At 40.5% G+C, this 57,671-nt stretch carries 39 protein-coding genes (1 of these 39 running past the window's edge); 18 read left to right on the top strand and 21 right to left on the bottom strand.

All coding sequences use genetic code 11. The features are described 5' to 3' along the window. Positions 1–433 precede the first annotated feature (433 nt). The 4 genes from Q4575_RS14490 to Q4575_RS14505 form a co-directional block, all read right to left on the bottom strand. Complete coding sequence (locus Q4575_RS14490) at positions 434–2,644, bottom strand: S46 family peptidase (RefSeq protein ID WP_303523312.1); 2,211 nt, start codon at positions 2,642–2,644, stop codon at positions 434–436. A gap of 1,828 nt (positions 2,645–4,472) precedes the next feature. Continuing rightward, on the bottom strand, positions 4,473–5,849 hold the full coding sequence (locus Q4575_RS14495) for a sigma 54-interacting transcriptional regulator (RefSeq protein ID WP_303523313.1): 1,377 nt from the start codon (positions 5,847–5,849) through the stop codon (positions 4,473–4,475). Positions 5,850–5,852: 3 nt separating this feature from the next. Further along, complete coding sequence (locus Q4575_RS14500; protein ID WP_303523314.1) at positions 5,853–6,275, bottom strand: hypothetical protein; 423 nt, start codon at positions 6,273–6,275, stop codon at positions 5,853–5,855. A 134-nt stretch (positions 6,276–6,409) separates the two neighbouring features. After that, positions 6,410–7,891: an ATP-binding protein gene (locus tag Q4575_RS14505; RefSeq protein WP_303523315.1), complete on the bottom strand. Its 1,482-nt coding sequence runs from the start codon at positions 7,889–7,891 to the stop codon at positions 6,410–6,412. Positions 7,892–8,232: 341 nt separating this feature from the next. Here Q4575_RS14505 and Q4575_RS14510 point away from each other — a divergent pair, with 341 nt between their 5' ends. Then, positions 8,233–8,499: a hypothetical protein gene (locus tag Q4575_RS14510; RefSeq protein ID WP_303523316.1), complete on the top strand. Its 267-nt coding sequence runs from the start codon at positions 8,233–8,235 to the stop codon at positions 8,497–8,499. 164 nt (positions 8,500–8,663) lie between these two features. Here Q4575_RS14510 and Q4575_RS14515 read toward each other — a convergent pair whose 3' ends face one another. From Q4575_RS14515 to Q4575_RS14535, 5 genes are all read right to left on the bottom strand, one after another. Further along, complete coding sequence (locus Q4575_RS14515) at positions 8,664–9,959, bottom strand: ATP-binding protein (protein ID WP_303523317.1); 1,296 nt, start codon at positions 9,957–9,959, stop codon at positions 8,664–8,666. Next, positions 9,959–10,696 (bottom strand): winged helix-turn-helix domain-containing protein, encoded by a 738-nt coding sequence (locus Q4575_RS14520; protein WP_303523318.1) that lies wholly within the window; start codon positions 10,694–10,696, stop codon positions 9,959–9,961. Before Q4575_RS14520 ends, Q4575_RS14515 begins: the two co-directional genes overlap by 1 nt. Positions 10,697–10,742: 46 nt before the next feature. Continuing rightward, positions 10,743–11,156 (bottom strand): DUF3019 domain-containing protein, encoded by a 414-nt coding sequence (locus tag Q4575_RS14525; protein WP_272180717.1) that lies wholly within the window; start codon positions 11,154–11,156, stop codon positions 10,743–10,745. A 16-nt stretch (positions 11,157–11,172) separates the two neighbouring features. Beyond that, positions 11,173–12,270 carry a MipA/OmpV family protein gene (locus Q4575_RS14530; RefSeq protein ID WP_215961832.1) on the bottom strand — a complete coding sequence of 366 codons (1,098 nt, stop codon included), beginning with the start codon at positions 12,268–12,270 and terminating at the stop codon, positions 11,173–11,175. Positions 12,271–12,549: 279 nt separating this feature from the next. Next, the gene (locus tag Q4575_RS14535; protein WP_215961831.1) at positions 12,550–12,963 is read right to left on the bottom strand and encodes a MarR family winged helix-turn-helix transcriptional regulator; all 414 of its coding nucleotides are present in this window, start codon (positions 12,961–12,963) and stop codon (positions 12,550–12,552) included. 109 nt (positions 12,964–13,072) lie between these two features. Between Q4575_RS14535 and Q4575_RS14540 the strand changes: the two genes are divergently transcribed. Continuing rightward, positions 13,073–13,531 carry a DUF2798 domain-containing protein gene (locus tag Q4575_RS14540; RefSeq protein ID WP_215961830.1) on the top strand — a complete coding sequence of 153 codons (459 nt, stop codon included), beginning with the start codon at positions 13,073–13,075 and terminating at the stop codon, positions 13,529–13,531. A gap of 24 nt (positions 13,532–13,555) precedes the next feature. Then, complete coding sequence (locus tag Q4575_RS14545) at positions 13,556–14,281, top strand: siderophore-interacting protein (protein WP_303523319.1); 726 nt, start codon at positions 13,556–13,558, stop codon at positions 14,279–14,281. A gap of 157 nt (positions 14,282–14,438) precedes the next feature. On the opposite strand, the gene Q4575_RS14550 is transcribed toward Q4575_RS14545, so the two are convergent. The 6 genes from Q4575_RS14550 to Q4575_RS14575 form a co-directional block, all read right to left on the bottom strand. Next, positions 14,439–16,577, bottom strand: a complete 2,139-nt coding sequence (locus Q4575_RS14550) for a methyl-accepting chemotaxis protein (protein WP_303523320.1) — start codon at positions 16,575–16,577, stop codon at positions 14,439–14,441. A 382-nt stretch (positions 16,578–16,959) separates the two neighbouring features. Next, the gene (locus tag Q4575_RS14555) at positions 16,960–21,267 is read right to left on the bottom strand and encodes an FG-GAP-like repeat-containing protein (RefSeq protein WP_303523321.1); all 4,308 of its coding nucleotides are present in this window, start codon (positions 21,265–21,267) and stop codon (positions 16,960–16,962) included. A gap of 336 nt (positions 21,268–21,603) precedes the next feature. Then, positions 21,604–22,344, bottom strand: coding sequence for a transporter substrate-binding domain-containing protein (locus tag Q4575_RS14560; protein WP_303523322.1), 741 nt, complete (start codon positions 22,342–22,344; stop codon positions 21,604–21,606). Between the two features lie 249 nt (positions 22,345–22,593). After that, positions 22,594–23,277 carry a pseudouridine synthase gene (locus Q4575_RS14565; protein WP_303523323.1) on the bottom strand — a complete coding sequence of 228 codons (684 nt, stop codon included), beginning with the start codon at positions 23,275–23,277 and terminating at the stop codon, positions 22,594–22,596. Next, positions 23,277–23,780 (bottom strand): YgjP-like metallopeptidase domain-containing protein, encoded by a 504-nt coding sequence (locus Q4575_RS14570; RefSeq protein WP_303523324.1) that lies wholly within the window; start codon positions 23,778–23,780, stop codon positions 23,277–23,279. The genes Q4575_RS14565 and Q4575_RS14570 overlap by 1 nt, the downstream gene beginning before the upstream one ends. 183 nt (positions 23,781–23,963) lie before the next feature. Beyond that, positions 23,964–24,887, bottom strand: coding sequence for a LysR family transcriptional regulator (locus tag Q4575_RS14575; RefSeq protein WP_215961823.1), 924 nt, complete (start codon positions 24,885–24,887; stop codon positions 23,964–23,966). Between the two features lie 116 nt (positions 24,888–25,003). Here Q4575_RS14575 and Q4575_RS14580 point away from each other — a divergent pair, with 116 nt between their 5' ends. The 9 genes from Q4575_RS14580 (at position 25,004) to Q4575_RS14620 (ending at position 40,418) form a co-directional block, all read left to right on the top strand. Continuing rightward, positions 25,004–26,458 (top strand): NAD-dependent succinate-semialdehyde dehydrogenase, encoded by a 1,455-nt coding sequence (locus tag Q4575_RS14580; protein WP_303523325.1) that lies wholly within the window; start codon positions 25,004–25,006, stop codon positions 26,456–26,458. Positions 26,459–26,497: 39 nt separating this feature from the next. Further along, complete coding sequence (gene gabT, locus Q4575_RS14585) at positions 26,498–27,778, top strand: 4-aminobutyrate--2-oxoglutarate transaminase (protein ID WP_215961821.1); 1,281 nt, start codon at positions 26,498–26,500, stop codon at positions 27,776–27,778. Positions 27,779–27,899: 121 nt separating this feature from the next. Further along, on the top strand, positions 27,900–29,711 hold the full coding sequence (locus tag Q4575_RS14590) for a PLP-dependent aminotransferase family protein (protein ID WP_215961820.1): 1,812 nt from the start codon (positions 27,900–27,902) through the stop codon (positions 29,709–29,711). A 147-nt stretch (positions 29,712–29,858) separates the two neighbouring features. Beyond that, complete coding sequence (locus Q4575_RS14595; RefSeq protein ID WP_303523326.1) at positions 29,859–30,716, top strand: carbon-nitrogen hydrolase family protein; 858 nt, start codon at positions 29,859–29,861, stop codon at positions 30,714–30,716. A 115-nt stretch (positions 30,717–30,831) separates the two neighbouring features. Further along, complete coding sequence (locus tag Q4575_RS14600) at positions 30,832–33,300, top strand: TonB-dependent receptor (RefSeq protein WP_303523327.1); 2,469 nt, start codon at positions 30,832–30,834, stop codon at positions 33,298–33,300. A 105-nt stretch (positions 33,301–33,405) separates the two neighbouring features. Continuing rightward, positions 33,406–35,100 carry a tetratricopeptide repeat-containing sulfotransferase family protein gene (locus Q4575_RS14605; RefSeq protein ID WP_303523328.1) on the top strand — a complete coding sequence of 565 codons (1,695 nt, stop codon included), beginning with the start codon at positions 33,406–33,408 and terminating at the stop codon, positions 35,098–35,100. Then, a complete protein-coding gene (locus Q4575_RS14610; protein ID WP_303523329.1) occupies positions 35,091–36,914 on the top strand; it encodes a serine hydrolase domain-containing protein in 1,824 nt (607 codons plus the stop codon). Before Q4575_RS14605 ends, Q4575_RS14610 begins: the two co-directional genes overlap by 10 nt. Beyond that, complete coding sequence (locus Q4575_RS14615; protein ID WP_215961815.1) at positions 36,907–38,118, top strand: MFS transporter; 1,212 nt, start codon at positions 36,907–36,909, stop codon at positions 38,116–38,118. The genes Q4575_RS14610 and Q4575_RS14615 overlap by 8 nt, the downstream gene beginning before the upstream one ends. Before the next feature lie 1,772 nt (positions 38,119–39,890). Next, on the top strand, positions 39,891–40,418 hold the full coding sequence (locus Q4575_RS14620) for a hypothetical protein (RefSeq protein ID WP_303523330.1): 528 nt from the start codon (positions 39,891–39,893) through the stop codon (positions 40,416–40,418). Between the two features lie 147 nt (positions 40,419–40,565). Here the strand turns inward: Q4575_RS14620 and groL are convergent, their stop codons facing one another. The 6 genes from groL to Q4575_RS14650 form a co-directional block, all read right to left on the bottom strand. Next, entirely contained in the window at positions 40,566–42,215 is a 1,650-nt protein-coding gene (gene groL / locus Q4575_RS14625) for a chaperonin GroEL (protein ID WP_215961814.1), read from the bottom strand. A gap of 30 nt (positions 42,216–42,245) precedes the next feature. After that, positions 42,246–42,536: a co-chaperone GroES gene (locus Q4575_RS14630; protein WP_215961813.1), complete on the bottom strand. Its 291-nt coding sequence runs from the start codon at positions 42,534–42,536 to the stop codon at positions 42,246–42,248. A gap of 321 nt (positions 42,537–42,857) precedes the next feature. Further along, positions 42,858–49,655: a PAS domain S-box protein gene (locus tag Q4575_RS14635; protein WP_303523331.1), complete on the bottom strand. Its 6,798-nt coding sequence runs from the start codon at positions 49,653–49,655 to the stop codon at positions 42,858–42,860. Between the two features lie 31 nt (positions 49,656–49,686). Next, positions 49,687–50,712: a two-component system response regulator gene (locus Q4575_RS14640; protein ID WP_215961811.1), complete on the bottom strand. Its 1,026-nt coding sequence runs from the start codon at positions 50,710–50,712 to the stop codon at positions 49,687–49,689. 778 nt (positions 50,713–51,490) lie between these two features. Then, entirely contained in the window at positions 51,491–51,727 is a 237-nt protein-coding gene (locus Q4575_RS14645) for a helix-turn-helix domain-containing protein (protein ID WP_272180688.1), read from the bottom strand. Between the two features lie 232 nt (positions 51,728–51,959). Then, entirely contained in the window at positions 51,960–52,457 is a 498-nt protein-coding gene (locus Q4575_RS14650) for an FxsA family protein (protein WP_215961809.1), read from the bottom strand. A gap of 124 nt (positions 52,458–52,581) precedes the next feature. Between Q4575_RS14650 and cutA the strand changes: the two genes are divergently transcribed. The 6 genes from cutA to accC all read left to right on the top strand — a co-directional run. After that, entirely contained in the window at positions 52,582–52,899 is a 318-nt protein-coding gene (cutA, locus tag Q4575_RS14655; protein ID WP_215961808.1) for a divalent-cation tolerance protein CutA, read from the top strand. A gap of 2 nt (positions 52,900–52,901) precedes the next feature. Continuing rightward, the gene (locus Q4575_RS14660) at positions 52,902–54,752 is read left to right on the top strand and encodes a protein-disulfide reductase DsbD (RefSeq protein WP_303523332.1); all 1,851 of its coding nucleotides are present in this window, start codon (positions 52,902–52,904) and stop codon (positions 54,750–54,752) included. Then, positions 54,752–55,729, top strand: a complete 978-nt coding sequence (locus Q4575_RS14665) for a GGDEF domain-containing protein (protein ID WP_303523333.1) — start codon at positions 54,752–54,754, stop codon at positions 55,727–55,729. Before Q4575_RS14660 ends, Q4575_RS14665 begins: the two co-directional genes overlap by 1 nt. 215 nt (positions 55,730–55,944) lie before the next feature. After that, positions 55,945–56,394: a type II 3-dehydroquinate dehydratase gene (gene aroQ / locus Q4575_RS14670; RefSeq protein ID WP_215961843.1), complete on the top strand. Its 450-nt coding sequence runs from the start codon at positions 55,945–55,947 to the stop codon at positions 56,392–56,394. A 24-nt stretch (positions 56,395–56,418) separates the two neighbouring features. After that, positions 56,419–56,874 carry an acetyl-CoA carboxylase biotin carboxyl carrier protein gene (accB, locus tag Q4575_RS14675; RefSeq protein WP_215961806.1) on the top strand — a complete coding sequence of 152 codons (456 nt, stop codon included), beginning with the start codon at positions 56,419–56,421 and terminating at the stop codon, positions 56,872–56,874. 12 nt (positions 56,875–56,886) lie between these two features. Further along, on the top strand, positions 56,887–57,671 hold the 5' portion of the coding sequence (accC, locus tag Q4575_RS14680) for an acetyl-CoA carboxylase biotin carboxylase subunit (protein ID WP_215961805.1). It continues 556 nt past the right edge of the window; the window shows 785 of its 1,341 coding nt (coding positions 1–785); its start codon is at positions 56,887–56,889; the stop codon falls past the right edge of the window.

The following is a 57,671-nucleotide window of genomic DNA, read 5'->3' on the forward strand; positions in this document are numbered from 1 at the left end:
ACATAAGAGCACGGCTTATCGGCCATCTCGCACCTCATTCCCCAAAATAAAAGTAAAGATGAAGAACAAATGATTGTCCACTCCGCCGACATAAAAGCACGGCTTATCGGCCATCTCGCACCTCATTCCCCAAAGTAAAAGTAAAAGTAAAAGTTAAAGTAAAAGTAAAGATGAAGAACAAGTGATTGTTCACTCCGCGACATAAGAGCACGGCTAATCGGCCATCTCGCACCTCATTCCCCAAAGTAAAAGTTAAAGTTAAAGTTAAAGTAAAAGTAAAGATGAAGAACAAATGATTGTTCACTCCGCGACATAAAAGCACGGCTAAATAGCGCAATTGGCAAATAAAAAAACCGAGATGGTTTTACCCATTCTCGGTTTTATTCAATTTAGCTGGTTTGCAATTAACAGGAGTTAATTGCATTTACTAAGCTTATTTGGCAATACTCATTTCATCAACTAAGTGTTTCGCGTCGTCGACGTATTCCATTACCCATAACATATAGCGCGAATCAACGTGAATCGTGCGAGTTGTTCTCGGATCAAAATCCCAGTCAGAGTTTACACTTTCAAATGTGCCATCAAACAACAAGCCAATTAACTCACCTTTTGAGTTCAAGGTTGCAGAACCTGAGTTACCGCCAGTTGAGTCTAAATCAGTTAAGAAGTTTACTGGCACTGTGCCTAGACTTTTTAGAGCGTAATCACCGTATTGTTTGTCGTTGATAAGCTCTAGTTGCTTCTTAGGTGAATTAAATGGTTCTTCTCCAGTATCTTTTTCAACAATACCTTCTAAGCGCGTGAACGGTTCGTAAATCAAACCATCTTTAGGTGAACCACCTAATACTTTGCCATAGGTAACACGTAGCGTTGAATTTGCATCAGGGTAGGCTAGTTTGCCCATAGAGGCTTGCCAATCAATGATGGCCTTCATATATTGAGGACGCAAGTTTGCACGTTTTCCGGCGTGTTCTTTTTCTTCGTTTTCAACTTTCAAACCATGCGCATAAGTTGCGATAGCCAACTTGATGAATGGGTCATTACTTGCTTCAAGTTCCTTTTGAGTTGCGTTCATTAGGGCTATGCGTTTTTCAACATCGCTCAACACTGTTTTTTTGTAGAAAGAAGCCAGTTTTTTCGCAATTCTTTGTTTGTCATTTTTATTGAATTTAGACCCTTTTAAACCAATAACTTTGTCGAACTCCGCAACGCGTTGTGATGGGTCTTGTTTGGCGTATTTTTCAATAAACATTAACCAAAGAGCCTGTTCTACTGTCGCATCAAATCGACGGTCTATACGTTGTAAACCTTGCTTGAACTGATCCATGTCACGTTCTTGGTAGCCTTGTTCACGTTCAGCATCAGGTTTTTGTTTTTCAATAGCGAGTCGATATAAACGTTTAGCTGTGCCTAACAATTGTGAACGGCTGGCATTACCATATAAAAATTGTGCTTTGCCATGGTCACTAATTTCAGTTTCTAATTTGTCCAATTCGACGATGGCTTTTTTGTATTGTTGACGCTCCGGCACGTTGCCAATCCAAGCTAACAACTCTGCTTCTCGTTCTGCTCGGCGCTCGACTAAACCAACACGTTTTGCGCCTTTGATTTGGCCCTTTGTGTTTTTCATGAAATTGTTAAGACCTGACAATAGCGACTCGTACTTAACACGCGCATCACTGCCTTCTGGTGCTGTTTTTTCAATCATAGCAATCCAGTCTTCAATTAGAGTGATCCATGTCGGGTAAGACCAACTAAATACGTGTTCAACTCTAACTAAACGCTGATAACGTTGAGTCGAACCTGGGTAGCCCGCTGCCATGGCAAAATCACCTTCTTCTAATCCTGCAGCAGAGACTTTCAGGGTATGAGCTGGCTGGTATGGCACGTTGTCTTTAGAGAAATCGGCTGGTTTACCATCTTTACCCACATAAGCGCGATAAAAGGCGAAATCGCCGGTATGACGCGGCCACATCCAATTGTCTATGTCACCGCCATATTTGCCAATCGCATCTGCCGGAGAATAGGCAATACGGACATCTTTAATCTCAAGTTGCTTAATTAGTTTATATTCTAAACCCTGGTGGAAAGATGGAACCGAACAACGATGACCTTCGTCTTTTTCACATTCAGCGATAATCGCTTTTTTGTTCTTAGTGATCGCCTCATAGCGGTCACGACCGGTTAACTTAGGGTTGAGTGAACCAACCACATCAGCGGTAACATCTTTAAAATCGACGGTAACGTAGATACGAGAACCCGGAGCTGCGGGTAATTCTTCTGCATACGACTTAGCAACAAAGCCATTCTCTAGGTAGTTGTTTTCAGCGGTACTATTAAATTGCACTGAGCCACGAGCACAATGATGATTAGTGACGACTAAGCCTTTAGGGGACACAAATGAAGCAGAACAGCCGCCTAAAGAAACAATTGCGCCCATAGGAAACTCAGTTAATGAAGATAATGATTCAGGTGGTAATTCTAAGCCTGTGGCGACTAAATCATTTTTTATTAGTGGTAATTGTTCAGGGGTAAACATCCCTTCTTTTGCGAAACTTGAAGCTGAAACTGAAACTGAAAGCCCCAATACTGCGAGTTTACAAAGCAATAGCCTAGTTGCCTTGCTTGATTTCCATTTTGCCATTGTTGTTATATTCCTATGGTTATTTAACGCTGGCACTATGTCATAGTTGAACAGAAATCTGAACGCTATTGCTTGATTTGATTAAGGAAAGTTGTAACTAAGAGTTTCCAGCCCAAAAAGGGGAGCACCGGTTTTCTGTTTGGAAATTATGATTCGATTAAAACGAATAATGACATTCCTCTGCATGCTACCCGTCATCTCAAAATCGCGAAGCGATATTTGAGATCTCCTTCAAAGCACTGAGGACGTTTTTTGTTCTGAAATTTTGAGTTATTGCACTTAAAGTTCAGACTGCATATTACTTCGTCTAAATCCCCCTTAGTTGAGATTTATATCTCGAAGTGAACGGCAGGGACGCCGTTGCAAGGGATGGTTGTATATGGACATACTTTCATCCCGTCTTCGACGATAATATAAATCCTAAATAAGGATTAGGGATTTGGTCGAAAGCGGCTCTTTTGGTTACTTTTCTAGCTGTTGAGAAAAGTGACTCGCCTTTAGGCGAAAAGCCGCCTGCAAGGCACAAGTACCACGTCAGCATGGTCGACGCAGTCGAAATAGCTGCCCGCAGGGCAAAGAAAGGCGCAGCCTGCAATGCGAATTATGAACTTCCTCAGCACTTGGTTGGAGGTTCCAAATATCGCTAATGCTCTTTTGGAATGACGTTTTTTGTTCTGGTTATTATGAGCTAATTTAGGGCGAATTATGAACTTCCTCTGCACTTGGTTGGAGGTTCCAAATATCGCTAATGCTCTTTTGGAATGACGTTTTTTGTTCTGGTTATTGTGAGCCAATTTGGGGCGGATTATGAACTTCCTCTGCACTTGGTTGGAGGTTCCAAATATCGCTAATGCTCTTTTGGGATGACGGTTTTTGTTCTGGTTATTGTGAGCCAATTTAGGGCGAATTATGAACTTCCTCTGCACTTGGTTGGAGGTTCCAAATATCGCTGTGGCTCGACTCATTTTACTAGCTAGGGAATGACGTTTTTTTCTGTTTAATTGAAAGACGGTATTTCTAAAAAAATGTTTTCACACCAAAAGTTCAGGCGACTTATTCCTTCGTCTAAATCCCCCTTAGTTGAGATTTATATCTCGAAGTGAACGGCAGGGACGCCGTTGCAAGGGATGGTTGTATATGGACATACTTTCATCCCGTCTTCGACGATAATATAAATATCAAATAAGGATTAGGGATTTGGCCGAAAGCGGCTCTTTTGGTTACTTTTCTAGCTGTTGAGAAAAGTGACTCGCCTTTAGGCGAAAAGCCGCCTGCAAGGCACAAGTACCACGTCAGTAAGGTCGACGCAGTCGAAATAGCTGCCCGCAGGGCAAAGAAAGGCGCAGCCTGCAATGCGAATTATGAACTTACTCTGCACTTGGTTGGAGATCCCTAATATCGCTGTGGCTCTTTTGGGATGACGTTTTTTTCTGTTTAATTGGTATAATGTTTTTCTCTAAAACATGTTTTCAGACCAAAAGTTCAGGCGACTTAATCCTTCGTCTAAATCCCCCTTAGTTGAGATTTATATCTCGAAGTGAACGGCAGGGACGCCGTTGCAAGGGATGGTTGTATATGGACATACTTTCATCCCGTCTTCGACGATAATATAAATATCAAATAAGGATTAGGGATTTGGCCGAAAGCGGCTCTTTTGGTTACTTTTCTAGCTGTTGAGAAAAGTGACTCGCCTTTAGGCGAAAAGCCGCCGGCAAGGCACAAGTACCACGTCAGCATGGTCGACGCAGTCGAAATAGCTGCCCGCAGGGCAAAGAAAGGCGCAGCCTGCAAAGCGAATTATGACATTCCTCTGACCTCACTAGTTCTGCTATGGCTCGTCACGAAACGCTTCTGGATCTAAGTGGTGTTTGTTGAGCAGTTTGTAAAATTCAGTTCGATTACGTTTTGAAAGTTTGGCCGCTTGTGACACATTTCCCGACGTCGCTTTTAATACTGAAGTGAGATAGTCGCGTTCAAATTGCTCACGGGCTTCTTGAAATGATGGATGTCCATTAGGGGCTTCGCGTAATGCATTTCGCACTAGTGTTTCACTGATCACCGATTCTGTCGATAACGCAACACATTGCTCTATCACATTTTGCAACTGACGTATGTTGCCCGGCCATGGGGCACAAATTAATAACTCCAATGCTTCTTGGCTAAAGCCATTGACGGTTATATTTGCTTTGTCTGATATACGGTTCAAAAAGAAATTCGCTAATAATGGGATATCCTCACGACGTTCGCATAGAGGCGGAAGAGTGAGTTCGACAACATTGAGACGGTAGTACAAGTCTTCTCGAAATTGTTGCTCCTTTATACCTTGTTGCAAATTTTTGTGGGTTGCGGAAATGAGCCTGACATCCACTTTGATTGTTTCGGTACTGCCAACGGGTCGGATTTCTTTTTCTTGAATGGCCCGCAACAGTTTGACCTGAAAATTTAGAGGCATATCGCCGATTTCATCTAAAAATAAGGTCCCACCATTACTGGACTCAAACAATCCTGTGTGGTGTTTGTCGGCTCCCGTAAATGCGCCTTTTCTGTGACCAAATAACTCAGACTCTAATAAGTTTTCTGGTACTGCCGCGCAATTGATCGCAGTAAAAGGTCGGTATCGGCGTTCGCTGGCATGGTGAATCGCTTGAGCTAACAACTCTTTACCTGTACCACTTTGACCTTGTATTAAAATACTAAAATCACTTTGGGCCACTTGATACGTTTGTTGCAATAAGGTTTCCATGGTGGCACTGCGCGATATAATGTTTTGTCGCCATTGATGACTTTCGTCGCCAGGGGAGTCAATGGCAAGGGCAGGTCGTAGTCGCAATGCTTGTTGTACAGTATCGAGCAATTCTTGGCTTTCAAAGGGCTTAGTTAGAAAACTAAACACGCCTTGTTTAGTGGCGTTAATTGCATCTGGAATTGTGCCGTGGGCGGTCATAATGATGACTGGCAAGTTGGGCGATTGTAGACGAATGCGTTCGAACAATGCCATTCCATCCATGCCTTCCATACGCAAATCACTAATTACAAGCTGAGGATTAAAGCCGTTTAATGCACCTAGGGCTTCTTTAGCAGATGCAGCCGACTTTACAAGGTAGTTCGCAGCGGTTAACCGTATGGTTAATAATCGTAATAAACTGGGATCATCATCGACAATTAAAACTCGGTCTTGTGGACTTGTATCGGTTGTATCACTCATGGTTTATTGCCCGTTAATGTTGATGGAATTTTCGATTTGCTTCAATTGTGCAATCTGACTTTGCAATAATAGGTTTTCAGTTTTAAGAGAGTCTATTGCAGCCTTTTGTTTTTTCAGCTGTTTATTTACCTTCATCTGTTTTTGTTGTGCTACAGCTAATGTTTGATCAAGCGAAATTTGTGTTTGTAATTGACGAGCCAGCAAATCTAAAAGTAACTGCTCTTGCTCGGTTAACGATACAGTTCGTTTTTTGTAATCTGCCAAAGCCTGTTTTGGATTATAAAAATCTTTTTTAGGTAAGCTTTGAATTAACATTAACTTTAATTTTGCCTGCTGTTGCTCCTTACCTAGCCTTAAATTCTGCTGGTACTCTGAGGTAATTTGCTCATTTGTTAATTTATTTAGCCAAAGGTAATAATCTACCAAGTTGTCGTTTTTAATTGTTTTTGTCGTGTGTGGGCGTTCGCTTTTAAAGTCGCTAAGTAAATGACAACCCACAATGAATTGACTTACTACAAACAACATTGCGAGATGCGATAGCCATGTTTTAGATTTATACATTATTTCCTACTTTCCATTTGCCGCTGACTGACCTGCCTAGTTAATGGCAATTGAATAACAAATTGGGTGAAACTTGGGGATGCAGTATCGCTATTAATAGTGATATTGCCATTTAATCTCATTAGTAACTCTTTCACTATCGTTAAACCTAAACCGCTACTTTTTATTGGGCTATTATGTTTTGTCGGGCCTTGGTAGAAAGCGGTGAATACGTCATCAAATGCAGTCGTCGGGATCCCAGGGCCTTGGTCTGTCATACTGAAGACAAGTCTATCTTCTTCGTTCGAGGCTTTGATTTTAATCACTCCGTTAGAAGGCGAAAACTTAATTGCGTTGGATAGCAGGTTATCGACCACCACATTTAGTTGTTTGCTGTTACATTGCAAAGCGACGCTATTTATTTGGGTTTGAACAGTCAGTTTTTTGCGATTAATGTCCAGTCGCCTCAATTCAAGGCACTCTTCAACGAGCTTGTTAATATCGACAAACTGGGTGTCCTGTAAACTGGTGGAATCTAGTACAATGTTAAAATCCAACAAGTCTTCAATTAACATCTGTAGGCGTGACACGCTGAGTCGAATGATATCGGTGATCTCTTGTTGGGCTTGATTAAGCTCACCCACGCTATTGTCGTAAATGAGCTCTGTACCTTCTCGGATCGCCGCCAGCGGTGTTTTAAGTTCGTGTGAAATATGGCGAATAAAACTCGACTTTTGTAACTCCAATTCATGCAACCGACATCGCATTAATTCTAAAGCTTCAGCAATTTCAACCATCTCCGTTGAGCCCCGCAGGGTAATTGGTTGTTTAAAATTACCCTGTTCTAATCTTTTTATCTGCGACTGCAACCTTTTTAAAGGCTGAATGATAAGAGTAATAAAAATGACGGCGATGATTAAAGTGATTGGGATCGTATACAAACTCAAAAACATCGTTTGTTCTATGCGAGCTGCCGAACGCATCATTTTGTGGGCTTGGTTATTTACTAACTGATTAGATCGCAAAGCGAGTTGCTGATTTAACTTGGCCAAAGTACGGAACTCAACTTGAACATCCTCAAGTTGAAGTAAAGCGTGTGGTTTGGCGAGGAGGTCTCTAATTTTTTTTAGTTGCCACAAATAGGATTGGATCACTTTAATAAGCGCCTTGTCTTTATAACTATTGAAACTAGAACTCAGTGTGGACTCTAGTAATTGGCATTGTTGTTTAAAGCTGTCTAGTAAATCGTCGTCTTTTAATACTGCATATTGTCCAGCAAATCGCTCTAGCCTAGATTGCACATGGCTGACCTTTCGATTTCGTTCAACTAATTCGGCCACATTAAAAATTGCTGAGGTGCCTTGCTGAGACAAGTTATTCACTTGTTTGGCACTATATAAGAACGCAAACACTAAAGGTAAAGCAACTAAGCTAAAACCAAGTAAAGTGAGCGTTTTAATTGAAATGTTAATGTTGGATACGCGCTGCAACCATTTATGCATTTATCTGTTCATCTCGCTTTATTACCTATTAATTCCCATAACGATTTAACCTTGTTTTAACGTCATAAACAATCGTGTCTTCGAATGGCGACAGTCAAATTTCAGCCTTAGTGTTAACTTAAGTTATTGGTTTTATTAATAATGTTTTTTGATTATCGCAGTTTAGAGTAAAAAATCTATTTTTAATAATTATTACTGTTGCTATTTGGCGACAGGTAAAGCGGAGTGGTTGATAAATAGTTTATTAAAAACAATAACTTACACTTTGGCACGTCTGGTGCAATATACCAATCGTAAGTAGATTTACTACTGCATAAACTTTTAATAATAAGGAATTTACAATGTTGAAATTAAATAAAGTAACTTTAGTAGAAATTTTTGCTGTATTCACTGCTTTTGCTGCTGCGACGGCAACCGCAAGTGACCTTGAGTCTGCAGTAGAAAAAGGCCAAGGTGATTTAATTAGTCAATATGATACTGACGGTGATGGTCAATTAAGTAAATCGGAAGCATCAGCTAGTAACATCAGCGAACTTATCTCTAACTTTGATTCTCTTGATGCAAACAAAGACGGTCAATTAAGTGCGGAAGAATTAGCCGCTCTTTAATACGCTTAAGCGATGATACATCGCCAAATGGGTTAATTTTGATTGATCCATATTTGAGAAAGCCAGCTGACAAAAAGTCTTAAGCTGGCTTTTTTGTATGTGTGCTTGTGGGCAAATCCAAATAAGCTTATAAAACTGGATAACACACGTGTTTTTAGGAAGGATTAACCTTGCTTTGGCAAAGAAACACTGAACTTGGCACCGCCGAGTTCGTCATCATTACCAATTGTTAAAGTGCCGTTATGCCAATGTAAAATACGTTGGACTATTGCTAAGCCGATGCCATAACCTTTGTGTTCGGCTTTGCCTCTAACAAAAGGTTTGATGATCTGTTCGCGTTGGGATTCCTCAATTCCTGCACCGTCATCACTGACAACAATTAACACTTGTTCTGCACTATCTTCGATGGTTATCGTTACCTTTTTTTGGCAATGTTGTGTGGCATTCTTAATAAGGTTTTTAAGCAACATAGACAAGTATTTGTTGTCGGCATAAACCGTTATATCGTTGTTGTGCGGATGTTTTAAGACAAATTGAATTTGTGGGTTATGTTGATTGTTTATAATCTGTTCTAAGACGGGTGTAAGCTTTATTGTTGCTTTATCAACAGTAACTAAGCTTTGATCGAGACGGGCATAATTAAGTAAAATCTCGACCAATTCAATCATTTCATCAACGTTGTCACTGATCCGCTGCTCAAACTTTTTACGAAGTTCAGGATCGTCTTCTTCCTGCAGCGTATCCATGCCAAAACGTATGGTGGCTAAAGGGGTTCGTAAGTCATGTGATACGGCACTGCTTAATAATTTCACATCACCAACTAGGTCGCTTATGCGCTGGGCCATGTGGTTAAACTCGATTTCTAAATCTCGAATGTATGAAATCGAGCCTACGTTTACACGCTGTTCTAACTTCCCTTGGCCAAATGCTTTTGCCATCTGCCTTAATGCCAAAAGGCGGTTAATCAGTGGGTAAAGCCAAAGCAACATGAGTAGCAATAAACATAAATAAAATAAGCCAGTAAAAACATAACGATTTAACGACGTTGGCGTTTGTTGGTTCATCAAAGGGCTAGTGAGCACTAATAATTGCTGATTGTTGGTTAGGTAATAATAAATGGCGATGTCGTCTTCACTTGCAAGGGTGAGAGGTTCACCCGCAATAAGTTGTTGCCTGAGCTTTTTAGGTAAAGACAAACTGTGAATTGGCATGAGTGACAGCTTATAGTTACCTGTGTCTGGCCATTGTGAAATTAATGACACTAATGCTTGTTGCGAATGCTGACCGTTTATTAGCATGGATTGCAGATCAGAACCAAATTGTTCAATGGCGGTAATACTGCTCACTGGTGTTTTTGTATCGTCTTGTACATATTGATTATATAAGTAGTCGAATAACCAACCTAGGCTCACCGTAGCAACAAAAACCGACGTGATTAATGAGACAATTAATATCCGCATTACCAAGCGTCCTTAACAAATAAGTAACCTTTACCCCAAACGGTTTTTATCCGAAATGGATTACTGGCGTCATCAAGTAACTTTTTCCGCAATTTGGAAATACGTATATCGATGGAACGGTCAAACCCGTCGTAATCAAAACCTCGCAACTCGGTGACTAATCGCTCTCTGCTGATCACTTCCCCAGCATGTTTTGCTAAAACCCACAGCAATTCGAATTCTTTTGAAGACACTTTTAGAATTTGCCCGCCTAGGCTTACGACTTGCGTTGCTTGATTAACAGTCAATGAACCAAATGACAGTTCAGAAGAGGCTTGGGTATCATGTTGAGTTTCTTGGTTTAGGTTTAGATTTTTGAGTTGTTCTTGACGCTTCAATATTAGGTTAATGCGTGTGAGTAATGCCCTTGCTCGGATAGGTTTTACTAAAAAATCATCGGCGCCCATTTCCAGACCAAGCACTTCGTCAACTTCTTCGTCTCTGGCGGTGATCATTATGATCCCGTTACTAAAATGTGGGCGCACTTGTTTGCAGACATCCAAACCATCGAGTCCAGGTAACATGCCGTCGAGCAAAACAACATCTGGGTTGATATCGTTAATTAGCTCAACCGCATCATCTCCCCGAGTTGTATGTGTTACATCAAAATGTCGCAATCGCAAATAATCACATATCCACTCCGCAAGCGCTTTGTCATCTTCGACTAACAGTATGTGGGGCTTGAAATTATCTGTCATGCAACATCTCTCGTTTTTGGCTTATTGTCATGGTTGACTCTTATAGTTAGAATATTCGCCACCACATTCGTGGTTGTCCGCGTTTTTGATGTACCCATGTTATTTTGAGTTGCTGCGTTGCGATTTCTGCCGCTTCGTTCTCAATTTTTAGAGTAAATATAATATTTTTGTCATCGGCAAATTCTCGACTAAATTGGCCACTATTTTTCAGTTGCCAGCAGGTCAAAGGTTTGACTTGCTGGGAAGAATATAAACAATAGTTGCCAACTGTTGGAGACGTCCACGTTAAGGTCGCGTCGACATAACACCGTTGACCCTGTGTTAATGCAACGCATTGATCTGGCGTAATGGTTAACGTTTCGTTTGCCGCATTCGCAGGTGACATAGTGAATATGGTCAGTAATAAACTGAGCTTTCCTAATATTAACCTGTTTACAGCATGATTAAATGTGAATCGCATGATTTCGCTTCTCACCTTAAAAAACAAAGGTGAGAAGTAGTCCTGCACGAGAACCTGTTGTCGCATCTTGAATATCCGATCGCTGACTTGGCAATTCGTTATATGATGCAAATCCACCCAAAACCCAATGTTCATTCAGTGCGTATTCTAAACCTAGCTCTGCGGATGTATTAACCCTACTTTGGTCTGTGCTAGCGTCTGGGTAATAAAAATCGGCTACTTCTTCCGATTGATATTGAGCACCGATGCTACCGTAAATATTCCAGTTTTTAACTTGCCAGTAATGTGTGTAGGACAAAGATGCTTCAATACCATCTTCTTTAGGGCCCGATGAACTATAAGGGCTGTAGATGAATTGCAGTTGGCTATTGTCGAAATATCCGGTGGCTCTGATACCTGCTCGCTTACCTTCGTTTCGGTTTTGGATCTCCGCTAAACCTTCAACTTTTTTGGTATTTGTTTGCTTGTAGATATCAAATGACCAATTGTCATTATTGTAGAAATTAATCCCCCAGGCATTACTGGCATATAAACCATGCAGACGACGCGAGTTCAATCCTGGAGACTCAACAAACAGACTTAAAAATTGAATTCTGTAACTAAAGTGAGTATCAAATGAGGCATTACTTTGGTCACCCGACTGGTAAAAGTCATCACCAGAACTGCTAACTGCACTGTAAGCTAAATAGAAACCGTCGCGGTCATTGAAGTTTCTGATCCGGTAATTGATCCCATCATCGTCATGTTCTCCCCAATATTCGTACTTTTCACGACTGTATTTTACAAAAAATGTTTCGCCATCGACTGGATTTGGACCAAGTTCTTCTTTGCCATCTATTGTGTAGTAACTTTTATCTTCACTTATCGTTACCTTTTTATAGCGGCCTCGGCCTTTTTTGTCGTGTAATCGCTCTTGGCTAGCTTTTTCGACTTCAGTTAACTCCGCCTCAATTTCTTTGTCTTTATTGTTTTCGACTTCAGTTAACTCCGTCTTAATTTCTTTGTCTTTATTGCTTTCGTCTTCGGCAAAACTGCCCGCTGAGAACGCTAAAAATGAAGTTAGAACAACCGTATTTAACATTGAGTTTGGAGCCGATTTATTAGTGTTTTCCATAATTTACATACAACTTGTTTTGACTAGATGACAAGGATCTTAATGCACAGCATAGCAAAAAGGCGTATCGGTTTATGTAAAAATTGTATCGAATTGTATTTGCTTGCGGTGGGGTGTTTCTAATTGTAAATAGTACAGATTTTTTGAGGAGTAACAGAACAAAAGATAACGGAGTGGCTGTTAAGAATGTTTGCAACATCGTTCAAATAGGTACTCCTATTTTGAAAATTAGAACTGTCTAAGGCGGTAATAACAAATGAATTTTGTCCGTTATGCGCCTTAATCTAGATTGTTTTTAAGTTTTTTCGTTAACTCGATAAAATGCTCAATTTGCTCTGGTGGTATACCGACAATCATTTTATTAAATACGTGTTTTTCAGAATTTTTGAACATTCTCATAAGCTCTAATGCCTTGGTAGATAAGACTAAAAATTGACTTCGTTTGTCATTTTTATTCTCTTCTTTTGTGATTAATTCTTGATTGACTAATTCTTTAACTAAGCGGTTGATTTGTGCTTTATCACGGCCCATAAAGTCAGCCAATTTTTGGCCAGTACAATCATCAATCATAGAAATCACTTTTAGTGATTTAAAATGCATAGGTGATAAACCAGAGTCCAATTGGTTTAACTCATGTTTGATATTATTACGCACCGAATGTACTAAATTAAAAATAGCTTCACTTAATTCCATAGATCCCCCAAAGCAATACAAATAGTATTTATTAAAAAAAAAGTAGTTGATAAGGTCAACTAATTAAAATATAGTAGACCTTGTCAACTATATTTTGTGGAGTGTTGTTATGCAACCCAAATTTAAAAAAATACTTATTATGCTTTCTGTTATGTCGATATTGGTCGGCACTATAACGGCTATTATGACTTTGGCCAACCTTCAACCATCTCAACCCTTTCTAAGTACTTGGGTTAGCTCTTTCATTTTTGCTTTACTGGTAATGTTGCCTATTGGCGCGACAATATTTACGGTCCTAAGTAAATTAATAAACCTATATTTACCAACCTGGTCAGTTGTTCAGAAAAACCTATTACAAGGTGCTTTTATGGCGTTGATAATGGAATCCATCATGGCTGTTGTGACCATAATCAGTGGTCACAATTACGCTTCGCTCACTCAGTTTGTTGGAATGTTTTTTAACAGTTTGGTTTATGCATTACCAGTGGGACTGACATTCTCTTGTTTAATGACATTAGTCATTAAACCTCGTATTGAAAAAATGTTGGCAAACGAAGCAACAGCATAACCTAAAGTATCGGAGGAAATAATTATGGGCCCAAAAATGCGAATGACTGAAGTTTTGTCAGTAAGTCAATTATCACCACATATGAAACGAATTGTGTTAACCGGGGATGCGCTCGCTGACTTTCCTGAAGGGAAAGAAAGCGCTCATGTTAAAGCCATTTTTCCAGATCCCAATTCAGGTACAAATAAACCTAGACTTGGCATGTATATCGGCTTTAAAAAGTGGATGCGCTCTTACACTATTAGATCGTTTGACAAGGTAAGCCGGTCATTAACTATCGACTTTGCAGTAAATGATCATCAAGGGTTAGCAAGCAATTGGGCCCTTAACGCCAAAGTGGGTGATTTTCTTGGCATCGGTGGTCCCGGAGATATTAAACATGCCGATTTAGCTGCACAGCAACATTTATTTTTTGGCGACATAACCGCTTTACCAGCAATCGCGGCGACTTTAGAAATGTTACCTAAAAATGCAGTAGGACACGCTTATATTCAGGTGCCAGAGCAAGCCGATATTCAACAGTTTTCTGCACCCCCGGGGATAGATATCCACTGGTTAGTAACCGCCAATAAGTTAACTGACGAGTTTTTAACTGGGCTGAAATTATGTGGTAAGAACCTGCGAGAAACGGCAATTTTTATTGCAGCGGAAGCCAGTGTTGTTAAGCAATTAAAAGGGCATTTGAATTCACATTGCCAATACGATAAATCAAAGTTATATGCGAGTGCTTACTGGAATCAGAAACGCTAGCAGGGAGAGGTTGAAACACCTTGCTGTAAAAACAATGAAGGTGAAGCTTTTTTAGTATTTACATCAATGTGTTAAAGTATCAGTAAGCAACAGTAAAGTAGATTAATTACTGCTGCTTACTAAGCTTTTTCTTTTAAGTTGTTAACATGCTTTGTGGTTAGTTTTCTGACACTTGGAATCGTGACATCAGACGTTCAAGTCGTACAGCACTGACGTCAACTGAGCTTGTACTCACTTTTACTTCCGACAATGAAGCTTGCAAAGACGATGTAATATCGGCCACCTGTTTTGCACTTTCAAGCTGTTCGGTGCCTTTTTGGTTTATGTCAGATAATGTCGATAACATGTGAGCCACTGTGCTGCCTAACCCTTGGTCATCGGTTAGTGTTTCTTCAGTTGACAACAGCCCTTGCTCAATACCAGCGACACCATCTTCCATTACCGTAACGGCGTGTTTGGCATTTTCCTGAATGTTGGTTACCAATATGCTTATTTCAGCAGTCGCTTCGCCGGTTCTTCTGGCTAAGTTTCTAACTTCATCTGCAACAACCGCAAAACCACGGCCCTGTTCGCCAGCTCGGGCAGCCTCTATAGCCGCATTTAATGCCAGTAAGTTTGTTTGATCGGCGACTTGGCTGATCATGCCAACAACGGACCCAACATTATTTGCATGGTTGTTTAAATCCTGAATTGTAGACGTAGATTGCTCTATAGACCCTCTTATTTCATCAGTTTGGGTCTGCACTGTTTTAAATTGATTTACACTTTGCTCCGCCGCAGACTCAAGTCCTGAGCGAATTTGCACTACTTCCTGTGTGGCATTTTGAATATTGCCCAATTGCATTTCAAGTTGATCTAAGAGTTGTTGCATCTCTTGCAACACTTGATTGGCATTAAGGCTAAATTCATCTTGTTTTTGTATTAATACTGTTTTGGCTTCTTTAACTTCATCTGAGACTTGGATAACCTTACCTACCGTGCTGTCTAAGCTGTCGATAAAACTATTTACCCAACGGCCAAGTTGGCCGGTTTCATCATTAGGTAATACTGAAACTTTCAAACGTTGCTTTAAGTTACCGCCGCCTTCCGCGATCCCTCTTATTACGTCGGTCATTTTTTGCAGACGTTTAGCGACTTTTGAGGTCCCTAAATTACTAAATATTTTGCCACTGATAACAATCAATCCTAGTGTTGCCAGTCCCGACATTAGCCAACTCATCCCCAGTAGTTCGTGGCAAATAGGTGCAGATGCCGCGACCACTATATTAGAACTAACTTGTAGCTTTAATAGATTTAGACTTAGTGATCGGCGGCGATAAACCTCTTCCAAATCACCTTCACACATCATGCCCCATGTATCTCTTGAACCGGGTAACGAGAAGGTGAGTCCTTTACCAATAACAGGGATATGGCGGTAGTCAGAATATCCAGGATAAGTGACAAATAAGTTTTGACCATTTTTAATGGTCTCCCTAACACCCGGATGAAGCTGGCCAGTAGCTGGGTCGGTAAACCTCAACTCGAGCTCAGTATGGTGTTTAACTCTTACAACGCCCCATTCTGTTTTAACGCCATCTTTTAGGTTGTCACCAAGCGAGAAGGTGCGATCTTCAAAGCGAGAACGCGACAATGCGGTTCCTGTTTTTATCGATGAATCGAACTTAGAGTTCACCATAAACAAGTAGTTATCGCCGGAATCTTGATAAATATGCCCAGCTTCACGCTGAATTAAATCACCTAGAACATCGTTTGGGACACGGCCGCAAAGGCATATTTTTTGGTTGTTATTTAAGGTTAAAGGCAGGTAAAACATTAAAGTAACGGCATCATGGAACTTAGATGATGTGTTTCCTAGTTTCAAGGTTGTTTGGTCAACGTATGGCCCATGCAGAAAAGGTTCAGAAAAAGCTTCTTTGAGTACTCTTCCCTCTGCGACTCTTACCCCTATTTGGTTAGTATAAGAGGATGAAAGTACCGTACCTTGTTGGTCTATGACAAACAATTCTGACATGTCAGAGGATTGTTTCAATTTTGCATTTAATGCGTCAGATACCTCTTTAGTGGTTAAGTTACGAATTTCATCAGCAATGTTTTGTAGGCTATGCCATTGGTTTTCAGTCCAATCGCGCAGTAATTCTAGACGTGTTGTTGCTATTCCTTCGAAAGTTTTTTCAATAAATCCATAATGCTGATTATTTAGATAACAAGACAACCCAAGTGAAAGTTTGCCATTTTCACCAAACCATGGGAGCCAAGATTGTTCAGAAGGGCTCAAGGCCATTGAAGAGCTACGCACACTATTACTCCGCTGTAATATATTTTGTGAGTAAGACAAAGCAAGATGTTAACCACAGTTGCAGGTTAATGGATTTTGTTTGTTTTAAGGGGAAATTAGAATATTTTATTAAGATTGTAGGTGAAATGTAAGATTAACCCCCTCTTATGCGTTTTTGTAATTAATTATTTCAAACGCAATTGCCCTCTTGTGGGGCTTTTGCACTTTGTTGGTGCTATGTTTGTATGGAATTTGTAGAGTGGTCTACATGAAAAGTGAAGTTAAATAACGACAAAAGTGGAGTTTGATTATATTTAAAATGTAAAAGTCAGATTCAGTGACAAGGCTCTATTTTTAGGTAAATCCACGGCGCAAAATCTGACTTATATGGGGTAAATTATTGCTATAACTTTTTAATCGTTAAATTATCAAAGTAGTAATCAAGCGTTAATGTATTTGCAAATCCCGGGCTGAATACTTTGAATCCAACAATATATTCGCCTACTGGTAATGTTTGTGTTGTAGATAACGTATGCCAAACATCAGCTGACTTTTTATGCCAGAGTTTGTATGTCTCAGCTGCTTCTGGTGTGCTTTCAAGTCGAATTGAAATTTCAATAATGTAGTCACTTCCGGTTGATAAGTTAGTCCCTAAAACGTCGGCACTAAATTGATACTCTCCAGCGCTAGGTACCTCAAATTTCACGCCTTTTAAAATGATATGTTGCTCTGTACCTGCGTCATTAAATGCAAATTTGATGCTACTGTTGCCCCCATTTGCTTGTTCGGTGCTAACTGAAATTTCATTAGAAAGGTCAGTAGTGTAGTTATCCCTAGCATAGCTATACCATTCACTTGTATCGGCTTCTTCACCATTAAAATTACCGCAACTCAATAGGTTATCAGAGTCGGTGCAAACATCGCCTGCAGTGCTGCTATTACCGTTACCACTGCTGCTACTGCCACCACTGCCACCAGTGTTTGTGCCACTAGCGGCAACAATGTTTAACGGTGATATTCCCTTGTTTACACTTTCGCCTTTGTCGTTAGAAAATTTAACGAACAGGAAATAGAAGTTTCCAGCGTCTAGTTCAGAGGTGAGCTTAAGGTCAATCAAATCAAACGAGTTGGTGGCTGTTCCCGACTCCGTTCCTACAGAGGTTAGATCAGTCAGTATGAGGTCATTAACAGGAACCCAAGCTGAATTAAGCTCTCTTACGTAAAATGTTATACCGGCGTCACTAACGGTTTGTCCTGACCCAGCGTGATAATTTACCGTAACATCTAAGAGAATATCTACAGGAAGTTCTGTGGTGTATTTGCTGTCATCGTCAAATTCGATGGATTGCGCTAAAAACGTTTCAACGGTTATATCCACAGAATCAGTAACTAAAGTGGCATCTTTACTGTCATCTGCTGTCGCTGTGATTTTAGTGCTGCCAACAGAAAGGTTTGAAACAAGGCCAGCTGCATCGATAGTCGCTACGGTTTCATTACTGCTGCTCCATGTGACAGCTGAGTTATCCGCGTCGCTAGGCGCAGTGGCGACAGTTAACTGGGTTTGTTGAGCAACATAAAATGCTTGTTCATCACCCGAAATTTTGACGTCTGAAACTTTAATAACCTCAAACTCACCGACTTTTACCGTTACTGCAGCAAAAACCGTAGTGTCTAGGTTCGATGTTGCTGTAATGGTTACATCACCAACTGCAAGCCCGCTTACAATGCCCTGTGCATCGACGGTTGCTATTGCGGCATCGCTAGACGTCCAAACTAAATCTGGCTTAGCATTTAATGGCGTGAAAACCGGCTCCAGAAAAATATCTGTACCTTGACGTAACTTAATTTCAGTACTGCCTAAGTTTATCGCCACTGGGATTGGATTTGCAGCATCGTCAGTCGAGATGATTGAATTTGCCGTCACATTGTTTATGAATACGGTTTCGCCATTGCGCCATTTCACCTGGACTGAACTGACGTTAGAAGCTTTACCTAGACCAAAATGCACGGTATCAATAACACCCGCTGAAAATACTTCGCCAGCTGATCCAACACGTTTTTTATAGGTAATATCTGAATCCAAAGTCACAATAATTTCCGCAGACATAGAATCGACATTTTTTAGTGGACTGTAACCGACATCAACAAGTAAATAGTTATTGTCGTTAATTGATTTGTTTTGCCACAAATACCAATGACCACCTTCTTCGCTACCACTTAGCATATCGACAGCACCATCTTTATCGAAGTCGAATGCTTGACCCATGTCGCCATGTCCATTGTCGGTAATATCAAACGCACCGTGCATATGGGTCGTGACAAAACTATTGTCACCTGTGTTCAATAGCAGGAGATCTGAAATACGTTCCTGCAAAAATCCATAGCGGTAAACAAATAGGTCATTCCAACCATCATTGTTGAAATCACCGTGCGTAACGCCCCAGTGATCACCACCTTTTGGTATATTCCAATCTGCGCTAGCATCGACAAACTTGCCGCCTTGATTTAGCAGTAAGTAGTCTTGGCCGTTACGATTGTTTGGTGTCCAGTCATAGCTGACGTCACTTAAATTGGTTAGGGTGAATGATACATTCCAATAAATATCTTGATCACGTACCCATTCTGCTTTCCAGTTGCCGTCCCCTGTATGACCAATATAAAGACCATTTACTGATCGCTCTTCGGCCCAACCAGTCGCGTCGTCTTGGTTAATTGTTAGCGTTTCGTCGGCATTTAGCATTTCGGCGGGCAGCTGATTAGGTTGGAAGCCTTCAGCTTTGACAACATGACGTGTTTTATCTTGGCCTAAAAAGATCGGATAATCACCATTCCATTGACGGTAGGTTAAACCTAGATCGGAAAGTGTGACCGCACCTTGTGCGGTAAAGTCGATTAACGTTGTGCCTTTTTCACCATCATCATGAATATTCAGCTCGCCGTTGGTTGGGTTGAAGTCGATAGACTTTCTGGATAACTGATAATGTGTTTTACCAAAGGCTAAATAAAGATCTAAGTTTCCATCGTTATCCACATCAACATCGGTTATTGCATTAATGCCCCAAACATTGCGAAGTTCCTCCGGTAGAAGTGTATTGGTCACATTGGTAAACGTGAAATTACCGTTGCCTTGCCAAATAGATAATGGCGAGTACATCACTAGGTCATCTATTTGGTCACCATTTACATCTGTGATCAACACACGTTCAGAATTTTGGCTTTCAACACCAGGTACCCGTGCTTGGGTAAACGTACCATCACCCATGTTGCGGTAAAATAGCTGGATTGGACCGTCGTTGTTTGGTGTTTTTGCATTAGCAAGCATCACGTCAAGATCACCGTCTAAGTCAAAATCGACCCATCGAGGCGCTCGTCCGCGTGCTGGCGTATTGATCCCAACTTCTACTGCAACGTTTTCAAATACACCATTGTTGTTTTGCAACAAAGCATATGACGTAGGGCTTGTGCCATTTGCCCCACCTAACGCGACCATTATGTCCAGATCACCATCGTTATCATAATCACCCAATGCGTTACCATGAAAATCTTGAGCTCCTGGAAATAGGCGTTTTATCGTAACCGTATTATCACCATTATTAGTGACGAGTTGTGGGGGGATGTAATTGTGATTGGCGGTTACAAAGTCATAATGCCCGTCATTATTTACATCACCTACGGAAGGTCCGCCATATTTAAATGTATCTTCGGTCTGTAAACCAATCTGTTCAGAGATATCTGTGAAGCTCGCCATTTGTTGTGAAATGTCAGTGACTGTCACTGCATTAATGGTGATGTCTGAAGTTCGGCCAACAAATTTAAATTCTTGTGGACCCGTTTTTGAAAGCTCGACAAGAACTTGCAAGGTATGTGAACCTGCTGCCGGGATGTCGATGTTGTCTATCAGTAATGAGTCGTCCGAAAATAAGCTTAAGCTTGCATAGTTTTGAGCAATATCCAGCTCTAAAGTGACCAGCTTTTGCAGCGATCCATTAAGCTCAACTTGCTGTGAGAAGCCGTTTGTATTCGTAATAACTTTAGGCAGAGAAGTTAAACTTACAGCTCCGCCAGTTTCACCACTGCCAGTTTCACCATTATTATCAATTAGTGGAAAATTGGTGATAACCGAAGTATCCATGCCGCTATCTGTAAGTACTTTCTCTATATGAGTAATTGCGGTCTCTGCCGAGACGAGGTTTTTTTCAGGTAGCACAGAAATAAACGCAGTTTCAAATGCCACTTGTTGTAGTGAAAAATCAATTGCAGAGTCTGCGACTAGGTCTTGCTCGATTTCAATACCGTTGTCAGGGTTGCCATCGTTATCTAAAGTTTGCAATAAGCGCGCAATATTGACCGCGATGCTGGATTGCGTATCTAGGTCATCGCTCGCGGCTTTAGCAATATCTACTGGGGTAATTACGCTAGAAGCGGGCACTTGTGGAAGCGAGATATTATCAATATAAAATGTGATTTTATCTCCAGGCAGGTATTGAAACTCACCAGAGGAGTTTGTTTTACCGTTGGTATTTTCTGTTTGATAATCAATGTTGGCGACGGGGGAGTCGATGAAAACGCCAGTTTCGTACTTAATGGGTTGCTCAGTTTTAACGTCATCGTCATCTTTAGCTGAACACGCCACGATATTTGTGGCTACCGTGAGAATTAGTATTCGCCACAAATATTTATTGAAAGGCTGTTGCCCCATTAATGTCTTCATATTTACCTGCTTATTGTTTCAATTATTTACGTAACTGATTCTTTTTTGTTTTGTGAACTGTAAATTGTTAACAATAGTAAGTCAAATAATAGTAAGTCAAATAATAGTCAGTAGAAATAAGCCATTAAATAGAATGCGGTTTAGAGTGGTAATAACTGCTTGGGATTTATTGGATTTGAGTCAACGAAATCGTTTTTATATGGTTAATAGCCGCAAAAAATAATTGGTTTGATTTTCGTTAAAACGTTTTTCGTTGGATGTAAATTGTCGTTGTTTTTATTAAAGGAAATGGATTACAAACAGGTTTACGTTCATGTTCAAAATGAAATTCTGTATTTAGTATTGGCTTAGTATTTTTTGCCATTTTGGATCGTGGGGTAAGCGCAGTAGAATTGGTTGCAAAAACTCATGCCATACTTTTTGATCTTGAGGGATGAGTACCCTACGTTCAAAGCTTTCATGGGGAATGGTAGATAGGTGAAAATTGTTATCAATTTTTTTGTGTTTAAGTAAATAGTTGTATGTTGAACGACTAATCACGCCTAAATCTACCCAACCTTTTTCGACAATTGTTAATACTTGTTGATCACCAATAGTGTCTACTCGGTCCAATTTATCACGTGCAACTAATTCATTTAAATCAACATAATAAAGGCCCGACACGCCGGCGAAGCTTTTGTTGTACAGCGAAGTTATATCCTTAAACTCAAATGGCGATGTTTTTAATGAAACAAAGTCGTCAATATCGTTATAAATAGGCGCAGTCCAAAGGTATTTGGTTTCATGCTTGTCATTAAACCAAAGCGGGTTAACACCAAGTATTGGCCCATCGAGTTGTCCATTTTTTAATTGCTGTTCAAGTCTTTTTCGCGGTATATAAATAACATTAAATACAGCACCTGGATTTTTCTCCGACAAATACCGAGCAAAATCGTAAAACAATCCCGCTTTTTTTTGAACATCGACAATGAAAGGGGGCTTAGAGTAGTAGGTATATAGTGAGTTGTATTTTTGTAGTTTTGCCGCGGCGTCAAAGCATAATATTAGTAGTAGGCATGAGGATAGTAGACGTAACACTAAGCGACTTTCCTTTTTTTAGTTTTGCGATTAAGTTCAGTCACGTAGTTCGAAGTACATAAGAAAAAATATTTGAACTCCACTTTGGTACCTACGTCCTTTCAACGACATATTTTGACATTAACAAACTAAGGGGGGGGATGACAAATTCAATTGGTTTTCCTTAAAATGAATTATGGAAAGTAGTTATGCACCAGAATGTTTCAACGCCGAGTTTGTGAGGGGAAGGTGTCGTTGTGGAAACACTTTTTAATCATTAAATACAAAACCACTGTCAGACTCAAACGTCATTGGGTCACCGCTTATTGGGTGCAAAAATTGCAAAAAACTTGCATGCAACATGAGTCGGTCGGCTTTAAAAAAGGACTGTTCTTTATCATATAAGTCACAACCGATAATGGGATGACCAAAACTAAGGGCGTGCAATCGAAGTTGGTGAGTGCGACCTGTACTCGGTTTGAATCGAACTGTAGTGGTATTATTTGCGGCATTAAAAGTAATCACTTCAAATTGGCTTTTAGCTATTTTTCCGGTGTCATAACATACTTTTTGTAACGGAAAACCTTCGACGTCTTTTGTGATTGGAATATCAATTTCCCCTTCGAGTTGACTTACCTGGCCATCGAGCACGGCTTCATAGTGTTTAACCACGGTACGTTCACTAAATTGCTTACATAACAATTTGTTGATGTCTTTATTTAAGGCCAACAACATCAAACCTGATGTACCAAAGTCGAGTCGGTGAATAAGTGTCGCGGTTGGGAAATCTTTACAAATCCGATGGTGAACTGAGTCTATGTTCAAAGGGTGTTTTCCCGACAAGCTCAGTAGCTTTGTGGGTTTGTTTATCACGATTAAGTGTTCATCTTCAAACACCACAGCAATCTCTTCTAGGCACTTAGGAACAATAAACGGGTCGGCTTGGGGTTGCATTAATTTTCGCCTTTTTGTGTTTCAAGGTAGGTAAGATAAACCCGCGTATCAAACTCAAGTTGGTGGTAATTGGGTAGCATATGGGTGCAGAGTTTATAAAAAGCTTTGTTGTGTTCAAGCTCTTTTACGTGGGCTAATTCATGTACCGTGATCATATTTAAAAAGGGCTCTGGGGCCAGTTTAAATATGGAGCTGATCCTAATTTCGTTTTTACTTTTTAATTTACTGCCATGGATCCGAGACACGTAAGTGTGGGTGCCAAGTGCATTTTTTACCACGTGTAATTTGTTGTCGTATTGAATTTTATTAATGGGAGCCGATTTTTTGAGAAATTGATTCTTAATCGCCATGACATAGTCACGTAGTTGTTTATCGTTTTTAAACTCATGATTTTGTGGGTAACGAGAAAACAAATATTGCGCAAGTTTGTTGTTATCAATTAGCCGCTCAATCTGATCAATCAAGTTTGGCGGATAACCATTTAAATAGGGAAGTGATGACATAATGTTTTGATTACTAATAACAACAGAAAACCCGATCGTACCGTGTTCTGAGACTTACTGCTAATTAAAAATGAAAGCTTAGAAGCTCAGATTTTAGTTTCTCGTAATGTACAATAACTACTTGCGATGACGCCTTTTAACCGTAATGAATATAGGCATTCTAATATGCGGTAGGAGGACCCATTAGGGATCAAACACTTGATTAAATATGTTGGTGATTAGTTCCACTTTACGGTTATCTCTTGGATTCTTCTTGGAGACCATAAATAGGCTAAAAGGGTAAAAGCACTGACTTGGTTTAATTATCCGCATTAACCCTAAGTTAAGGTCGTGTTGGATAAAACTTTGAGGCAAATAACCGATATAACAACCGGACATGATCATCGCCTTGCGCGTATCAAATTGATATGCCTTAGCTGACAAGTTTAGCTTTTTAAGTTGCGTGCGACCTTCAAGGTCTATATCAATGCCAGGATGAACCGCATCTGCGCTGGCTAAGTCTTGTTCGGTAATTTCGTTGTCAGTTTTATTAAAAAATGGATGTTGATGGCTGCAACATAAGTAGATTTTTTCGCTAAACACTTCTTTGTAATTTAATCCTTCAATTTGTTGATAACGCGGCATAAGACCGATGTGAGCTTTGTCTTTGAGTAATGCACGTTCTACGTCTGATATTGAATCGCCATCTAAAACAAGATTAAGGTTGGGTGACAGCTCATGGACTTTTTGAATAACCTCAGCGAGTTTGGTTTGCTTAGCATTATCTAACTGATCTGCACATAAGATCACAAGTTCGCCGCTAAGCTCTTGGCTTAACGAATTAACTAACAGTGAAAAACCGTCAAAAGATTCAAACAAATCCATAACGGCTCGGTATATAACTTGGCCATCTTCTGTTAACGAAAATCCACCTCGGCCACGTAAACAAAGGGTTAGTTTCATTCGAGTTTCTAAGTTAGACATATGAATGCTTATTGTCGAACGCGTGATGCCCAAGGTGTTTGCAGCTGCGGCAAACCCATTGTGTTCAACCACCGCGACAAAAATTCTCAATAGCCGCAAATCATATTCAGAAAGTGGTTTTGGGAGGATAGATCTATTTTGCATTAGTTTTACCAGTATCAAACTAAAGGTTTAATGTTTTGTATTTAACCTGAGGCAAAAATAATATTCAATAGCTAACATTAGATAAGCGATGCAAATAATCGAACCCGGAGTGATCAATGAATAAGTTAAACGATAACCAACTGCTCAAGCAGTATTCTTATATTAATGGCAGCTGGCACAGCAGTGAAACTGAGTTTGCTGTTGTTAACCCTGCCACCGGTGAGTTGCTCATTAACGTCTCAAATGCGGGGGTTATAGAAACTGAGCTAGCGGTTAAATCTGCCAAATCAGCACTTAAAGCATGGTCGAGTAAGTCGGCGGCAGAACGAGCCGTATTATTAAGAAATTGGTTTAACCTGATGATGGAACATCAAGACGATTTGGCTCGAATTTTAACGTTAGAACAGGGCAAACCTTTGGCCGAAGCGAAAGGCGAAATTGCCTACGGCGCCTCTTTTATCGAATGGTTCGCAGAAGAAGGCAAGCGTGTTTATGGCGATACTATTCCTGCGCCGTCGGGTGACAAACGAATCGTTATTATCAAGCAACCCGTTGGTGTTGTGGCCTCTATTACTCCTTGGAATTTCCCTAATGCGATGATTGCCAGAAAAGCCGCCGCTGCACTTGCAGCGGGATGTACTTTTGTTGGGCGTCCTGCAACTCAAACGCCATTATCGGCGTTAGCAATGGCCGAACTTGCAGAACGTGCCGGTATCCCAGGTGGAGTGTTTAATATTGTTGTCGGCGAAGATGCCAAAGGCATGGGGAAAGTGCTCACTGAACATCCAGATGTCGCTAAGTTCACGTTTACAGGGTCTACCGCCGTTGGCAAACAACTCATCGCGCAATGTGCCACGAGCGTTAAAAAAGTATCGATGGAACTCGGTGGTAACGCACCATTTATTGTATTTGACGATGCCGATATCGACGCGGCGGTGCAAGGGGCTTTGGTTTCAAAATACCGCAACGCTGGACAAACATGTGTGTGTACTAATCGTATCTTTGTTCAAAAAGACATTGCGCAGGCATTTACCGACAAATTTGTCGCGGCTGTCGCGCAATTCAAAATTGGCAATGGCGTAGAAGAGGGGGTTGTAATTGGCCCTATGATCGCTAAAAACGCAGTAGATGATGTCGACAAGTTAGTGCTTGATTCAGTTAAAGCAGGTGCAAAAGTTTTATTGGGCGGCGTGCGCTCACCCGCCGGAGACAATTTCTATCAACCGACCGTGTTGACTCAGGTCACCAATGACATGCCCGTGGCCGCTAATGAAATATTTGGCCCGATAACCCCCATTATTACTTTTGAGACAGAACAAGAGGTCATCGATATGGCCAACGCTACCGAATACGGTCTTGCTTCTTATTTTTATGCCAGAGATATCGGTAGAATTTGGCGGGTGGCAGAAGGTCTTGAATACGGCATGGTCGGTATAAACGAAGGTCTTATTTCTAACGCAGCAGCACCTTTTGGTGGCGTAAAACAATCGGGGAGTGGCCGTGAAGGTTCAAAGTATGGGCTAGATGATTATCTAGAAATTAAATACCTGTGCATGGGTGGCCTGAGTTAATAGACCTGTCATTAATCAATACGAATTAGAGTAAATAAAATGAACAATCAACAATTACAAAATAGAAAGAGCAAGGTCATCGCCCGCGGTCAAGGCAATGTATATCCGGTTTACGTTGAGCGAGCGCTTAACTCCGAAGTATGGGATGTTGAAGGCAAACGTTACATCGACTTTGGAACAGGTATTGCGGTATGTAATACCGGCCATAGTCATCCAAAAGTGATTAACGCGGTAAAAGCGCAGGTCGACAAATTTAGTCATACCTGCGTCATGGTTAATCCTTATGAAGTGGCTGTTGAGCTAGCCGAAAAATTAACAAGTCTAGCGCCCGGTAACAGTGACAAAAAGGCGATATTTGTTTCTACTGGCGCAGAAGCTGTTGAAAATTGCATCAAAATAGCAAGAGCACAAACTAAACGCCGCGGTGTAATTGCGTTTAATGGTGGGTTCCATGGGCGTACGAATATGACCATGGCACTGACTGGTAAAATCACGCCCTACAAAAACCTATTTGGGCCATTTCCCGGTGATATTTTCCATGCACCTTATCCGATGGAGGCGCATGGCGTAACAGTTCAACAGTCTCTCAAAGCCATTGAAAACCTGTTTAAGGTGGACATTGCACCGACTGATGTAGCAGCCATTATTGTTGAACCAGTGCAGGGAGAAGGTGGTTTTTATGCGGCTCCAGCCGAGTTTTTACAGGCCCTTAGAAAGTTATGCGACGACCATGGGATCATGTTAATTGCCGATGAAATTCAAACCGGTTTTGGCCGTACCGGCAAGATGTTCAGCTTTGAACATGCAGGGGTTGAAGCCGACTTAATGACAATGGCAAAGGGTATTGCAGGTGGTTTTCCAATCGCGGCTGTAGTTGGCAAAAGTGACGTGATGGATGCGCCATTGCCAGGTGGTTTAGGTGGTACATATGGTGGTTCACCGGTGGCATGTGCTGCGGCGTTGGCGGTATTAGACATCATTGCCAAAGAGAACCTAGTTGAACGCGCTAATAAAATTGGCGAGGTATTTAACCAAAGGCTAACAGCATTACAACAAGCGCATCCAAAGTTGATTTTAGAAGTGCGAAATCAAGGAGCCATGATTGCAATAGAGCTTGTTGCTAACGGCGATGCAGAGCAACCTAACACAGCGCTCACTCAGGCGATAATCGCCGGTGCCGCAGATGCCGGACTCATACTATTGGCCTGTGGTTTTTACGGCAATGTGATCCGATTTTTGCCTGCATTGACCATAGACGATAACACCCTAGAAGAAGGCTTAAGCAAATTTGAGCAGCTTTTTACTAAGTTGGCATCGTAAGAGTTAACGTTTAGGTATGTGTGAGATGTTTGTGTGTTTTAGACAAAGTTTGTTATAACTGACAATCAGTTATAACAAACTTTATTAACGTGTCCGTTTATCGGGGAGAAGATCAAAGACCATGTTGAGCCGACTAATACACATCGAACACGACAGTGAAGAAAGCCTGCAAAGTCAGATCCGCCGCAAATTAGTGGAAGGCATTCTTATTGGTGCGTTTTCAGCGGGCAGCAAACTCCCGTCGACTCGTGTATTAGCAAAGCAGTTAGAAGTCTCACGTAATACCGTTGTTTTGGTATATCAAACCTTACTTGATGAAGGATATATTGTCAGCCGCGAGCGCAGTGGTATTTACGTTAGTGAAGCGTTGCAACAAGGTCGTGTGGGAAAATCCCTGGCGACGAATAACAAACTTGCCCCAAGTAATTATAGTCATAAGTTCAAAGGGGCAGTCGCGACAACAAATGCCACATCTAGCCCTGCAAATTGGCGCAGTTATATCTACCCATTTATTGACGGAAAATTTGACTCGTCATTATATCCGGTTCGTGAATGGCGCGAAGCAACTAACAAAGCAAATGCCACCAAAGAGATATTTCAATGGTCGGAATTACAGGGTGAAGACGACCCTATGTTACTCGATGAGATCAGAACTAAAATCCTTCCTCGGCGGGGTATTCAAGCGTCTAAAGATGAAATTCTAATTACGGTAGGCTCACAACAAGCTTTATACTTAGTGGCCGAGCTATTTGTTGATAAGTCAGTGACTGTTGCGGTTGAAGAACCCGGTTATCCTGAAATGCGTGAATTGTTGCTGCAACGTGGTGCGTCACTTAGATACCAAGACGTTGATAACAACGGCATGGTGGTAAACGACACGCTTAATGAGTGTAATGCGGTTTATGTAACGCCAAGCCATCAAACGCCAACAAGCGTCACTATGTCTATGGAACGGCGTGATCAGCTGCTTAAAAAGGCGCAGGAACAAGACCTAATTATTATCGAAGACGACTTTGAATTCGAAAGTAACTTTTTAGGTCAACCCCACCCGGCATTACGAAGTTTAGATACCGAAAATCGAGTCGTGTATATTTCCTGTTTATCCAAAGTTTTGGCTTCTGGCATACAAATGGGATTTGTTGTCGCAGAGGCATCAGTAATATTAGAGCTCAAAAAGCTTCGTAAACTTATGTTACGCAATCCACCTTTAAATAATCAGCGTGCTGTGGCGTACTTCTTATCTTTAGGTTATTACGATGCGTACATGATGCAGCTCCACAAGTTGTTTTTTGAACGTTGGTTAAGCCTGCGTGAAGCACTTAACATCTATTTACCAAATTGTGTTGATACTGGACCCATTCAAGGTGGTACAGCGTATTGGATCACCGGACCAAAAGAGTTAGACGGCGAACATTTACGTGAGCAAGCTGCGGCAAAAGGTATTTTAATAGAACCAGTTAAACGTTATTTTGCCAAATCAGATTACCCTGAAAATTGTTTTAGAATGGGCATAACCAGCATTCCAAACGAGCGAATTCAAATAGGGGTTAAAAAACTCGCTGATTTAATTCACCAACTAACCGAAGAATTCGAAGAGAAGTTAACTAACGCTAAAGGTCGACTGTTAACCGGCGAAAAACTCAAACAAGCCTTAACCAATGTTCGACTCGAATGTCAGATGGTTTACGGTGTGCCTTGCACCATAGATTTGTTGGCCGACGGCACGATGCTGGGCCATACCGGCGGCAAAGATGATGAATATGATAGCGGTCACTGGTGGATTGAAGGCGGTAAATACTATCGTAAATGGGACTTATGGGGTTACGGTGAAGAGAAATGTTTTTATGTAGTTCAAGACGGAGAACAGATGAAATGGTTTGATCAAAATTATTGTTTTGTTCGAGAGCTCGACATTATAGGAGAGATCACCTAGTTGTTGCAGTTGTCCTTCAATTATCAGTTTGGTTAAACTGGCCCTATAACTAACTTCAAACTGGTACTAACCTATCTTGCAATTCAGCACGTACATTAAATACACAAACAACTACGTTATTACGTCAATTTAACCGTGAGTGTATTTATGAGTCATTTTTCAATTGCAGGACTGCAATTAAAATTAGAAAGCGGCGACAATTTAGATGTTATTTCAAAACACATAGTCAAAACCAAAAAGCGGTTTCCCTGGATTGACATGATTGTTTTAACTGAGCTTTGTACCTACGGGCCAGAAAAAAAATACGCATCGAGTTTCCCCAGTCAGGCCGAACATCATTATCAAAAATTGTGCAAAGACAATAACGTATGGTTAATCACAGGTTCTCAGTATGAGCAGGACGGTGATGACATTTACAATACCTCAACGGTGATCAATAACCTCGGTGAAATAGTCACACGTTATCGTAAGATATTTCCATTTTTACCTTATGAATCAGGTGTAAAGGAAGGGTCAGACATAGTGACTTTTGACGTGCCAGGGGGGCGTATCGGCATTGCAATTTGTTACGATCTTTGGTTTCCAGAAGTGGCTAGAGCTATGGTTTGTGACGGTGCAGACGTACTTATTTTTCCAACTCTAACCGGCACTATTGATAGACCATTAGAATTAATTATGTCGCAGTCAACCGCAGTGATGAACCAATGTTATGTGTTTGGTATTAATGCGTCGGAACCCTACGGCACAGGGCAGTCAATCGTCGTAGAGCCAGATGGCAATGTTATCTATCAAGCCAATATCGGCGAAGAAATTATTCCAATTGAAATTGATTTTGAGCGAGTCAAACGGGTTCGAACTCGGGGCGGGTTAGGGTTAGGCCAACCACTCAAAAGCTTGCGGGATAACCCTATAAATTTCAGTAAATTAATAAAAAAAGACACAGGTTACCTAGATTCACTTGGGCCATTGACTGTGCCATTGCAAGACAACGCAGATAATTCGTGATTTTGACAACTGGACTTATAGATGAGCGAAAACTGGTACTACCGTTAGCAACGCTTGCTAGTCTAATCTCGAATGCAGGTTAAAAATAAAACAACAACAAATTTGGAACCATAACATGAAAAATGCAACGTTTAAAAAGTCTGTTATAACCAGCGCCGTTAGCGCAGCTTTAGTAATGTCGTTTTCGTCTTTGGCTGTAGAGCAACAAGCAGACACTCAAGTCGAAAAAGGCGATATCGAACGCATCAAAGTGACGGCAACCCATCGTAAAGTGTCCCAAGAAGAATTGCCTTTTAATATCTCGTCGGTATTAGGCAGCGATATTGAAGACCAGAACATATCAGATAGCGCAGAATTGCTGAGAAACGTTGCGGGCATAACGATTGTTGATAAAGGTCACCGAAATGGTGGTACAACAAACAGCATGATTATTCGTGGTATTAATGTCGAAAGTGGTATTTCAGGGGCCGATGTGGGTCAATCGACGGTGCCTACCGTTTCAAGTTATGTTGATGCGACACCAATATTTGCCAATTTTTTATTAAAAGATATTGAACGTGTTGAAGTACTTCGCGGGCCGCAGGGGACACTTTACGGCTCAGGCGCTTTAGGTGGCACGGTACGTTATGTTATGAATAAGCCAGATCCTGAAATAACAGAAGGCAGCTTAAAACTCGACTTAAGCAAAACAGACGGCTCTGACGGTAATAACATGACCTTGGATGCCATGTTTAATATGCCTATCAATGACAAGTCCGCTGTACGATTTGTGGTTGGAAAGTTAAATAACGACGGCATTATCGACATGCCAAACCTGTATCAACTCGATGACGAAGGCGTACCGTTAGTTAAAGCAGATAATGGTTCTTGTGTTTCAGCGAGCAGTAGCGCATTAACTGCTAGTGAACTTGTTAATAATGGCTCGTGTTACCACAGCCAAAAAGACGTCGACAGTGTCGATATTACTTACTTTAAAGCCGCTTACGGAATTGCGATTACGGATGATGTGCAACTGACATTAACTCACCACTTTCAAACTGATGAAGTTGGTGGTCGCCGAGCTGTTACACGCGGTGCCGACTATAACGGCAATGTTTATGATGATTACGAACACGGGGCGACATTATTAGAACCGTCTGAACGAGATGTAAATCTAACAAGTATGGAAATTGAAGCAGACTTTGGTTTTGCCACATTAACGTCTAATACATCCTCATATGATCATCAAGGTTCAGGCTGGCGCGACAATACTAGTTTATGGGTTTCTGGCGGACGAGATTGGTACAATGCGTGGTATACCGGCAATCCTAGACCGGCATCTCATGTTGAAGCAGGATTTGAAGATAAAGCATTAGTACAAGAATTTCGATTGGTATCCAATGAAGATCCAAACAGTAAAATAGACTGGATAGCCGGTGTGTATTACATGGACCAAGAGCGTGTTACCACAAACTTAAGTCATTTACGGGGTATCGAATATTATGGCGCTGCGGATGTGAATGCCAGTGGCGCTCCGCGCTGGTGGGTAGGTGCGCCAACGGATAAAGATTTAACGTATATTCGCCACGAAACATTTGAAGATCTAGCGATTTATGGCGAACTGACCTACAAATTTAGTGATGACTTTAGGGCTACGGTAGGGGCACGTTGGTTTGATAATACACTGAAAAACAACACCGCAATTGACGCCTATTATGGGCAAGCGCGAGAAATTGAATCTGTGCCATTCCCGACACAGGAAGAAAGTGACGTATTAGTTAAACTCAATTTATCGTATGACATTAATGATAATAATATGGTCTACGCCACTTATTCTGAAGGGTTCCGTCGCGGTGGGTCGAACGCAATACCAACTGATGGACCTTTTGCTGAACTCAATCCAGAGTCGGTCGAAACCTATGGTAAAGATACAGTGAAAAACTATGAAGTGGGCGTTAAAGGTTTTGCCCGCGGGTTCACCTATTCAGCCGACGTTTATATGGTTAAATGGGATGATCCACAACTGAATACTGGCACCGCATGGTGGGCATTTTTCATGGCTCAAAATGGTATTGCGGCGGAGACATCGGGTCTGGAACTTGAGTCAAGTGTGGCACTTACAGAAGATATTACCATGCGCGTGGGTTATGCTTTTACCAAGGCTGAATTAACTGATGATTTGATCCAACCACAGAGTCTGTCTGTTACCGCAGAAGCCGGCCAGCAGCTGCCTGGCGTAGCCGAACATGTGTTGTCGTTCAATATTAGTCATACCACCGAGATTACCAATGACATTGAAATGACAAGTCGCCTGTCTGGTTATTATCAATCAGAGTCGACTAACTCAGTTGTACCAACAAGCTCTATTTATACCGAGTTTGACGGGTTTTCAATTTGGAACGCTTCGGTTAACTTTATCAAAGACGACTGGGGACTCTCGCTTTACATCAAAAACCTTGGTAATGAAGAAGGCGTAACGGGCAGTTACCCAGACAGTTATTTAAGTACTGATACAGGTGTTTTTGAAAACTTCTACGGTAATAACCAAAAGGACTTTATCGCTCGCCCGCAAACGATTGGAGCGTCAGTTTCTTATCAGTTCTAATCGTCTGATTAAACATAGAGCCATACATAGGTATGGCTTTATGCTTTAATAAAACCAAATAAAATAATACGAATAAAATGGTTACATTTAGCTTGATTGGAAATTATGGTCGAACAAAACACACATAACGAGCTTGAAGGTTTGGCGGGAAATTCCGTCGACAGCTTACTTGATTTAGGTTGGCAATATTTGCGAAAGCAAAAATCGTTAGAGGCAACTCAAATTGCAAAAATGTTGTCACAACAATTCCCCGATCATGCCGAAGCGTGTTTTTTTAATGGCCAGGTCTTAGCGCAGCAAAAGCAATTTTCTACAGCAATCGAGTGTTTAGTCAACGCTTGTGAATTAGCCCCACATATACATCAGTGGCAATTTTCTGTATTAAATCTGTTATTAATGACATCGCAAAAAAATCGGGCATTAACGGTTTTAGACACGCTATCCGGTAACTCAAATTTGTCTGCGAAAGAGTGTAATCAACTCGGCTTATTTTATTCGCAATTGAATAAACCTGAATTGGCGGTGGCTCAATATAAGCGAGCGATTCAATTAGACCCGTCAAATAACGAACATCATTATAGCCTGGCGACCGTTTTACGTCATTGTGGTGAGCTTATTCAGGCGCAAGCTTCACTGCTAACGGCGATACAACTTAACGGCAATGACATTGATGCCCATTGTTTACTTGTCGATTTAGCTAAACAAACAAACGAGATGAATCATATATCGGCTTTGCAGTTGTTATTAACTACGAGTTTGTCGCCGAGACATGAAGTTCAGGTTAATTTTGCATTGGCCAAAAGCTATGAAGACTTAGCGCAATACTCAACCGCTTTTAAACATTTAGCAAAAGGCGCAAAGATTAGACGTCAGCATCTTGAATACCATGTTCAGCAAGACCTCGATGTCATCACTCATATAAAAACAACGTTTAACACCCCGTGGTGGTTGGCCGGACAAATTAAAGATAAAGACTTGCGGTCAGAACCGCACAGAGAGTTTAAACAAAACGCTTCAACGGTTGGGGAAAAGCAGATCATCCCTATTTTTATTTTGGGCATGCCCAGAACAGGGTCAACTTTACTGGAACGAGTTCTATCTGCCGCGCCAAATGTGTACGCCGCCGGAGAATTGAGTGACTTTACGAGACTCTTAACCGAGCAAACAACAAAACAGTTTGCTGGTGATATAAAGTCAAAACGGGACTTTATTCGCAGCAGTAGTAAAATTGATTTTGAAGTTTTAGGCAGTCGTTATCTCGACGCACTAAAACAGCATATTCCCGATGACAAAAACACGCCAATAGTAGAGTATGTAATCGACAAGTTGCCATTTAATTTTCTTTATGTTGGTTTAATTAAAAAAGCACTTCCGAATGCCAGAATTATTCATATGACTCGTGATCCAATGGACACCTGTTATGCAGTATATAAAACGCTATTCCAGCAAGCGTATCCGTTTTCCTACGACCAACAAGAACTCGCCGACTACTTTGTCGCCTATCAAGACCTCATGGCTCATTGGCAAACATTGCCAGAATTATCGATGCTGAACATTGCTTACGAAGATTTGGTGCAAACACCCCAATCAATAGGGAAAGCCGTGTTTGATTTCTGCCAAATCGACTGGCAAGCCCAATATATAGACGTGCAAAATAATCATTCCGCGGTTAATACTGCAAGTTCGAGTCAGGTACGTCAGGCTATCCACAAAAGCTCAGTTGCCAAATGGCGTCATTATGAAACTGAATTAGCCGCGTTAAAGGCAAGGTTGATTAGTGCAGGTATCACGTGCGATTAGTTAAATGGTTTACGCTATTTCTGCTAACCCTAGTGTCGGTGACGTTATCGGCAATGAGCTCTGTACCTACCCCTGAGCAGTTAATTCGCACCAGCGATTTGGACATACACAAACCTATTAATTTTGACCTTTGGCCTAAGGCCATCAAGCAAAGTTTTAACCCTACACTAACGGGCGAAGTTAAATTAGCCAGTGACAAAAATCGAAGTCATCTTGTATTGACCGAACAAAGCGACAGCTACGAATTTGAACTTAAAACCCGCGCCAATGACTTTACAAACCAGCGTGTTTTGTTGCCTGAAATCGAGTTTGATTTTGTTACCTTAAACCACAAAATCATCCCAATTGCACAATCGTTGCAACTCACCACTCATCCTCATTGGGATTATATTTTAGGCGTTGGAGATGTTTGGCGAACAGATGATCAAGGCAATCTATTCCAAGTGGTTATGCCATTTAATTTGGTAGAGAAGAATCAAAATTGTGTTCACAACGGGATATTAACTTTTGTTATAAACCCGAAGCAATCGGGCACTACCGCCTCGCAGTTTTATTATCAAATTAGCAGTGAGACTTGCCTGTATTATAAAGTCGATATGTGGGGTGTTGGCGCAGTTAAACAAAAGATTAATCAAAAGATTAAACAAAAAGCTAAACAAGCTGTTACACAAAATAAACAGCAGGAATTAGTGGAAAGTCAGTTGACTACAGTGCTCACAAGCGTCCAGCAAAAAGCAGTCGTTCGATACGTTAATCAACAACAAAATAAATTGCCAATTGAGGCAATAAGCCAATTACCGATTGCTGAAAAAAACTTGTCGCAGTTAGATATGGCAAAACTGAGCTTAACAAAATTGATCAAACCCACTGACATGACGATGTACGGCTTGGCATTTAATGGCCAATATTATGTTTCGCAGTGCCAAACCCGAGCTGGACTATATCCATTTTGTGAAGAGCTCGTTATGCCGTCGTATTCGACCGCCAAAACCATCTTTGGTGGCCTAAGTATGTATTTGTTACAGCGGGAATACCCACAGCTTTATCATCAAAAAGTCAGCGAATGGGTGCCACAATGTGATTTACCGCAATGGCAAGATGTCACATTTTTAGATTTACTCAATATGACAACAGGCAATTACGACTCAGGTTACCCAACGGCAGATGAGGGGGCAGATCATAGCCAGCAGTTTTTCGCGGCAAGCAGCCATGATTCAAAAATAAAATACGCTTGTCAGCAGTTTACACGCAAGTCTCAACCCGGTACTAAATTTGTTTACCACACCTCAGATACTTATTTGTTGGGGACGGCCTTAAATCAATTTGTTAGGGGAATGAAGGGGCCTCAAACGGACCTGTTTAAATACGTATTTGGTCATGATCTGTGGCCCAAACTAAGATTAAGCCCTGTTGCCTATGAAACACGGCGGACAAGTGACAAAGAACAGCAACCTTTTGTCGGTTTCGGGTTGTTTTTTACCCGCGATGACGTATTTAAAGTAACTCGATATTTGGCTAATGTTGCTGCAGAATTATTTCATCCAGCATCAACTGACCAGGGGAGTTTAACCAATTTTGCTAGTACCCGTTATGACCAGAGCTTTTGGAAGCAAAACATAGCAACTCATACTGATTGTGCAGAACCACATTGGTTACCTTATTTGTCTGGATATGGCGGTATTTCCGTTGTTTTAGTCAGTCCCACGATCCAATATTTTTATTTTAGCGACAGTGGTATTTACGACTGGAGTCTCGCTATTACTGAGTTACACACTCGCCAAGCAATTTGCTCTAAAAGGACAAAACATGATTGATCAAACTCAAGCCGTCGAAACCGGCAAGCAAGATCCTGAGCTGCAAACGAGCCTTCGAACATTTAAAGTCGAGCCTAATGGAATTTGGGCCAGAGTGTTTTTAGCGTTTTTAACAACCGCCGGTATTTTTTATATCAATATCATGCCAGCTGTTGTTTCTGGCTTAAAAGAAGGGTTAGGATTTACCACACAACAAGCTGGTTTTGTTAGTTCTGCCAATTTGTACGGGGCGTCGTTAGGTGCGTTAGCCGCGGTATTCATCATTAAAAAAATTAACTGGAGAACGTGGGCTTATATTTTATTAGCGGCAATATTAGTTATCGATTTAATTAGCGTACATATTGCTGACCCTACAATAATGGTACTTATCCGTGCACTCCATGGGCTCACTGGCGGATTATTGGTTGGTATTGGTTTTGGCATTATTTCAAGAACAACCGAACCGGACAAAACCTTTGGTTATTTGCTGTTTATTCAATGGGGGCTCGGCGGATTAGGTTTAATGTTTATTCCAAATTTAGTACCACTATTTGGGGTTGGCGCACTGTTTTATTCGTTGGTAGCGTTTACATTTGTCTCGCTTTGTATGTTGCCATTTTTAACCGATTATCCGGTGACAAATGAAGATAAGAAGCGACAAGCAGAGCAGGTCATCAAACGAGTCCCATTGTTTTTAACGCTTTTTGGTATTTTTCTCTTTCAAGGTGCAAATATGGGGCTGTTTGCTTATATGATCGGAATTGGCAAAGTTGAAGGCTTAACGCTCGATTTCATGAGCCCAGCCCTTGGTATGGCTAGCTGGATTGCGCTTGTTGGTGCATTAGCTGTGATGGTAATTGGCACTAAATTGGGCCGAGCATACCCACTGTTATTTGGCATTATTATCACCGCCGTGTGCAGCTGGATGTTGCATTACAGCGAAATTCCACAGATGTATTCTGTGATGAATTTCATCATAGGGATCACCTGGGCATTTGTTTTACCTTACTTATTTGGCATGTGTGCCGAATTTGATAAAGCGGGGCAGTATGCTGCGATGGGCGGATTTGCGTCAAAAATGGGGCTAGCTAGTGGCCCAATGGTGGTGGCGTTAGTGATTGTTGATGAGAATTATGCCGGAGTCATAAATCTAGCAGCCGTTGGCCTTATAGCCTGTGCTATCGTCGTGTTTAAACCAGCAAGATTGTTAGATAAAAAAACATAATCCTTGCCGTAAATGAATTATCTAATGACATAGACAAAAAAAACCGCTAAGCCAAGGCTAGCGGTTTTTTGTTAGAGCAAAAGGCCCATTTTCTGGTTTGGGCCTTAAATTCCAAAGACAGGAATTTAAGGTGGCATAACGTTACAAGGTGTAACCGTTATGTATCCGTAGCCCAACTAGGCCAGTGACCTACACGACTCTCGTCGCACTACATCAAAGTCCCCCTGAAACCCCACCAAATGTATTAATCCCTGCGTTCTAGAGGGATGTAAGCGACCAAACATTATACATCCCGTTATACGAACCAAATAACGGAGAAAATACATCAACAACAATTTACACCTTAAAAAGCATCATGATTGTAGAACTCATTTCAAAGATGTCAGCTTCAGATAGAAATTAACTTTTGAGAGTTAACGTAAAAGAGTCGAGTAGATACCCGACTCCTATTTTATCCCAAATTAACTATTTAATTAGGAGTCGAACGGTAGTGCTCTCGTACCTTTGTACCGTCTTTTTTGGTGTGTTGAGGCACGTGTACTTTTTTCTTACCACTTTTGGTCTTTGACATAGTATTAGTCTCTTTATTAATTAAATTAAAGTGCGGTCAATCAATATCTATTAGAGATCGACCACAGTTAGGGTCAGATGCTACTTAATTACTTAGGTAAACTTCTGAAGTGTTGACATACGTCTTCCCAACGACCGTTGCGATAACGGCGATAAGGAGAGACAAAAACGTTCTTCACTTTCATTATGGAAACCTCCACAAATCAATATGTTAAATATCCTTTAACATAAGTTATGGAGTGAATAGTAGCCATGAACCTAAACTTGACTTATACTCTTCGTTCTCACGCAAAGGATATATAAGTATGTTTAGGTGACTTGGGGACACTCCACCACCCAATGTGCTTTATAATCTTTTTTTAATTAAGGGCAGACATCATCACGATGACTGCCTTTTTTTATGCCTTTCTTCTACCTTAGTTACTCTAGACTAAGGTTTTTACTTAAAACACTAGATAGTGTGTTTGTGTTAATTTAAAAACACATTATGTTGTGCTTTTCTTTATTTTTCCATTATATCAACTAGACAATAAAACAAAAGGTTGTTTTTTCAGCGTCTTTAGGTTCAACCGCCTGAATTTATTGATGTTAAGAGATCGAGTTAATGACGCGTTAGTAGCTACAAACTGTATAAAAAACCAGTGCGCGGGATGTAGCGGATTTAAAGACTTTTCCGCAAAAAACCTGACATGAAATATGGTTATAAACAGTAGAATCATTATCTCAGCTATTTGTTCACTAAACAACCATTTATTTATTTTTTCTCTTATATATCAGTGACTTGTATAACGCAAGCATTAGATGGCGCAAACGTTTTATTATAAAAACACTATATCTTTAGTTTGAGATGTTTATATTTTTCATATATTTGACGTGTTCCTTGTCAAAAGTTGGTCTTATTTTTAATATGATTTTTTTTTTGTAAAAAGATGGATTTTATAAGAAATGGGCGTTCAAAGCGGAATTAACGCAACTCAATTTAGTGTTTACCAACTTCAGCGAAATTATTTAAACTTCGAGACTATCCCAGCTAGGTTAATGAATAATGTGAGGAATAAAAAAGTTAGGCTCCAGCCTTTGACTCTCTATATGTTTTTGATTATTAAATAATGCAGTTATAGTCGTTAAGCCAAAAGTTTCACTACAAGCTAAAAGATATCCAGCCTCACACCGTGGTTACTGTCAACGGTACCTCTGGGCAAGTGAACCACTTGATTGAAGCTGAAATACTAAGCAAGTCAATTTATGCTGGTAACTTTGAGGACTATCTAAATGATGCTGAAGACTGCATGGAGTTTGAAGAAGAACCTGAAGACTCTGAAGCATATCGAATAGATAACCCTGAACTGACTGAGACAGTGACACAGATTGAAGAAGTCTTAGGTACATCAACAACCAATGACACAATATCAGACGTGTTAGCTGGTAATGAACTAAGTCCAGAAGTACTACAAGAACTCAGTGAATCTTATGGTGTATCACCTGATAGGGCACAGAGAGAGATTGAGTCGTTGACCGAGAACCTTATGGATAGCTTCGAAGGTTATCTTGAGGAACAACACAAAGGAATAGACATCAATCACTTGTCTGAATGGGTAGCTTATGCAGTCAACAAGGACACAAAGGTAATGCAGTTGTATCAGCAAGCGTTAACAGGTGCGCGTAGTGGTGACTTAAGTTACTCAAGTGAGCTTGTAGATGCCTACAAGAAGTTTTACAGATTGTTCTAGATAAACAAAAAAGGCGCTGGGGATTAACCCAACGCCTTCATTAAGAGTGTTTTTAAGCCTACTTTACTGTCTACATTTGTGTATGTTTTTCTGTATACACACTGTGTAAGTTGTTGATTTTATTAGGCTAAAACAGGCTAACTTTGACTACATCATTCCGCCCATTCCACCCATACCGCCCATGCCGCCCATATCAGGCATTGCAGGTGCAGATGAGTCTTGAGGTGCGTCAGTTACCATAGCTTCTGTTGTGATCATAAGACCCGCAACTGATGCAGCAAACTGTAGCGCAAGACGTGTTACTTTAGTTGGGTCAAGGATACCTTCTGCAACTAGGTCACTGTATGTGCTGTTAGCCGCATTGTAACCGAAGTTTCCTTCGCCTTCTTTAACCTTGTTAACAACAACAGAGGCTTCGTCACCTGAGTTGTACGCGATTTGACGAAGCGGTGCTTCCATCGCACGAAGGGCAATCTTGATACCGTGAGTTTGGTCTTCGTTGTCGCCTACTAGGTCAACAAGTTTAGCCGCTACACGAACTAATGCAGTACCACCACCGGCAACAATACCTTCTTGAACCGCAGCGCGAGTCGCGTGTAATGCGTCGTCAACACGGTCTTTTTTCTCTTTCATTTCTACTTCAGTTGCTGCGCCAACTTTAATTACTGCAACACCACCAGAAAGTTTAGCTAAACGTTCTTGAAGTTTTTCTTTATCGTAGTCAGAAGTTGATTCTTCAACTTGAGCTTTGATTTGAGCAACACGACCGTCGATATTAGCTTGCTCGCCCGCACCGTCGATTACCGTTGTGTCATCTTTAGTGATAACAACACGTTTTGCTGTACCTAAATCTTCAAGTTGAACTTTTTCAAGATCCATACCGATTTCTTCAGAGATAACAGTACCGCCAGTTAAGATTGCAATGTCTTGTAACATCGCTTTGCGACGGTCACCAAAGCCAGGAGCCTTAACCGCTGCAACTTTAACAATTCCGCGCATGTTGTTAACAACAAGTGTTGCTAATGCTTCGCCTTCAACGTCTTCAGCAATAATAAGTAGTGGCTTGCCACCTTTTGCTACTGCTTCTAACGTTGGAAGTAATTCACGGATGTTTGAGATCTTTTTATCAACTAACAAAATGAACGGAGATTCTAATTCTACCGTGCCACTTTCTTGGTTTGTCATGAAGTAAGGAGATAAGTAACCGCGGTCAAACTGCATACCTTCAACAACGTCAAGTTCAGTTTCTAATGATTGACCTTCTTCAACAGTGATTACGCCTTCTTTACCCACTTTTTCCATTGCGTCAGCGATGATGTTACCAATTTCAGCATCTGAGTTTGCAGAGATAGTGCCTACTTGTGCAATTGCTTTGCTATCTGCACATGGAACCGATAATGCTTTAAGTTCTTCGATTGCCGCTTTAACCGCTTTGTCGATACCGCGCTTAACATCCATAGGGTTCATATCGGCTGCAACAGCTTTAATGCCTTCAGTGATAATTGCTTGCGCAAGAACCGTTGCTGTAGTTGTTCCGTCACCGGCTTCATCATTGGCTTTAGAAGCAACTTCTTTAACCATCTGTGCGCCCATGTTTTCAAACTTGTCTTCAAGTTCGATTTCTTTTGCAACAGAAACACCATCTTTAGTGATCGCTGGGCCACCAAATGCTTTGTCTAAAACAACGTTACGGCCTTTAGGACCTAAAGTTACTTTTACTGCGTCTGCAAGAACGTTTACGCCCGCTAACATTTTTGTACGTGCGCTATTTCCGAATTTTACGTCTTTTGCTGCCATGTCTAATTACCTACTAAATTTGTTCTAAGATTATTCTACAATTGCCAAGATGTCTGATTCAGACATAATCAAAATTTCTTCACCGTCTAACTTTTCAGTTTTGATGCCGTAGCCATCATTGAAGATAACAGTGTCGCCAACTTTAACGTCTAAAGCGCGAACATCACCATTTTCCAAAATGCGACCATTGCCAACTGCAATGACTTTACCGCGAGTTGATTTTTCCGCAGCAGAACCAGTCAAAACGATACCGCCAGCTGACTTAGTTTCTTGTTCATCACGTTTAACGATTAAACGGTCATGTAAAGGACGAATGCTCATTGGTTTTTTCTCCAAACATTTGTTGTATTAGGCCGACTGATGTCGACAAAAATTTTAAGACTTTGAGTTGGCAAAATATATAAGGGTGTTATCTCAGAACCCAAGGGCTAGAAGCGAAAAAAATAGAAATAATTCGGAATGATAGTCGCACTTTTTATTCTATTTAATTATCGATTTATAGAATGTGGTTTAAGTTTTCTTTAAATATGTAGGCAGAACTTTTATTTCTTGTTTCAGAGTTGTCAGTAATATAGCCGACACGCAATGGCCTGTGTTTTTGAAATAACTCCGAATAACCTAAGCATTATTCGGTTTTACAAATTAATCGTTAGTGTTTAATTCTGATTTAAATGCTAGCGCGATTTCTTTTGCAGCATCAAAGTCGTAAATGTTAATCGCTTCAGCAATGCGTTGTTGTTGCCAATGGTATAGGCTACCTGTTAGCACAGGATCGAGCTTATCTATTACCTTAGACGCGTCGGTGTCATAGTCATCTATGAATTCCAGTAAACGGTCAAGTTGTTCAGTAATCCAGTTAACATCGATGGGGTGTTCAGTTTTTGGCGACGCAAGCTCATGTTGTAATTCTAATTTTTCGATTAAAAATTGTTTTAACTCTTCTAAAAGCATTCCTAAGTCATGGTCGACGTGTTGAAACGCCTCGCTTAATTTTTCGATAGGGGCATTATCTAAGCTTTCGGTCTCTAATCGGGCCGCCGAATTTTGCAAAGTGGTAGCGCCAATATTACTCGCTGATCCTTTTAGGGTATGAGCCCACATCGGAATGCCATTTGGATGATTAGTAACACTTTCCTGCAGGTTCGTTGCAAATGGCTCATATGAATTCACAAAGCGAGTTAATAGTTTTACGTATAACTGTGGATTATTTTGCGTAATGGCTAATCCTTTTTGCGTATTTAAATTTGCCATCTTTGGTATTTCAAAAACAGATGTTGGAGTTTTGAACAATTGCTTTGCTGTTTGATTAACCGCGGGCGTTATCCATTTAGCCATTGTGCTAAACATGTTATCGACATCGATTGGTTTAGCAAGATAGTCATTCATTCCAATATTGATCACTTTATCGCGATCGCCAGCCATGGTATCTGCTGTCATCGCGATAATAGGAATGTTTCGATACTTTTCAATTTTTCTTATTTTTTGGGTCGCGGTATAACCGTCCATCACGGGCATTTGACAGTCCATCAGAATGCCGTCAAACGGAATACTGTCGAGTTTATCCAACGCCACTTGACCATTTTCTGCTAATACCACGTTAATCCCATTGTTTTTTAATAACTCTTTAGCAAGTTCTTGATTTATTTCGTTATCTTCAACAACTAGTATATTAGCGCCTTTTAATTTTGTGATTGCACTGTGAGCATTTAACTTGCCGATTTGTGATTGTCGGTCAGACATGACTTTTTTGCCCATTGCGACAAAGATGGAATCTAACATGCTAGAGGCTGTGACCGGTTTTGTTAGATAAGCGCTTATATCGAGTTTTCTTCCTGTATAAGTCGCTTCATCAATACCATGTGCGGTAACCATAATAAATGTTGGTGAGTACTTTATTTTTCCTGAGTTTTGGATGATATCAATGGTCTCGAAACCGTCCATATCTGGCATTTTCCAGTCCATAATAACCAGTTCATAGGGGTCAGTAGAGTCTGTCTTTATTAAATGTTCAATTGCCTCTGGGCCGCTATTGGCAATATTGACTCTAAAGCCTAAGTTACCAAGCATTTTTTTGAAGACTTCCTGCGATGTGCGGTTGTCATCTACGACGAGTATCTTAAGTGGACCGAGCTGAGCTTCGCTTAATTTACCGTTTTCCTTGGCATTCATTTGTACGCCCAAAACGGCTGTAAAATGGAACATGCTGCCTTTTTCAATTTCACTAACAGCCCAAATTTCACCATCCATCATTTCTGTGAGCTTTTTAGAAATAGTTAATCCAAGGCCTGAACCGCCATATTGTCGCGTTGTAGAGCTATCAGCTTGATTAAACGATTTAAACAGATTTGCTTGCTGTTCTAAACTCATGCCAATTCCAGAGTCTTCTACGCAAAAATGCAGCTTAACTTCACGTTCGGTAACAGCATCCACATTAATACGGATGACAATTTCACCGCCTTCAGGAGTAAATTTTACGGCATTATTACCGAGGTTAACTAAAATTTGGCATAAACGAAGTGGGTCTCCTATAAGCGCATTGGGTACTGCAGGTTCAACATCAAAATGGAATTCAAGGGATTTTTCTTCCGCTTTCAGTCCAACTAAATTGGCGAGGTTTTCCATTACGTCTTCGAGTCTGAATTCAATCCATTCAATATCAAGTTTGTGTGCTTCAATTTTAGAAAAATCTAAAATGTCGTTTATTATTCCAAGCAGTGACTCTGCGCTTCGGTGAGCTTTAGCAATATAGTTGCGTTGTTTTCTGGTTAAGTCGGTTTGCAATGCTAAATGACTCATTCCAATAATGGCATTCATTGGAGTTCTAATTTCGTGGGACATATTTGCTAAGAAATTAGATTTGGCCTGTGTTGCTTCTTCAGCAATTTCTTTGGCTCGAATAATGTCATTTTGCGCTGATTTACTCGAGGTAATATCTTCGAAAGCAACCGCTACTCCATCACAAGCATTGTTGCCAAGTGGCGCAGCGCTTGTACTTATCCATACCAGATCCCCCTGCGGGCGATGCACTCCCATCTCAACATTTTTTACAATTTTGCCTGTTGCTAGTGCTATTGATGCTGGATAATCTTCAACATGCATTATTTGGTTGTTTGAATCGACGATCTTCCATGATTTTGAAGCCAACTCAGTTGCTTTATTTTCGTCAGCAGTAATCCCTAAAATATCTTCGGAGATCGCATTCGCTTCAACTATTTCGCCAGATGGCGAAATCATGACGACACCGACAGGAAGCGCAGTAAATAATGCTTTGAGCTGTTCCTGTTGTTTTGTTAATTCGTACTGTAATGATTTACTTGTATTAATATCTAGTTGTATTCCCAATACACGAGTGGCGATGCCTTTTTCGTTTCGTTCAAAAGCTTTACCTATGGCCAACATCCATTTCCATTCGCCTGATTTTGTTTTTATTCTATACTCAGACTCAAATTTATCTGTGCGACCTGCAATGTGGCTTTTCAGCTGACTGAACGTTTCTTCAATGTCCTCAGGGTGAATGAGTTCCGCCCAGCGCTCATACTGGTCGCTGTAAAGTTTGACTAAGTCTTGTTTTTTGTAGCCCAGCATTTCAGACCAGATATCACTGGTAAAAAAGGTTTCGTTGGTAGCGTCCCAATCCCACAAACCTGCATTGGCACCTTCAAGCGCGAGTTGCAGTTGAACCTCACTACTGTTGAGGGCTTTTTGAGCGTTTTTAAGTGTGGTGATATCGACTGATACACCACCTAATCCGATGACATTGCCAGTTGCGTCTTTGAGGGGAAACTTGTAACTCATATAACGATTGAATTGTCCATCAGGTTGTTCAACCGATTCTTCAAAGGCAATAGAGTGACCTTTTGACAGCACGTCTTGATCATTGTCCATTACGTCTTTGGCAATAACTTTGTTGGGCCAAATAGATTGGTCATTATTGCCAATCGCGGACTCTTGAGAAACACCTACTAAGAGGGACCATCTTTTATTAACAAGTTGATAATTACCATCAATATCTTTGAAATAGGCAACCGCAGGTAAGTTGTCCAAAAACTCTTTTATCAAATGTTGACTGTTTTCCAACTCAATTTCAGCCATTTTTGCTGCGGTAATATCTGCAAAGTTACCGGCAACACCAATAATGTTTTCACCTTCTAAGACAGGTTCGCCAGTGGTTCGGATCCAGATAATATTGCCTTTGAATGTTTTAAATTTACTTGTAATGTCGTAGGGCGTTCCAGATTCAAGACAGGCATAAAAAGAGTTGAGTAATAATTCTCGGTTTTCCATATAGCAGTCTGTACTATCGGAGATCCAGGTTTCTTCGTTTCCAGATTCAACTTCGTGGATTTTATAAACTTCGTCAGACCAAAAAAATGAATTTGTCAGTTTCGAGAATTCCCAGCCACCAATTTTAGCTAAGCTCTGACTGCGATTTAATACGTTTTGACTTTTCTGCAGTTCGAGTTGTGCTCTTTTTTGTTGCTCTATATCTCTTACAATACAAATAATGGCAGGTAAGCCGTCATGTTCAACTGGAATTAACGTTGTTTCTGAAGTCCAATTATGTGGTACACGGGCATTTTTCGCGTGTAACCATTCAAACGTTTGCTGAGTTTGCGTTGCGAAAACACGTTCAATTTTCTTCGCCGCCAAATCGGCAGAGGGAGTGCCGTCTAATTGAAATTCAGGTGACAGTTCGGGTGACGTAGCCGTCAAGCCAATGAGGTCATATTCATCTTCAAAACCAAACAAATTTAATAAGGCCGGATTGGTTTTAACAAATCCACTTCGATTTAATAAGCCAACACCGTCGGTTAGATTGCTAAATATTGAATCTGTTTGTCGTTTTTCCCTTGATAATTCAGTCATGTCGATAACGACGCCAATTATCCCAGTGTCGTTGTTGTTTAAGTTAAATGATGTGCGTTGGTACAACAAGTCATGGTAGCGTCCATCGGCCAATTTAATGTTTAGCTCATTTTTACTCGAACCACCATTTTTAATAATAAATTTGTCTTCTTCTAAAAATCGCTGACTAAGTTCGTTTCTTATAGAAGTAATTTCTGCCTTAACTAAGTCGTCTTCGTCCATATTTAGACCAAACGCTTTCTCAAATGCTTTGTTGGTCAGGCGTATATTTAGGTCTTTGTCTTTAACAACAATAGGGTTAGGGATAGCGTCTAAAATTGCTTCAGTTTGTCGGCGGTGATTAGCTTGTTCGGTAACGTCAACCGCGACACTAATTATACCGTCAATTTGACCATCAATTACGTACGTCGTCCTTTGATAAAAGATGTCGCTTACTTTGCCATTTGGCAATTCAATCTGGATCTCACTGTTGCTTGAGCCCCCGGTTTTAATTAGCTGACTGTCTTCCTCAAAAAAGGTTTTCTTTATTTCTTTAGGTAAAAAATTTGTGTCATATAAATTTTTACCAACAATATCTGAAGTGGTTAATCCAAAATATTGAGTAAAGGCGCTGTTTACCGCTTTAATATTCAATTTTTTGTCTTTAACAACTACTGGGTTTGGAATGGCGTCTAACAGCGCGGTTTGGTATTTAAATAGTCGTTCACTTTCTGCAAATTTTCGCTGTGAGTTTGCTAAAACAAAGGTAAATAACAAAGTTAATATGCCGATAGAAACCGGTAAGGCCAAAATTTCTGTGGTTCTAACTGAGTATCTATTTTGGTCTGCGGCTATGATATCAATTTTCCAGTTTTTTCCAGCAATCACTGGTGTCGCGGTATAGTTGAGGCCTTTTTGAACGTCTAATTCTTCTAGTTTAATGGCATTTGGTGAATGTGATTGATGGGTATAAAGAATCTCGTTATGGTTGTCTGCATCTCCAAAGATTATATGGCTATCGCCTGACTCAGAGTACTTTTCTAATGTGGACTCAATCATAACTTTTACGTCGATTGCGGCTAACGCATAACCTTTCAATGCGGCTTTACGTTGTTCTGGTGTGATACGAGGTAACTCATTTGCGTAAACAGGTAGGGCGAGTAACAGACCACTAGCATTTGTTTTTATTAACGAAATACGATTAGACATGGTAACTGAATCGGTAATGAGTGCTTTCTCAAATGCATCTTTTACATGGGGGATTGATGTTGCGTCAAAGCCAATCGCTGGTAAGTTTTGGGTAAATGGTTCTGCATAATAAACAGGGAAAAATGGACCATGACCTACAACTGGCAATTTTTTATCGCCGTCCATAGAAAAAATCGTAAACGCTTCTAGGCCGTCAGCAAGCGCTTTTGATTGACTCATTTGACGGTTTTCTTTTGTGATCTTAGGCAACCATTCTAAGCCAGCAATGCCGGGGTATTTATCAATTGAACGTTGAACGATTTGTTTGAATTGCCCCCGAGTTATTTGTTCAGAGGCATGAAAGCCGGTTTGGATATTATACAAGGTCTCCACATATGGAAACATGGATAGTTCTAATGTTCGAATGAGCTTTTCTGATCTTGCATTAAAATCTTTTACAATGTCCTTTTGTTGCATTTGACTTGAGTACTGGAAAATTGAAAATGCCAATAGAGAGCCCAAATAAAGTGTGGCATATATTGTAATTCGGCTCGCTCGGGATGTTTGTAATCGAACTTTTGAATAAAGGACGTAAATAAGCATACTCGTTAAACTGACCCCAAAAACCAGAGTTGCTTCAGTGGCGTAGGTTGCAGAGAGCAATTTGCCGTCCGCAATTGAGACACCTGCAGTAACGTGCATGGCAAAACTCAACCCCAGAGTCACAGTGAAGCCTATGATAGCCACTGGTAGGATTAACCATTGGATGGGAAGTGTATTTGTCTTAGTTACATTAATAATGGCTTTGAAATATAAACCGATAGCAAGGACAGCCATACCGAGAGATGTATGAATCGCCATGGTAGCGTAGTTTCCAAAAACCAGACTTGAGTCGATATCAAATACATACCCGATTAACGACAAAAGGGCTACAGCCATTATCATTGGCGTAATTGCAAGTACTAGGTTTTCAAATTTACGGGTAGAAAGACATAACATGGCAATGCCTGATAAAGTAAAACAAATCGCTGTATTCACTGACATTGACATGTTCTGAAACGTATCTTTTCCGGGGGGATAATTTACAAACAAGTGGTCGATTTTGAACTGAAACTCAAAAAAGTATTGGGATAAAACAGTAGTACCTAAAATTACAAGTATGGTACCCGCTATTCGGCCGAGAATTTGTTTTTGTAACACAACGCTGAAGAGTCCGGTGCCTGCTAATAGAAAACCAAAGGCAGTGTCATATTGCATTGCAGTAAAAGAAGGGGGGATTTGCACTAATATTGCATTCTGAGAGTGCCACCCGTAAATCACAATAAGCCCGATAACAAGCAGTACATATGCGCTACTTATACAAACATATCTCAGCAATTTGAGTAATTGCTTGTTGTCTGTATGCATAAAAAATTCCTTTTTGAATTTAGCTAATTATCTAGTCCGTATAGTGACGTTGAATATCTCTTATTTGTGGCAAACATTCTATAAATAGCGCCATTAAATTAGGATCAAAATGACGACCTGACTCTTTAGTCATAAAGTCAATGGCCCTTTGTTCAGACCATGCCTCTTTATAGGGCCTAACACTTGTTAACGCATCAAATACATCTGCCACCGCAATTATGCGCGACGCGAGTGGAATTTCTTCTTTACTTAACCCTTTTGGGTAGCCGGTGCCATCCCATTTTTCATGATGTGACATTGCAATTTCTTTAGCGAGTTGCAGTAAAGGAGATGGGTGCTCGCCAATAATATCGGCCCCATATTCGGAATGTTTTTTCATTATTTCCCATTCTTCTGGATTTAACCTACCAGGTTTGAGTAAAACGCGGTCCGGGATCCCTATTTTTCCGATGTCATGCATCGGTGCGGCGTTATAAATGAGTTCACACCAATCATCAGGTTTACCAAGTTTTTTTGCTAGAATTTTTGTAAATAAACTCATGCGAATTACATGCATGCCTGTTTCATTATCTTTAAACTCAGCCGCTCGGCCTAGTCTTCTGATAATTTCGACTCTTGTATCATTCAATTCTTTGGTTCTGTCTTGAACGAGCTTTTCAAGTAATCGTGATTGGTCGTAGAGTGAAAGGTGTGTTTTTATTCGAGCAATCACAATGGGCGGACTAACGGGCTTAGATAAGTAATCTACCGCACCTAATTCAAACCCCATTTGTTCATCATGTACATCGGATTTAGCGGAAACAAAAATAATTGGAATTTGTGAAGTTTCGGGATGGCTCTTCAATTGACGACACACATCATAGCCATCCATTTCAGGCATCATAATGTCCAATAGAATTAAGTCTGGTTTATGCTCAGAAAATGCAATTTTTAGCGCCAGGTAGCCATTTAGTGCCGCCTTAATTTTATAGTCTTGCTTTAATATGCCAGACAAAACATCAATATTTTCAGGGGTGTCATCAACAATTAAAATTGTTGCTTTGGCTTCGTCACTCATTTTTCTTCCTTTAAAATAAATATCGACCAGTTAACATTGTCGTACAACATTAATTTGTTTTTTGTAAATGCGCGCAGCGCCAAACTCTAACTTTTTGCTTATACCTTCTTTTAAAACCACAACCTGGTTCGCGCAACGGCGTTAAAAATATATTTGTCTGGCTGTATTCATTCAAAAATAAAGTCGGCAGGTTTATCAATGCTTAACCATAGTGTCATTTAATAGTGTCATTCAACACTTCAACACAACAGCACTAAAGATTTATTTCGGCACAGAATGGATATGCGCCTGCCAATTTAGCATCCATAATCGGTGCTTTGCGTACCAATTAATATTATCTAATGTGTAAGTTATGTTACCGTTTTGGGAATATTAGATTGCAAGTTCCTGACAAATATAAATTATTATTCCGGAGTTAGAATCAGCCTCTATTTTGCAGATTGCATACAATCTCATGTTAAATTTACAGCCTTTGCAAATTACCCCAACATTACAATTAAAATTAGAACAAAATTGCGATAAATCAACCAATAACATAAAAAATACTTACTCAGTAATAGGTTTAGCTAAGTTGTAATATTTATAGGTGAATTTAATTTTACTTTAAATAAACAGGGTTTAAATAATGGCCTGTTTTTGTGTTGAAAACACCATAAACAAGGATGAAGCTGTTGAGTATTATTGTGACTTGAATGGGCGTAATTAACTTTGTATGCAATTTGGTAAGTTTTATCCGGAGGTGTTTCTTCTAATTAGTAGCGAGTTAGCATAACGAGTATCACTTGTCAGATACGATATTGACTAAAGTTTCTATGTTATAGGCACCACACGCTTCACAAATTTCTATGGTCTCGACAAAGTCGAGGTTGCGCTCGCCACTTTCATATTTAGAAACGTAGCTTTGTGGTTTGTTTAGTTTTTCCGCCAATTTTCCTTGAGTTAAACCAGACTCATCTCTGAGTTGCTTTAAATATTGTCTCAATTGCTGACGTTTAGGATCCCATATTTTGCTCATCCGCTAAATGTAAAAGAGCAAAGTGTATATCCCATTTTAGGATAAATTTGATTTTATCTATCGATTCCAAAAAAGTGGCGTTTAAAACGAAGAAACTTGAAGAATGGGCAAACTAAGCTTTCAGATAATAGTATAAAGTAATTCGGTTTATTAAATTGGTGGAAACCGTAATAAAAGCCATTAAACAAGCTCGTTTAATAGCTTTTGAAATTCAAATAGTTGAATACTTAAATTAATCTTTTCTAATGTATTCACCGTCAATTGTTGTAGGGCGCTTAGAGCTGTTTTCATCATCTACAGTTTTGTTATTGTCGTTTTGTGCAAAGTCTGGCGTTTGCCCAAACGACGGCCCGAATGGCTGACCGCCGGTTGCGCCACCCACGACTTGAACGCGAGAACCAACCTTTAAATAAACTAAAGTACGAAATAATGGGGTTAGCAATAATAGTCCAAATATATCCGTCATAAAGCCTGGGGTGATTAGTAATACACCAGAAACAAGAATACATACGCCATCAAATATGGCTTTGGCAGGAAGTTGACCTTGGGCTAATTGTTGCTGGATATTCTGCCACGTAGATAAACCCTGCTGCTTAACCAATCGGGTTCCGATAATTGCAGTCAAAATTATGATGAAAAAAGTCCATCCGCTGCCTATCATCGATCCAACTTCGAGCAATAACATTAGTTCAATGAGTGGAATTACAATAAAAATAACAAATAAAGGCATTACGCGTCCTAAAGTTTTATGACCAATTTTACCGAATAGTATTACGTTAATATGGGACATTACCTGTTATATCAAGTATTGTAACGCAGTTGTGTGTAACTGAATGTGTTTTTAGGATCCTTGCATGTTTAAACTTGCCTTAACTACCTGCCCAGATCTTCCGACAGCTCATCAACTTGCTGAGATACTTGTCGAATCTAATTTAGCCGCGTGCGTTAATATAATTCCATCAATTGTGTCCATTTATAAATGGCAAGGCAAAATGGAACAATCACAAGAAACTCAATTAATTATTAAGACAGTTGAAAGAAATGTTGCAAAAATCGAGTCTATATTGGTAGAGCATCATCCCTATGATGTGCCCGAATATATCGTTTTGAACTTCGATACTGGCAGTAAGTCCTACCTAGAGTGGTTAGAACAAAATACAAGTGAGATGTAAAGTTGAATATTATCAATAGTTTGATTGGAATTGTCCGTTCTTTTTTGGTGCTGAGTTTAATACTTATCAGCACAACATTAAATGTGAATGCCGAAGATAAGAGCGATCCATTCTCAGCTCTGTTTGGTCAACAGACACAATTTTTGCCGGTAGAAGAAGCATTTGTTTTTAACTTTTCCCAAAACGACGATGAAGTGACATTAAGTTGGGAAATCGCAGATGGTTATTATTTATATGCTGACAAGTTTCAGTTTGCTGCCGACGATTTGACAATCGAAGCTACCGAAAAACCTGACGCGACTCAAATTGAAGACGAGTTTTTTGGGGTAGTTGATGTATATTTTTTTGAATCGGAAATTAAAGTTACAGTTGCCAATGTAAGTGAAAATGCGGAATTAAAAGTTCGTTATCAAGGCTGTGCGAAAGCAGGTCTGTGTTACCAGCCAATCTCCAAAACTGTCCCCGTCGATAAATTTTCTTCCGCAACTTCAACATCTGATGGATCTTCAACCGCAGCCACGTTTTCTGCTTTGACTGAGCAAAACAAAACGACGTATTTGAACAATGACACTTCAGGGGATTCAACTCAGAATATATTGGCCGATAGATTGAATTCTGAAAATTTTGCATGGGTACTGCTGATCTTTTTTGGACTAGGTGTCGGTTTAGCGTTTACTCCCTGCGTATTCCCAATGTTCCCCATTTTGTCAGGCATAATCGCTGGTCAGGAAAACTTAACAGCGAGAAAAGGGCTATACCTCGCTTTTATCTACGTACAAGGTATGGCTTTAACGTATTCATTATTGGGTCTCATTGTGGCAAGTGCTGGTGCTCAATTTCAGGCTGCGCTGCAACACCCCGCTATTTTAATTTCGGTCAGTCTTATTTTTATCGGTTTAGCAGGGGCAATGTTTGGTTGGTATAACCTACAATTGCCGAGCTCTTGGACCAGTAAGCTTACGCAAGTGAGCAACAATCAAAAGTCGGGGAATGTCGTTGGCGTATTTATGATGGGGTTATTGAGTGGTCTTATTGCCTCACCATGCACCACAGCGCCTTTAACTGGCGCATTATTGTATGTTGCACAAACTGGCGATCTGGTGATCGGCTTTGTGACACTATACGTGTTAAGTTTGGGAATGGGGCTGCCGCTACTGGTCATTGGTTTGTCTGGTGGGAAGTTATTGCCAAAAGCCGGCAACTGGATGAATTTTGTTAAAAATTTATTTGGTTTTATATTGTTAGCGATCCCCGTTATCCTATTAGATCGCTTTGTTGAGTTTCATTGGGTACTGATAACAGCCGGTGTTTGGGTGTTGGCGATGGCCGCTTATTTTCATCACGAATACCTTAACAGTGTTAAAGCCTCGGTTAAAAGTGTTTTTTGGTTGGTGTCTTATGTCTTCCTATTCTTTGGATTGGCGCTTGTGGCTTGGCCTCATTTAAAGTTACTCCCTAATAATGGTGGTGCGATAGCTGAGCATTCAGAGGTCACTTTTGTCAAAGTCTTGTCCATTGCCGACATTGAAAAAGAAATTTTAATCGCAAAGTCTAACGGTCAAGGGGTTATGTTGGATTTATATGCTGATTGGTGCGCAGCTTGCAAGGAATTTGAAGCCTTTACCTTTAGTGATAAACAAGTTCAAAACGAAATGAAAAAATTACGGATGTTGCAGGTTGATATGACTGAAAACAGCGAACTTGATATTGAGATTATGGAAAAGTTTCAAATTTTAGGATTACCAACCATACTATTCTTTGATAATGCAGGGAACGAGCTAGAAAGGCGACGGGTAACTGGGTTTATGAATGCCGAACAATTTAACGCACATTTAAGGGCGACGTTTAACTAGTGACTGAAGAAATTAGAAGTACAATTAAAAGAAATAAAGATAGAGACGCGGAGTCATTAAAGTTTGATTATACTTTGTTGATGTCGTGTCAGCGCTCGGTGGTTGCACTAAATAAAACCTTAGTGCACATACTCGAAGAGGTGGTGGCACCTTATGAATATAAGGTATATTTGAGTTCAGACGGTACGGAGCGAGATCGCTTTTACTTGTTTTCCAGCTCGTCGGGCGCGCTAGAAAACCCACAAGAAATTGATCAGATTAGACAATTTGATTTAGACGAACTTGAACGCGTCGACGAACTTGCCTTAATTGATGAGAACAAAATATTCTACCCTGCGATATTAAATCACCGCTTTTATGCCTGCATTGTTACCGGTATTGACGTGTCTGAAGAAGTCGATGAACAGATCATTTGTATTATGGCTATCTATTGTAATGTACTGATTTTGATCACTGACTCTAAAGTTGATGGGTTAACCCAATTACTTAATCGCAAGAGTTTTGATATTGATTTGGCACTTGAATTACAACGTCCTGATATGGAAAAACGACGCAGCTCAGACGGTGTTGTTGAAGTACTTGAGTCGCACTTGGCAATCATAGATATCGACTTTTTCAAAGCAATCAATGATGAATATGGGCATGTTGTTGGTGATGAAGTATTGGTTGAGTTAGCTGAATTGATGCGGTTGAGTTTTCGCTCCCGCGATGGTTTGTTTCGATACGGTGGTGAAGAGTTTGCCGTTATTTTGCGTGATGTGTCGAGGCAACAAACTAAACGCATTCTAAATCGTTTTTGTAATATGATTGAAAACCACCAATTTAAATCTGTCGATAGTTTAACCATTAGCATTGGATGTTGTGGAATAAATAATGAACTAAACTTGTTACACTTGGTCGAATACGCAGATAAAGCATTATATTACTCGAAAGAAAATGGCCGTAATCGCGTTACTCATTTTGAAGATATAGAATAAAGTAGCGTACTCGGCGCTTAAATATTGAGTATTGGTGCAAATCTGCACCACCAATTAATTCAACTTCGGTCATTAGACCAGTATTTTACTGCTAATTGTATTGAAATCACTATAATGGCGCTCTGCCTATTCAAATCTGGTGTTTTTTTAGTTAAATTACTAATTATAAGTGAATGTTAGATTTTGAATGTATTTTAGGTGAAGAAGGCGACATGATGTCTACAAATAATCGTATTTTACTGTTGAATGGCCCAAATCTTAATTTGTTGGGTAAGCGTGAGCCAGAAATTTATGGCGCCAATACGTTGGCCCAAATTGTTGAAACTTTAGCTGAACAAGCGCAATCACGCAATGTTGAGTTACAACACGTGCAATCGAACAGTGAAGCTGAGCTTATTGCCGCTATTCATAGCGCGATGGGGGAAGTTGATTTTATTGTGATAAATCCTGCTGCTTTTACCCATACAAGTGTTGCAATACGTGATGCGTTGTTAGGTGTGAACATACCTTTTATAGAGGTGCATATTTCAAATGTTCACGCCAGAGAAGAATTTCGTCATAAATCTTACCTGTCGGATGTTGCGGTCGGTGTGATTTGTGGTTTGGGTGTTGATGGTTATCGTTATGCCATCGACAAAGCTCTACATACTATTTTGAAAAATTAATAAGAATTAAATATAGGTATTAAAATGGATATTCGTAAAATTAGAACACTCATCGACATGGTTAAAGAATCTGGTGTTGGTGAAATTGAAATCACTCAGGGTGATGAATCAATCCGTATTTCTGGAACGCCAATTCAAGTTATGCAAGCGGCACCAATGCAGCAAATGCAACAAATGGCACCAGCCGCTCCTGCTGCTCCTGCAGCAGCACCAGTAGCCGCAGCACCTGAAGCTTCTGCTCCTAGTGGTCATCAAGTTCAGTCGCCAATGGTTGGTACTTTTTATCGTGCATCTTCACCAGCTACACCTGCTTTTGTTGAAGTTGGCCAGACGGTTAACGTTGGTGACGTTTTATGTATCATCGAAGCAATGAAAATGATGAACCAAATTGAATCTGACAAAGCTGGTGTAGTTAAAGCCATTCTTGTTGAAAATGAAGATCCAGTTGAATTTGATCAACCATTATTCATCATCGAATAATAGGGGTCACTTATGATAGATAAAGTAGTTATCGCAAACCGTGGCGAAATTGCCCTGCGTATTTTGCGAGCTTGTAAAGAGTTGGGTATCAAAACAGTTGCTGTGCATTCAACCGCTGATAGAACCCTAAAACATGTCTTGTTAGCAGATGAAACCATTTGTATTGGTAAAGCGTCAGCGCAAGAAAGTTACCTTAACATTCCTAGAATTATTGCGGCTGCAGAAGTTACTGACGCTGTAGCTATTCACCCAGGTTATGGATTTTTAGCAGAAAATGCTGATTTTGCTGACCAAGTTGAGCAAAGTGGTTTGATTTTCATTGGTCCAACTGGAGATACTATCCGCCTAATGGGTGACAAAGTATCTGCAATTGAAGCTATGAAAAAAGCAGGCGTACCTTGTGTACCAGGCTCAGACGGCGAGTTAGGCCCTGATGCGGACACCAACAAAGCCATTGCGCGACGTATTGGTTACCCGTTAATTGTTAAAGCAGCAGGCGGCGGCGGTGGTCGTGGTATGCGTGTGGTACGTAGTGAAGCTGAATTGATTGACTCAATTGCCATGACTAAAGCCGAAGCGGGTGCAGCCTTTAATAATGACGTCGTTTACATGGAAAAATTCCTTGAAAACCCTCGTCACATTGAAGTGCAAGTATTAGCTGACGGCCAAGGCAATGCAGTACATTTGGGTGAGCGTGATTGTTCGATGCAACGTCGCCACCAAAAAGTAGTAGAAGAGGCACCAGCACCAGGTATTACACCTGACTTGCGTAAATACATTGGCGACCGTTGTGTTCG

Origin of the sequence: Psychrosphaera sp. 1_MG-2023, from assembly GCF_030548245.1 — a bacterium.
In the GTDB taxonomy this organism is placed as follows: domain Bacteria; phylum Pseudomonadota; class Gammaproteobacteria; order Enterobacterales; family Alteromonadaceae; genus Psychrosphaera; species Psychrosphaera algicola.

What these genes read in the sequence shown, in the direction of transcription:
- Q4575_RS14490 (WP_303523312.1), bottom strand. Translation starts at nt 2,644, where the DNA reads ATGGCAAAATGGAAATCAAGCAAGGCAACTAGGCTATTGCTTTGTAAA.
- Q4575_RS14495 (WP_303523313.1), bottom strand. Translation starts at nt 5,849, where the DNA reads ATGAGTGATACAACCGATACAAGTCCACAAGACCGAGTTTTAATTGTC.
- Q4575_RS14505 (WP_303523315.1), bottom strand. Translation starts at nt 7,891, where the DNA reads ATGCATAAATGGTTGCAGCGCGTATCCAACATTAACATTTCAATTAAA.
- Q4575_RS14510 (WP_303523316.1), top strand. Translation starts at nt 8,233, where the DNA reads ATGTTGAAATTAAATAAAGTAACTTTAGTAGAAATTTTTGCTGTATTC.
- Q4575_RS14515 (WP_303523317.1), bottom strand. Translation starts at nt 9,959, where the DNA reads ATGCGGATATTAATTGTCTCATTAATCACGTCGGTTTTTGTTGCTACG.
- Q4575_RS14520 (WP_303523318.1), bottom strand. Translation starts at nt 10,696, where the DNA reads ATGACAGATAATTTCAAGCCCCACATACTGTTAGTCGAAGATGACAAA.
- Q4575_RS14525 (WP_272180717.1), bottom strand. Translation starts at nt 11,156, where the DNA reads ATGCGATTCACATTTAATCATGCTGTAAACAGGTTAATATTAGGAAAG.
- Q4575_RS14530 (WP_215961832.1), bottom strand. Translation starts at nt 12,270, where the DNA reads ATGGAAAACACTAATAAATCGGCTCCAAACTCAATGTTAAATACGGTT.
- Q4575_RS14535 (WP_215961831.1), bottom strand. Translation starts at nt 12,963, where the DNA reads ATGGAATTAAGTGAAGCTATTTTTAATTTAGTACATTCGGTGCGTAAT.
- Q4575_RS14540 (WP_215961830.1), top strand. Translation starts at nt 13,073, where the DNA reads ATGCAACCCAAATTTAAAAAAATACTTATTATGCTTTCTGTTATGTCG.
- Q4575_RS14545 (WP_303523319.1), top strand. Translation starts at nt 13,556, where the DNA reads ATGGGCCCAAAAATGCGAATGACTGAAGTTTTGTCAGTAAGTCAATTA.
- Q4575_RS14555 (WP_303523321.1), bottom strand. Translation starts at nt 21,267, where the DNA reads ATGAAGACATTAATGGGGCAACAGCCTTTCAATAAATATTTGTGGCGA.
- Q4575_RS14565 (WP_303523323.1), bottom strand. Translation starts at nt 23,277, where the DNA reads ATGCAACCCCAAGCCGACCCGTTTATTGTTCCTAAGTGCCTAGAAGAG.
- Q4575_RS14570 (WP_303523324.1), bottom strand. Translation starts at nt 23,780, where the DNA reads ATGTCATCACTTCCCTATTTAAATGGTTATCCGCCAAACTTGATTGAT.
- Q4575_RS14575 (WP_215961823.1), bottom strand. Translation starts at nt 24,887, where the DNA reads ATGCAAAATAGATCTATCCTCCCAAAACCACTTTCTGAATATGATTTG.
- Q4575_RS14580 (WP_303523325.1), top strand. Translation starts at nt 25,004, where the DNA reads ATGAATAAGTTAAACGATAACCAACTGCTCAAGCAGTATTCTTATATT.
- gabT (WP_215961821.1), top strand. Translation starts at nt 26,498, where the DNA reads ATGAACAATCAACAATTACAAAATAGAAAGAGCAAGGTCATCGCCCGC.
- Q4575_RS14590 (WP_215961820.1), top strand. Translation starts at nt 27,900, where the DNA reads ATGTTGAGCCGACTAATACACATCGAACACGACAGTGAAGAAAGCCTG.
- Q4575_RS14595 (WP_303523326.1), top strand. Translation starts at nt 29,859, where the DNA reads ATGAGTCATTTTTCAATTGCAGGACTGCAATTAAAATTAGAAAGCGGC.
- Q4575_RS14600 (WP_303523327.1), top strand. Translation starts at nt 30,832, where the DNA reads ATGAAAAATGCAACGTTTAAAAAGTCTGTTATAACCAGCGCCGTTAGC.
- Q4575_RS14605 (WP_303523328.1), top strand. Translation starts at nt 33,406, where the DNA reads ATGGTCGAACAAAACACACATAACGAGCTTGAAGGTTTGGCGGGAAAT.
- Q4575_RS14615 (WP_215961815.1), top strand. Translation starts at nt 36,907, where the DNA reads ATGATTGATCAAACTCAAGCCGTCGAAACCGGCAAGCAAGATCCTGAG.
- groL (WP_215961814.1), bottom strand. Translation starts at nt 42,215, where the DNA reads ATGGCAGCAAAAGACGTAAAATTCGGAAATAGCGCACGTACAAAAATG.
- Q4575_RS14630 (WP_215961813.1), bottom strand. Translation starts at nt 42,536, where the DNA reads ATGAGCATTCGTCCTTTACATGACCGTTTAATCGTTAAACGTGATGAA.
- Q4575_RS14635 (WP_303523331.1), bottom strand. Translation starts at nt 49,655, where the DNA reads ATGCATACAGACAACAAGCAATTACTCAAATTGCTGAGATATGTTTGT.
- Q4575_RS14640 (WP_215961811.1), bottom strand. Translation starts at nt 50,712, where the DNA reads ATGAGTGACGAAGCCAAAGCAACAATTTTAATTGTTGATGACACCCCT.
- Q4575_RS14645 (WP_272180688.1), bottom strand. Translation starts at nt 51,727, where the DNA reads ATGAGCAAAATATGGGATCCTAAACGTCAGCAATTGAGACAATATTTA.
- Q4575_RS14650 (WP_215961809.1), bottom strand. Translation starts at nt 52,457, where the DNA reads ATGCCTTTATTTGTTATTTTTATTGTAATTCCACTCATTGAACTAATG.
- cutA (WP_215961808.1), top strand. Translation starts at nt 52,582, where the DNA reads ATGTTTAAACTTGCCTTAACTACCTGCCCAGATCTTCCGACAGCTCAT.
- aroQ (WP_215961843.1), top strand. Translation starts at nt 55,945, where the DNA reads ATGTCTACAAATAATCGTATTTTACTGTTGAATGGCCCAAATCTTAAT.
- accB (WP_215961806.1), top strand. Translation starts at nt 56,419, where the DNA reads ATGGATATTCGTAAAATTAGAACACTCATCGACATGGTTAAAGAATCT.